Origin of the sequence: Bernardetia sp. Wsw4-3y2 (assembly GCF_037126295.1) — a bacterium.
Taxonomy (GTDB): Bacteria; Bacteroidota; Bacteroidia; order Cytophagales; family Bernardetiaceae; genus Bernardetia.
In genome coordinates this window covers 2,301,348-2,359,018 of sequence record NZ_CP147017.1, presented here as the reverse complement: position 1 = coordinate 2,359,018, position 57,671 = coordinate 2,301,348, and the positions used below count along the sequence as shown (strand labels likewise).

Sequence of the window (57,671 nt, the reverse complement as noted above, 5' to 3'; positions counted from 1 at the left end):
GCAGAAGCTCACCGTTTGGCGATTGATTTTTTAGTTAAGAATAATTTAGATAATAAAAAAATAAATCAAGTAGAGATATTCAATCTAGGAACAGGAAATGGAGTAACCGTTTTAGAAGCCATAAAAGCCTTTGAAAAAGTAAGTAACAAAAAACTCAATTATGAATTAGGAGGACGAAGAGAAGGCGACGTAGTAGAGATTTATGCAGATAATGCAAAAGCAAAAACTCTTTTAGGCTGGATTCCTAAATATGGAATTGAAGAAATGATGCTTTCAGCTTGGAAATGGCAAGAGAAGATTTTGTAAAAATAAAAACTAAGTTTTTATTTTCTATTTTGGAGGTCGTTGGTGAGACAACAGCAAAACTCGTTTGAATGGAGTTTTAAACTTTTTTCAAAACCCACAACCAAAGTTGTGGGCAATCTTTCTGACTACTTTCGTATTTTGTCTAATAAAATTATCAATTCTATATCGCTATTATCATTTTTTGTCAATTCTTCTTATTTTATGTCATTTTTAGCCTTTTTTGGCACTTTTGCTTTACCCAATAAAAATAGCCTTTTACCTTAAAGTATATTTGTGTTTATCGAAAACGAAAGCAGTTTGGCACTTCTACGTAATTTCTTGCGTGGATTTTGAATAGTATCTATCAATTCTGAGTAACTCTAAAGCAGCAAACTTAAATTTAAGAATGTAGTAAGACTTACAAGAATCTCTCAAAGAAATTTATACTATAAAGACCAACTAGCTACACGATTTTCAATTATGATAAACTATATATTCTATAAATCCGAAGAACTATTCTATCAGCTATTTTCAAATAATAGTCGTTATCGCAAGACTGCTGAAGCAATGAATGCAGAGAACTATTATGAATTGCAAGCTGTTTTAGAATCACATCTGCGTAGAGGATATGGATATGCAGAATTTCAAAATTGGAATGATGCCGTCAGAGAATTTGAAAAAGTATTGGGCATTCATCCTAATCATACAGAAGCTCTTTTTGGATTAGCTGTTTCATTTTATAATCGTTGGTTGGATTATGGAAAAGCAACTGACAAATATCGTGCAGCAGGCTTAGCTCGTCGTTGTGTAGATAACGAACCTCAACATTATAAAGCCATGCAACTCTTGAGTCAAATTTATAAAGGAGCTGCCTTTGAAGAGGCAATGAAAAAACGCTCTTGGCACACTAACATTATGATGGGGCTTGTTGGCGTAATGTTTCTTTCTAGTGGATATTTAGGATATAGTTATTTAGAGCAAAATTCTAATCAAACTCCATTTGCAGATGAACTACTAACTCTAAACAATATTACTAATAATACAGCCAATTTAGCATTTGATAATGAGAATGCTCCTATGCAAGCAGAAGGTTCATTAAAATCAATTACTATTTTGGAAGATGAGGGACTTCATTTGCCAGTAGAATGGATAGTAAACCCAAAATTTGAAGGTCTAAAGTTAGAAGTAGAACAGTCTAAATTCAAAAACTTTAATGGTTCATATTCCTATAATTTATTAGCTGATTTGTATGTTTCTAGTGGTGCAATTTCTAGTCTCAAACTCAAAATTGAGCTTTTAGATAGAGATGGAAATGCCATCGCACAAGATGTAGTACAAGCCATAGAAACCTTTGACCCAATTGCTAGAAAAGGAGAATCAATTCCGTTTCGTTATTTGGAATACAGAGAAGAATTTGTAGAAAATGCAACACTCGTACGAGTACGGGTAGAAAAAGTAGAATATCAAGCAAATACAGAAATGAATACTGTTCCCGTAAATTTGGAATGGAATAATATGAGCAATTTTAATCCTAACATTTTGCTTTCTGAAAGAGTAAGTAACTTGCAAGAAGCAGATGAAAATGGTACAACTGGAGCTTTTCAACACTTTGAATGGGAAATCCAGAATGCAACCGAAAAAGGACAAGTAAAATTATTACAAGCAGAAATTAAATGGATAGGACATCAGGGACAAACATTAGACAGCAGAACAACTTATTTAATAAATTCTTCTGAGCCAAGTTTGAAAGCAAATCAGATTCGTAGCATTGGAAGAGCCTACCGTTTGGAAGGAATAAATAAAGAAGATATTGCTCGTTACTCAGTAACAATAAAAGAAATTGAAGATTAAGTAATGATGTCATTGGTGAGGACACCAACAACGGCATACTAATCAAACAAAAGACATTCAAGATTAAGGATAGGATAGGATTGAAAATGGCGTAGGAATTTTTCCTACGCTATTTTTGTGTTTTTAAATTCCAACTTACAGAATCAAAACAGTAGTTTGCAGCATAAAAAATCATAATTCAAAATGGAAGAATCAACTAGAAAGTTAAAAAGTCTGTATCTTACCTCTTTATTTTAAGACTTTCAAAACTTACTTTAGTTACTTGTCGTTACTCAAGTTTTAACCTCAACGCTACCTTTATTTTTTGCTTATGCGCTCCAATTATTCTACCTACCAATTAGATTTTTCTAAAACCAATCAGTTTTCTGGACTATTTTTAGACTACATTTCTCAGAAAGAAGAGCTAAAAGAGTTTTATGGAAATTTACCTCAACTAGAATACTTTGAAAAACAGATTGATTTAAAGATACAGAATAATTCATTTACTATTGAAAAACGAAATATTTTAGTAAATGCTTTGCATAATCAGTATGCTAATACAGAAAATCCACCAACAGAAACTATAAATTTACTCCAAAGAGAAACAACTTTTACAGTTACTACAGGTCACCAACTCAATATTTATACAGGCACACTTTATTTTCATTACAAAATTCAGACAGTGATTAATGCCTGTAAAATTTTGAAGGAAAAATATCCACAATATGATTTTGTACCCATTTATTGGATGGCGACTGAAGACCACGACTTAGAAGAAATTGCTTCTTTCAATATGTTTGGAAAAAAATATACGTGGCAAACTGAACAACAAGGAGCAGTTGGAAGAATGAACACAAAAGATTTAAATGATTTGGGTTTTAAGGAAGAAAAAGCAAAAGAGCTAGGAAAATTTTATAAAACAGCAGAAAGTAAAAACGAAAATCTAGCACACGCCACACGAAATATTGTGCATTCGTTTTATAAGAAAGATGATTTAGTGATTTTAGATGGCGATGATGTAGCTTTGAAAAGACTATTTATTCCGATTATTAAAAATGAATTGGGAACTCAAAAAAGTCATTTAAAAATTGAAGAAAGTAGCAAAAAATTAGATAAACTAGGTTATAAAACACAAGTTACACCACGAGAAATCAATCTTTTTTATTTAGAAGATAATTTGAGAGAACGAATAGTAAAAAATGAAAACTCTCAGAATAATGAAACTTCTTTTGAAATTCTCAATACAGATATTAGTTTTTCAGAAACTCAAATGATGAATTTGGTAGAATCAAATCCTGAAAAGTTTAGTCCTAATGTTGCACTTCGTCCTGTTTATCAAGAAATTATTTTACCAAATCTTTCCTACACAGGAGGATCTGGTGAGCTGGCATATTGGTTGCAACTCAAATCTATGTTTGAGTATTTTGAGGTAGATTTTCCAATTCTTTTACCTCGTAATTTTGTCTTATTTATTCCCAAAGTCATTCATCAGAAAATGACTAAAACAAATCTTTCTTTGGAAGATATTTTTAATCCTTTTGATAATCTAAGAATTGATTATGCTACTAAAAATGCTCAGAACGATGTTTTATTAGAAGACGAAAGAAAGAGTTTAGAACAAATTTTTGATAAAATAGAATCTAAATCTATAAAGTCTATAAATACGACAGATAATTCTCTTCAAAAATCTATTGCAGGTGAAAAACATAAAGCCTTAAAGCGAATGGAACACATATCTAAAAAGCTGCGAAAAGCAGAAGAAAGAAAATTATCAGATTCTATCAATCAAATAAAATCAGTAAAAGAAAATTTGTTTCCAAAAGGTAGCTTGCAAGAGCGTCATGATAACTTTTTGAGTTTTATAATAAATGACCCAGCATTTTTAGATAAAGTACAAGCAGTTTTGAATCCTTTTGATTTACGGTTTTTAGTGCTTGTAGAAAAAGATATTTGATTATCTGAATTTAATGATAAAATCAAAATCTGTATTCAAACCTCAAATTACCAAAGTAATTTCTAGGCAAACCTGAGTAATAAAAACGTGGTTCACTGTTTCCAAAACCTGTTGCATTAATTAAGATAGCTGATGCATACTTTTTATTCAATAGATTATCAACTCCTACACTTGCCTTTATAAAAATTGTGTTGAGCAAGCTGATTTGATAATCTACTTTCAGATTTAATAGATTATAGGCTTCTGAATATAATAAATTTGCATCATTCATAGGCATTTTTCCAACATGTTGATAAATGAAATGAAAAGCGAAACTTTTATTCTGTTTGAGAGAAAAACCTGCATAGAGTTGTTTTTCAGGAACTCCTGTAAGCTGATTTCCAGAAAAATCTTTTTCTTCATCTACAAAATCTACAAACTCGTGAAAATTAAGTGTTCCATTGGCAAAAGTTTGAAACAACCAATTTTGATTTAGTTTTAAAGTATAATCTGAACTTAGCTCTAAACCTTTGTGCGAAGTTTTTCCTGCATTTCTACCAATATATTGGTCTTCATTAATTCGTTTGGCAACCAAAAGACCATTAATTTGAAGTAAATATGCTGAAAGATTAAAATGTAGATTATTGTTTTTTAGAAAAAACAAATCTGTTCCTATTTCATAGTTCCACCCTTTTTCTGCTGTAATTTTTGGGTTTACAAGTCCGTTTGGTGTGAGTGTTTCCTCTAAACTAGGATAATTAAAACCTCTACTCACATTGGTATAAATACTTTTTTGAGGTGAAAAAGAATAGGTAAAACTAATATTTGGAGCAAGGATAGGTTCAAATTTTCTATTTATATCCGAATTATCCAACTCATTTTGATAATCGTAATAAGTATGATTAAGATTGAGTCCAAACTGTGAAGATAATTTTTCAGAAAGCTGTAAAGTTGTTGTCGCAAAAACAGAATAATTCCATCGTTTTTCCATGTTTTTACTCAAATTGTTTCCTTCTAAACTTCCATTTCCATTATTCTGTTGATATAAATTTTCGTATGTTTTCCAGTCATAATTATCATAATAAATTTCTGTTCCTGTGCTTATTTCTGCATCAAAAAAAGAAGGAAGAGAAATTGCAAAAAGTGTTCTTGTGCCTAAACCATCTGTATTTTCTGTCAGAATATTAAATGGACGAGGCTCATAATTTTCATTCTTACTATAAAAAACGCTTGTTGTATTACTAAAATTAGAATTGAAACGATGTGTCAAAGTGATGGCAGAAAACAACTGTTTTTGGTCTTCGTAACCTTTTGCTTCTTTCCATGTAAAAGCAGCTTTTTCAGGATTTTCTTCAAAATCTGTTTTGGAAATAGAGCTTGGAATCTGTCCAAAATAATCTACATAATTAAATAGGAGACTAATTTCTGTCTTTTTGGAAAGATAAAAAGTAGGTAACAAGAAATAATTTTTTCTATCAAAATTACTGTTTTCTCTATATCCTTTTTGTTCAAAACGGTCATAATCAAAATGTAAACTAAACTTTTCACCTCCATAATTTCCTCCTATATTATTTTTCATTAGTCCAAAAGAACCCAAAGTGAGGCTATTGACAATGGAAGAACTTCCTTGTTTTGGAGTTTTAGAATTTAGTAAAATTGTTCCACCCAAATTTGTTCCGTATTGTGTCGCTTTTGCACCTTTTACAATCTCTACACTTTCCAAGTCTTCAGGATTAAAGATATTAATCACTGTTTCACTCACACCATTTGTAATTGGAATTCCATTAAAGTAAGCACGAATTTTATTCGTTCCATAAAGCGTTCTTGAACCTACTCCACGAATCGTAATTCGGTTAGTATTTATTGCTCCTTGCTGAATAAAAACCCCTGCTGTCTGATTCATTATGTTTACCAAATCTTTAGGAGAATGTCTATCAAAATTTTCTTGTTTTAGTTGAGTTGTAGGAATAATTACCTCGCTACTTTTGAGATAATTGGATGAAATAATGACGCTTTCTAAAGTTTTATCTAAAGAATCTGTATCATTTTGATTTTTTGTTGTTTGTCCAAAAACATTGTTTTGGAAAATGACTAAAGTAAAAAAGATAGCAATTAGAAATTTAATTGCTATCTGTAAATTTAAAAATTTCATTGTTTAATTCATTTGTCGCTCAGAGAAATATTATATCTAGTCGTCATTGAGATTTATGCAATCTATTTTCTATTCTGAATAAGAAACTTTCCAAATAACTCCACCTGTATCATCATTAACCAACAAATCTCCATTTGGCGTTACAGTAGTTGCAACAGGGCGACCAAAAACGGTTGCTTTTTCTCTGTCATCAATAAATCCTGTCAAGAAATCTTCGGCTTGTCCACTCGGTTTTCCATTTTCGAAAGGAATAAAAACCACTTTATACCCTGCCATTTCCGAACGATTCCAAGAACCATGTTGCCCTATAAACGCTCCCTTGTGATACTTTTTAGGAAACTTAGTATTATCATAAAAACCCAAACCCAAAGAAGCAGTATGCGAACCCACAGGAACATCAGGCATAACTGATTTTTCAACTAATTCTGTTTCTAGTCCAGACATACGAGGGTCTTCTATTTGTCCATAATACGAATACGGCCAACCATAAAAAGCTCCTTTTTTTACACTTGTAACATAATCAGGCACTAAATTATCGCCTAGCATATCACGCTCATTAACGGCTGTCCAAAGCTCTCCACTTACAGGATTCCAATCCATTCCAACAGGATTACGTAAGCCATTAGCATAGATAATTTCATTTTTTCCATCTAAATCTACCTCTAAAATATTCGCTCTTCGAATCTCTTCCTTCATTCCATACTCTCCAACATTAGAAGCCGAACCAACTGAAATATAAATTTTGTCTTGTGCTTTATTGGTAATAATGTTTCTTGTCCAATGATGATTGTAACCACCAGCAGGAAGTTCTACTATTTTTGTTCCTTTCACATCTTTTAGAGAAGTTTGTCCTTCTTTGTATGGATATTTCCAAAGTCCGTCTGTAGTTGTTACATAAAAATTATCTCCAATAATGAGCATTCCGAAAGGTTGATTTAGATTTTCTATGAAAACTTCACGCATATCAATTTTCCCATCATTATCTGTATCTCTCAAAAGAGTAATTCGATTGGCACTCTTTACTGTGTTTGCTTCTGATACAAAATAATCTCCATTTGGAGCAATATACGTCCAACGAGGATTATCCAAATTATCAGCAAATTTTGTAACTGTAAAACCAGCAGGAGCTTTTGGTGTTTTGTCTTCCCACTTGCTAAGTCCATATCGTTTGGCAACTGATTCGGTGGCATAAGGTGCAGGAATTTCCAAATTACCAACAGCTGTTTCTACTGTCGAAGGAGTGTAATTTCCTTTGGCTTTCTCATTTTCTATAGCTTTTTGATTTTTAGATTTTACGTTTTCAGCTTCAAGAGCATCATTGATGAGTTCGAAGTCAGTTACTACTTCAACTTCTGATGCTTCTGTTTTATTTTGAGGAGTAGATTTGCAAGCTGTTAGTAGGAAAAAAGCTACAAAAAAGAGGGAAAAATATAAATTAAGTTTTTTCATAGTTCTGATAAATTGAAATAAAAATAAGAGTTTAAAAAATAGTTTTTTGTTTAGAATCAAACTGTCAAGACACTTCTGAGGTATCAGACAGTTTATAGCAGGTTTATTTAATTGTCTGACTCTTTAAAGTTTACTGACAATTTTTAACAAAAGATTTTTACTCTTCAATAAATTCTATTAAAGGAGTAATAAACTTTTCAAAACTTTCAATATGAGGTAAATGCCCAATATTTTTGATTTCGACAAGTTTTGAGTTTGGGATTTTCTGTTTTGTTTTTTTGCCTAACTCTTCATATAAGCCCATTGTTTTACGAACTTGTTCATCTACCAAAGGTTTTCCTAAAGCTGATCTGTCTCGTGTTCCAATTATCAAAAGAGTAGGACATTTGATGTTTTCAAATTCATATAAAACAGGCTGCGTAAAAATCATATCATAAGTAAGAGCTGCATTCCAAGCAATTTTTTGATATTCCGAATTGAGTGTCCAGCCTGCCAATAGGTTTACCCATTTATCATATTCGGGTTTCCATTTTCCATCATAATAACTTTCTAATTGATACTTTTTGATGTCTTGAGCTGTCTTTTTGAGTTCGCTTTGATACCACCATTCTATATTTTGATAAGGAACTTTAAGTTTCCAATCTTCTAATCCAATTGGATTTTCCAAAACTAATTTTTGTGTAATTTCAGGATACATCAGCACAAAACGAGTAGCCAACATTCCACCCATTGAATGTCCCAAAACAATAGTTTTCTTGATATTCAAACTATCTAAGAGTTTTTTTGTATTCTGTGCAAGGGTTTGAAAAGTATATTGGAAATTATCTGGTTTAGATGATTTTCCGAAGCCAATTTGGTCAGGAATGATTACTCTAAATCCTTTTTTGGTAAGTTCTTTTGTTGTTTGTTCCCAATATGCACCATTAAAATTTTTACCATGAAGAAGCAAAATTGTTTTACTCTCACTTTCTTTATACTCTGTTGGCTTTACATCCATATAAGCCATTTTTAGTTCTTGTTTTTGGCTATTAATTGTAATATAATTTACCTCAAAAGGATATTGATAATTAGAAAGCATTATATCCAACCAAGTGAGTTCTGCCAAGTCATTGGGTACTTTATCAGAATCAGTAACTTCATTTTGAGCAAAAGCAGAAATAGAAAATAAATATAAGAACAGAAAAAATGTAAAAAATTGAATTTTCATTAGGTTAAAAAATTAGATAAAAAAAAGTTATTTCAAATCATTAATTCTAACCTTAAAACCTTCTTAATTGTTAGGTTATTCTTAAATTAGAAGAATGACTTGATATATGAGGTTTTGAACAGTTTATATTTTATATAAAAATTAGATTCCTTTTTTGATAAAAATTTAAGCAAAACAACAAATTATAGTATTAAACTCTAAAAAATTGCTATTTTTGTTAGTTACTCATTCTATACTATAAAGACATTTTATATAAGCCAATATTTTAGATATTTATTTTTTATGGCAGATAATTCATTTAAAAAATCCATTTTCGATAATCAAAATTCTTCTCTAGAATCAGAAGAAAAAATACTAGAAGATGGAGACACGCAAAGCTCTACTTTTTCATTTTCTCAAAAAATGAAAGATACTTTCTCGGCTTCAAATCCAGAAAAACAAAACTCAACATTCATCAATTTGCTTTCTGCAATTGGTATTTGGGTTTTTGTTGTACTTTTAGCTGTTTCTTTTATATCTTTCATTTATACAGGAGAAGCTGACCAAAGTCTTGTTTTGGGATTCTTTTCAGATACACCTACTGAAGAAACACCTAAAAACTGGTTAGGAATGTTTGGAGCTGTGCTTTCTCATTTTCTGATTGAGCGTTGGTTTGGAATTGGTGCATTCTTACTTTTGGTTATTGGTGCAACTTCTGGACTTGTCTTGACAAAAAAATATGAATTAAATAAATGGAAAGAATTATCGATTAGTCTGTTTTTTGTAATTTTCGTAATGAGTTCTATTTTGGGTTATTTGGTCTATATGACCGAAACTCAAACAGCTTGGGCATTTCTTTGTGGTGGAATTGGTTATGCTATTTCTGCACTTTTTGGACAGATTTTTACACCTGTTTTCATTATTGCTGCCTTAGTTGGCTTTGGTTATTTCTTTGGAAAAGACCGTTTGAATATAGAATTATATACGAATTTTTCAGATAAAAAAGACAGAAATAAATCTAAGGAACAACAAACTCAAAACCCTGTTCCCTCAGCTGCTGTTGATGCTTTTAAAGAAATTGAGGCAAGTAAAACACAAACTACTGTACAAGAGAATGATGAAAAACCTAGAGATGAAAAACCAAGTAAAGAGGAAACTAACCCAAATACAGTAATTTCTCCACTAGTAAAAATTGAAGACAAAACACAAAAACAACCTAGTGTAAAGATTATAAAAGACAAAAAAGAAAGCAATCAGCCTAAAAAAACATCTTTCTTTGATAAAATATTTGGTCAAAATTCTGAAATAGATAAACAAGAAGAATCAAAACAAAAGGAAAAGAAAGAAGCAAATCCATTTGAGAGTACTACTAAAATAAAGGATAACCTTAATAGACAACTTCCTCAAAAAGAAATTAAAAACGAGCAGTTTGGAAAAGAAATCCAGAAAGAAGAACCTGCAACTGATTTGAGAAGCGAAATTGAAAAGGCTAGAGAAGAGGCAAACTCTAAAAATAAATATAATAAGAAAGACGGAAAGAAAGAAGAAGACCCAAAAGACAAAGATGGTTTCTTTATTCCATCAGCTAGAGATTTTGGAATTAATAGTGAAGATAAAGACAATAAAGAAGAGCAAGAAGAAGAAAACCCTTTTGCTATTCATATTCCATCTACCAAAACAACAAGCCAAGAACTTCCAAAAGAAGACACAACAGAAAAAGTAGAAAACACTATACAAAATACAGAAAAAGAGCAACAGAAAAATCAAAACGTCGAAGAGCAGGAAGAAGAAAAACAAGACGAACTAGATTTGGATTTGCCAATGCCTCCATCTGTAAGCCGAGTAAGAGATTTGTATGGTGAAAATGTCGAAGAGTTGATAGAAGAAGAAAATGGGAAACCTCTTTATACAGGAATTACACCTTACAATCCGAATGATGAACTTCCAAAATATGCAACTCCTCCAACCGATTTATTAGATAATCCAGTTGTAAAAAAACATCAAATTGATAAAGAAGAACTTACTGAAACTAAGTTAAGAATTGAACAAACTCTCAAAAATTTCAAAATTGATATAAAAAGGATTCACGCAGAAGTAGGACCAACTGTTACACTTTACGAAATTGTGCCAGCACCAGGGGTAAAAATTGCACAAATCCGAAATCTAGGAGATGATATTGCGCTTAATCTTTCAGCTTTAGGTATTCGTATTATTGCGCCAATGCCAGGGAAGGGAACTATTGGAATTGAAGTTCCAAATAAAGATAGAGAAATTGTACCTCTCCGAACGCTTTTAGAACACGAATCTTTTAAGCATTCAAGAAAAGAATTGCCTTTAGTTTTGGGAAGAGATATTTCAAATCAAATTTTTATTGCTGACCTTACCAAAATGCCTCACCTTTTGATTGGAGGAGCAACAGGGCAAGGAAAATCAGTTGGTATAAATGTAATTTTGACTTCGCTTATCTATAAAAAACACCCAAGTGAACTCAAATTTGTGATGATTGACCCTAAAAAGGTAGAATTTTCACTCTTCTCAAAACTAGAAAAGCATTATCTTGCTCATCTTCCAAATGCTGAGCCGATTGTTACAGATTCTGTTGATGCTGTCAAAACTTTAGAAGCTCTTTGTAGAGAAATGGATAATCGCTATGACCTTTTGAAAGATGGTGATTGTAGAAATGTAAAAGAGTATAATCAAAAATTCAAAACTCATCAACTTTTAGATGAGCAACATCGCTATTTGCCTTATATTGTTTTGGTAATTGATGAACTTGCCGATTTGATGATTATTGCAGGAAAAGCAGCCGAAAAACCAATTGCAAGACTAGCCCAAATGGCTCGTGCAATCGGAATTCATTTGGTTGTCGCTACGCAGCGTCCGTCTGTAAATGTTGTTACAGGTATTATTAAAGCCAATTTTCCTGCTCGTATGGCATTTCGTGTTACTTCAAAAATTGATTCTAGAATTATTTTGGATACAGGAGGAGCAGAACAGCTTGTCGGACAAGGTGATATGCTTCTTTCAAATGGTTCGGATATTTTACGTTTGCAATGTGCCTTTGTAGATACGCCCGAGGTAGAGCGAATTTGTAAACACATTCAAGATCAAAAAGGTTTTTTTGCTGCTTATCCACTTCCAGAAGAAACTAATTTTGATGTAGGAGAAGATGAATATTTGGCTGGCGATGAGCTTTTTTAAAAAATCAAAATTCAGTAAATTCAATGTAGTGTTTCAAAAGTTTCGTTTTTTGTGTGTTCAACTCCCTAGAGTTGAACGAAATGCTTCCTCAGAACGTGATTTATTTGCTTGAATCACGCTTCTGAGGAAGCGAAACATTCAGTTCTGAGGAACTGAATGCACAACAAAATACAATAAAATTTTTGAAACAGTGTATTCAATATTGTGTAACATAAATTATTTTGTATTTCTTTGTAAAACAGGATCAAAACCCTGTTCAATTTATGATTCTGCCATTGTCAGTAAAACGCAAACAAACGCATTTTACACTGTATTAAATTATTTTATATAAATAACTTTTGCTTTCAACTATCAGTAAAATGAAAAGATTACTTTTTTCTTCTGCATTATTAGACCTTACAGTAAGTCGTCTTTGTGAACAACTTATAGAAAACTATTCCGATTTTTCTGATACTGTTCTTTTGGGAATTCAGCCACGAGGAACACTCTTTGCAGAGCGCATTCATCAGCGTTTAGAAAGTCGTTTGAATAAAAAAATTCCTTTTGGAAAGCTAGATGTTACTTTTTATAGAGATGATTTTAGAAGAAGAAACGAGCCTTTGAGAGCCAATATGACAGAAGTTCCTTTTGTAATAGAAGATAAAAAAGTCATTTTGATAGATGATGTTCTTTACACAGGAAGAACAATTAGTGCAGCTATGAGCGCAATGGCAGCATTTGGAAGACCAAAAAAAGTAGATTTGTTAGTATTGATTGATAGAAAATATACGAGAGATTTGCCAATTGCTCCCAACTACACAGGCAAAACTGTAAATACTATTTTATCTGAACACATAGACGTAGAATGGACACAAGAAGGAGCAAAAGAGGATAAAATTTGGCTCATTTCTTAATTAATTCAAACAGATGCAACAGACTTCCTAGTCTGTGTAACTAGTAAAATGCTATTTATTCAGACTAGAAAGTCTGAAATACTTGTAACCCACAAATTGAATTAAAAAATAAAGAATCTACTTTTTACAATTCGGAGAAGTGAAGAAAGTAACATTTTGATTTGTTCTACATCTAAAATTTTGTTTTGTACTTAGCTTGTTATTGTTTTTGAAATAGAATTTGATTATTATGCACACTCAAATACTATTCAATTTATGATTTTTGATACAAACCCAGATTTATACGAACGTTTTATGCATGCTGATGCCATTATTAAAGAAAATAAGATTGGCGAAGCTGTAAAAGAATTACAACAAATTCTTAGAGAAGACCCTACTTTTGGAAGGGCCTATAATCATTTAGGTTGGGTCTATCACAACAAATACCAAGACTTAAAAAATGCTGAAGAGTGCTATAAATTAGCCTTGCAATATTCGCCTGATTATCCTCCTGTTTATTATAATTATGCTGTTTTGCTTTCTTCTACAAAAGCATTTGATGAGCTAAAAAAATTACTAAACAGAGCCTCAGAATTTGAAGGAATCAACTTGGGAACAATTCATAATGAATATGGAATTATGCACGAAATAGAGGCACACTATTCAAAGGCTATTGAGTCGTATAATGAAAGTATAAAATATCTTTTTGATACGCATCAAATCGAACAGCGTTTGGCTTCTATTGAAAGATGTAAACGAAAAAGTGGAATCTTTGGTGGTTCACACGTTTCGGATAGGTAATAAAAGTAAGTCCAAATTTATAATTAACAATTTATAATTAATCATTAGAAAAATTATGGCATTAGAAGATAATAATCCTGCAAACGGGGGAAGTGGTGCAGTTGTTCCGACCAACACAAGTATTAATAGTGTTGAGAAAACAAATGTAAGTACGTTCCAAGATTTCATTAAATACGTCGAAGAGCGTGTAGTAGACTTGACAAACCTAGAAATCAAGACAATTGTAGGCGATTTTGATGTAGATGTAAACGAAAAGGTTTCTTTAAAAAGAGATCACGATTACAAGCTCATGAATAGCCGTATCAATTTGATTGATGGAGATATTACAACACATATTAGTAAAGAGTTGGTAAGCGATGAATACGAATGGATGCGTAATTTCCATGCTCATAAAGAAGAAAAAGGACACGAAATTATTCAAGGAAACATACAAGCAATTGCTTCTTTGATTGACCTTTTTAGAGAACTCAATCGTTCAGAAAAATAAGTAAATACTATTTCTTTCTTATTTGTTTATTAGTTTTATACTATTGAGTTAATTATTTATAAGGTTAAAGCGTTTTGTAATTTTTATGAAAAAGGATTTTATTACCAATTTGGCAAATGACCTTTTACGATTAGAGGTAAACACTATCGTAAAAGACCAATTACTGTGTGACAAACCTCGTTCGCACCGTTGGGAACTTTATGATATTGCTAGTGGATATCGTGAGCTACTTACTTCTTATACTGTTTCTCCTATCAATCCAGAAATTGGAGAAAGTAAAGACAGTCAAGAAATGCGAAAAGAATTTAAAAACTTGAATGCTGGTTTGGATTCTTTTTTAGAAATTCAGCATTTTGCAGAAGTAAAACGAGATGAGTTTAAGCAAGAATTAGAGCGTGTTCACCTTACCGATTTAGAAACAGATATACTCAACGAAAGAGTAATGCTTTGTGAACGTATTGTAAGACAAAGCCAACAAATGATTGATATTTTTTTAGATTTACAAAATGAATCTAATGATCCTATTGAAAGTGATAATGACTTTCCTGTTATGCGTCTGAATCATTTGGAAGATTTGAAACTCAATCCTAGTCAGATTTCTATCATCAGAAAGGCAAATGAAATTGGAACTCAGCGAGTGTTGCTTCAAACAGTTGTTCAAGTAGAAGGAGATATTACTTCTTATATCACAACACGCTTTTTACACTTTCCAGAACGAGAACAAAAGATGATTAAAGAAGTACATGAATCTTCAATAATGACTTCTATCCGAATGTGGCAATATCTATTTCAAGCTGTTTCTAGGCTTGCAGGAACTGTATTTACAAGTGTAACAGGAAAGCAAGTCAATACAGGAAGTGCTGCTGATACTCTGACGAGTAAACCAAAGCGAATAGGATAATCAGTAAGTAGTAACCAGTTAATTTTAATTTATAAACAAACTGTCAAAACTGTATTCTCGCTGTTCTACTTAACTCTGTGTTAAAAAATCTTTTTTAATTTTTAATTTGTAATTGATTCGTGTGGAAAATAATCCTAAAAAACTTCTGGGTTAAATTTAAAAGATGGCTAGACATTCGTTTAGGTTATATTTCTGCTGCGCCACGTCTTATTTTATATTTGATTGAAATTATACGATATGGAGCTTATACGATTGATACAGAATTTGAATATGTTTTGGAAGATGGAGTAAGTACCGAAAAATTCCTTCTTCGAACACTCATAGAACTAGATGGCGATGTTACTAATTTTGTTCCTGACCCAACAAAATATAAGGAAGAATCATGGTTTTGTTGTTTCGAAGATGCTTTTAAGTTGCATTCAGAAAACATCAAGTTTTTCTTTACCAAGCTAGAAGAAAGTGCTACTTTTTGGGCATTTATGACTACACTTCCTTTTCTTATTGCTGTCAATTATCGTTTATTAGAAGATATTTGGCTATTCATCACAACAGGAAATTTTTCTAAAGAACTACAAGACCAAGTTTTGGAAATCGGTCTTTTTGTAGCTTCTGCTATTCTTTTACCTCAACTTATTAGACTCCTTATTCCTCGTCTTTTAGCTCTTGTTTTAAAACGAATTGAAAGGTATTTAACAGAAGAAGAGAAAAAATAATTTGTGATTATTTTTTTACAATTTATTTTAAATTAATCATTTCCAATGCTTAACAAAAGCAGTTCTCCACATAAAAAAGCGAATGGAACAATATAAAGGAGCTAAAATAAATCCTGCAATTGAGCCAAAAAAGATTACTAAGAAAATAAGTAGTTTAGTCAGAATTTGAATACCTACAGCTTTTATAGTAGGAATTTGTCTTTTTAGAGGTGCAAAAACGTACAAGTTAGCACCCAAAACAGCAATAGCAATTCCTAAAATTGGAATAAAACCTAATGCTATACTCAAAGGAAACCAAAGTGCATAGCGTTTTTGTACAAACATAATATAGGCTTTTCTATTTTCAGAACTATTCAAAATATGTTCTTTTCTACACGTAGGACACACTTTTTTATTTGTCTTTACTGCACAATATCCACAGCGTTCTTGAGTAAGAAGACTAAGCATTTGTTTTTTTCTAGCTTTCGCATCATTATTTATTTGCTCTTCTTTTTTCTGTCCTAAAAACCCTATTTTATAAATTTCTTTTTGTGGAGTATGGCAGTTACTACACTCTAAAGCAAAAGGAGGATTTTTATGCTGACACGAAAAACACGTAATTTTTTGTTTTTCTTCATTGGATTTGATTTTTCGTTGCCATAAATAAAGAATACCTACAATAATTCCAAAGAAAATAACAGCTCCTATTCCTGTCGCCAAAAGTAAAAGAAAACCAAAGAAAACAAATGTATCTTCAATACTAGAAAATATAAAATTGAGAAAAAGATCACCATCTCCATCAATTTCTAAAAGCCATTGTTGTATGGATGCTCTCAAAATTGTAAGTCCATAAACAGCACCTGCTGTAAAGGAAATCATTACATAATCTCCCATTCCTGCTTGATAAATTCCTTGCATAATTGCCTCCGAATCATTATCAACAACACCTAAAAGCATTATTGAATAAATAATTGGTTTCAAAAAAGGTTCTGCTTGTAACCAAAGAACTTTTATATCTGTATTCTTATCTGCCAAAATCTCTAAAACTGCCAAAATACCAAGGACAATAATTACAGGAGTTTGTGTAATAAAAAGTTCTGCCGAAGGGGCATCTACCTCTGTAAAAGGAAAAATATTCGGAAATCTAAAAAGCAATGAAGTCAGAAAAGCAGGTAAAAAGGCACGAGAAGCAAAAAGTGGAATTGTTCCGACGGCATGCAAAATAATAGCTAATGACATAATAGTAAAATAAGAAGTTAGACTTTAGGAATAAAAGAGTTTTCTGAAATAAGAATAGAGTTGTTATATACGTATATTTCAGAATTTTATTAAACAATAAATAGGATTTTATTGTTATAAAAGAGTATTTTAATCAATATAAAGATATTGATTACCATTTTTTAACCTTAATTTTTATAGTTATGAATCGCAACGAAATTTTAGAACTCGCCTCACAAGAATCCAAACATTGTGTTAGTATTTATATTCCTACTCATCAGAAAGGACACGAAGTAAAAGAAGGATACTACAAAATTAATCTAAAAAACCAAATCAAGGAAGCAGAACAACAACTGCAACGAAAAGGTCTTTTAGAAAACGAAATTACAACATTTTTAAAACCTGTTCAAAATCTTTTAGAAGATAGTAATTTTTGGTCAAATCAAAAACAAGGATTAGCTATTTTTGTCGGAGATAATTTTTTTAAGACTATTTCTTTGCCTTATGAAGTAGAGGCGCATACAACCGTAAACGGACGCATGCACATAAAAGAGCTTATTAAAGATATAGAAGACAACGATAAGATGTATTATATTTTACGTCTTTCTCAGCATCAACCTGCTGCTTTTATGGTTTCGAATGGTGCAATTTCGCCTATTGCTTGTGATATGCCACAAGATATTAAAGAAGTCACCAAATTTTATGATGTCGAAAAAGAAGTTCAGGGTCGCCCTTACACAGGAAATGCAACTCATGCAAATGCACCAATAGAAGACCGAGAAAAAGAGTTTGTTCTTGAGTTTTTTAGAAGAATAGATGAAGCCATTCGTCCTGCTATCAATACGGGTGGAAGTTTTGTTCCTTTGGTTTTGGTAGGCGATGAGCGTATGCATGCCATTTATGAAGAAGCTAATACATATCCAAACTTGATTGCACATCAGTTTAACAAAAACTTTGATAATCATTCAGAAAAAGAAATTTTAGAAGCTGTAAATCCTACTATTTCACTTCGTTTCTCAGAAGACAGAAATAAGAAAATGGAACAATACAACTCTAAAGCAAAACCAACAGTTTCAGAAATTGCTGATGTGGTAGAAGCTGCTTATGAAGGTCGTGTAGATACACTTTTTGTAGGAAAAGGACACCGTTGGGGAGAATTTGATAAAGAAAATTATAAAGTAAGAACCAATCAAGGTAGTGAATGTCTTTATAATGAAGCTGCATTTTATACACTCAAAAATGGAGGAGAAGTCTTTGTAGATGATGCCGAAAAAGTAATGGGTGGAAAAGAAGAAATTGCAGCTATTTTAAGAAACTAAATTTATATTTTTTCTAAAGAGTACGCTACAAGAAAACCAATTTCACTTTTGATGAAATTGGTTTTTTTTGTTAAAAAGAAAATAAATCATGAGAATTATCACTTTCCATCCACCTACCATCTTGAAATACAGCTCCACTTGTATCATCAAACCATATGCTCATTTCATCTGTTTCTTTATCATAGACAACAAAATAAACAAAATCATCTAAATATAACTTTGAAGACGCATTTTCTAAACCTTCTATTTCAAATAATAAACTATCAAATTGATGAGCGTTATAATCATCTTCATTATAAACAAATGACTTGGCTGTAAAATCATATTGGCTACTTTCATCATAATGTGTAGCTGTTACAAAATCAACACTTTTAAAACCTCTAAAGATGCGTAAAATTTCGTTTCGCTCCATTTCCTTTGTTCGGTAATAATTTTGACAAGAACTAAAAGCCAAAATAAAGAAAAGTAAAATTATATTTTTCATAAGAAATTTGCCTTTAACTGGTAACTGTAAAAATCACTCCCAAAGTTTATATAACTCTAATTCTACCTGCCTTCTGAAAAAAATTTTTGTTGTTTCTTCAAATGATTTGGTAAGGTCAGACACATAAAAAATATCTTCTTTAATAGAATAAAGATTCAATAAATTATTTTGTTCTAAGAAAATTCGAACTTCTTCAGCTACAATAAAAGAACCATCTATAATTTCCACTTTTTGAGAAAAATTATCTTGAAAGAATAAATCAATATCTTTTTTAATGAGTGGATAATGCGTACAACCCAAAATCAGACCTTCAATATTTTGTAAAGATTCATCTGATAGATATTCTGCAATAACTGATTTACTAATCGTATTATTAAAAAAACCTTCTTCAATCATAGAAGCCAAAAGAGGTGTTGCAACGGATGAAAGATTAATATTTTTATCTGCTTTATCTATTTTTTGAAGGTAGGCATTTGAATTTATAGTTTGACGAGTGCCAATAAGACCAATATTTTTTCCCTCAAAATGGTCAGCCACATAATTTACAACAGGCTGAATAACGTCAATTACCTTTGCTTTAGTTGCTGTATATTCTTTTATAAGTTCGAAAGCTGCCGAAGAAGCCGAATTACACGCAAACAAAATCACCTTACAATGATGTTTTAAAAGAAAATCAACAGCTTTGATAGAATAAGCCTGTAAAGCTGCCGTAGATTTTTCGCCATAAGGCAAATGTGCTGTATCTCCAAAATAAATAATTTGTTCGTGTGGCAAAAGCTCTTTTACAGCATAGGCAACTGTAAGTCCACCAATTCCACTATCAAAAATTCCTATTGGATTAGTATTTTTGGTTTCTTGAAGATAGGTTTTTAGAGTGTTTTGTTCGTCTTTATTTGACATTGATTTATGTAAATCTGCTTACTTAATAATTTTGAATGAGGAATGTAAAAGTACGACTATTTTACAAAAACTCTAAGATTATTAAAGACTCTTAGGGCTTAAATTTCACTAAAAAGCATCTTCTAAGTGCAAAATTTCTTTTAAAATATCCTTTTCAAAGAGTATTGAAATTATATCAAACTGAATAAATCCCTTAAATCCATAAGTAGATTCTTGATTGTTTTCTTCTTCCAATTTCTCTAAAAATAATTCGGCTGTTTGGGAGATTTTTGAGGCTTGGGCTTCACTTACAAACTCTTCTGGATTGCCAAAATTATCATTTTTTCTTGTCTTTACTTCTACAAAATGAATGACATTTCCTTTTTTTACAATAATGTCAATTTCGCCATTACTTCCTATACCGTTTCCTTTGCCAGCTCTATAATTTGTAGCTAGTTTTTCAAATCCATTTTCTATTAAAAATTGTAATGCTAACTCTTCGCCTTTTTTACCTGTGTTTTGTTTTTGAGTGAGTTTAGGTTTTTCTTTCATAAAATTATCTTTTTCTGACATCCATGGAATTAAAACTTATCCTTTCAGGAATTTTGCCTTGACAAGGACGATATGCTAAAAGTGTAACCGAATGACGTGGATAAATTGCTGTTTGTATTCTGCCCTGCAATTGCATTTTGCTTTCTCCTTCACAACCAAAAGAAGGTGTAAAACTTACCTTTACCTCATATGTATTTGTGTTTCGAAGTCTAACAAGTGTATTATAACGAGTATCGTACATCGAACTTCTATGCTGAATATAAAACTCTACTCCACCTTCTTTTTGAAACAAAACCCAACGATTTATAGGAATTGGGTCTTTTGAAAATACAGTAAAAGAGCTAGACAGAAATAAAATTGATAGAAGAAAAAAAAGAAGTAAAGTAAAATTTAATTTCATGAGTTGTTCTTGAAGTGGTAGTATTTTTATATAAATCTTATCCTTTATTATAAATTATTCAAGATAAAATAAAATTAAGATTAGATTTGTTAATTACTTGATTATCAGTAATTATAAAGTAGATAAAATTGCAAAAAATAAGCCTAACTCAAAAACTGTAATTTAATTAGCATAAAAAATAAAATGGGTTCAAGCATTGAGACTTAAACCCATTTTTCTAATTTATTTTATATATCTAAAATCTGTTCCACCTTTCAAACTAATTACACTTTGGTAAATAAGATCAATAACTGCTTCTACATCTTTTTTAGAAGCTGTTTCTACTGTTGTGTGCATATATTTCAAGGGAATAGAAATAAGCGCAGAAGCTGTCCCTTTTCCAGAATATGCAAACGCATCTGTATCTGTTCCTGTGGCACGACTTGATGCCAAACGTTGGAATGGCACTTTATTTTCTTCAGCAGCTTTAACAATATGCTTTAAAAGATTGTTCTGAACAGCAGGTGCATAAGTAAGAACTGCACCACGCCCACAACGAATATCACTTTGTTTGATTTTGTTATACATTGGAGAAGCAGTATCATGACAAACATCTGTAACAATCGCTACATCTGCTTCAATAGTACGAGAAATCATTGTTGCTCCATTTAGACCTACTTCTTCTTGAACAGCATTTACGATATATAAACCAAAATCTAGCTTATCTTTATTTTTATGAATTCTGCGTGCTACTTCTGCAATCATAAAACCACCAATACGATTATCTAAAGCTCGTCCAGTCCAAAATTTATCATTTAAGTCAATAAGTTCATCTTCAAAAGTAGCTACACAGCCTACATGAACGCCTAGCTCTTCGACTTCTGTTTTGCTTGTTGCACCTACATCTAAAAAAATATTATCTATTTCTGGAAGTGTATCTGCTTTTCCACGCTCACGAACATGGATTGCAGGCCAACCAAAGACACCTTTTACAATTCCTTTGTCTGTATAAATATTTACACGTTTTGAAGGCGCAATGATAGCATCAGAACCTCCATTTTGTTTGACATAGATATAGCCATCATCAGTAATATAATGAACAGTCCAAGCAATTTCATCAGCATGTGCTTCAATGACGACTTTATATTTTGCTTCTGGATTAATTACAGCCACAGCAGTTCCGTATGTATCAGTAAAATAAGAATCAGTATAAGGCTTGATATAATCTAACCAAATTTTTTGTCCACTTTGCTCATAGCCTGTTGGAGAAGAATTATTGAGGTAATTGAAGAGAAAATCACGACTTTTTTTATTCATTTTTGCCATTTTGTTTTTTTAGGAATGTTTTAGTTATGTTTAATTTACTACTACACTTTTGAAAGTGTGTTCTATGGTAGAATATAAATACCAATATAGCAAATCTAATGACTATGAAAAAAGTTTTTTTGATACCCTGTTTTAGTTTTAAAATCTATAAGTAGCTTCAATGGGTTCAATCTTTTAGAGAAAAAGCATTAATTTTATTCTAGATGCCTGTCAAAATATTTATCTTAAATGAATAGATAAGCTACATTAAATTTACTGTATTTTGTCTAGTTTTAATTTATTAGATGAAGGTTGTTTTGTGGAAAAATATAAAAACTCTTCTCCATCTAAAGCTCTTTTGTCTATAAAATGTAATCCAATTTTTGATAGAATTTTCTGAGAAGCCAAATTTTCTTCTGTTGTGAAGGCTACTATTTCTTTTAGATAAAGTTTATCTTGTCCGTATTCTAAAATAGCTTTTGCTGCTTCACTTACATATCCTTTACCTTCATGATTTGGTAAAATAGCATATCCAATGTCTGGAAACTCTAAGTACTCACGTTTCAAAAATCCAATAGCTCCAATTGCTTGATTAGTTTCTCTTAAATTCATTTTATAGAATCCATAGCCATTTTTTCTGTAGTTATCTATCAAAGATTCTTGAACATATTTAGTCGCATCTTCTAATGACTTGATGTTTCTATCTCCAATAAATTCTATCCAATTTGGACTATTTAATAACCGAAGAAAAAAAGGTGCATCACTCAAATTAGCTTCTTCGATAATCAATCTTTCTGTTTCTAAGATTTTCATGTTTTCTTGTAATTAGTATTTTATATTGATTTTCAATCAAAGTTAAGTACAAAATATTATATTAATCCATTTTAACCAAATAATAACAAATAACACTCAAAAATAGCACTTTTAAAGAGTTTATTTCATAAATAAAAATTATCTTTTGTTATTTAATACATTTACCAAATATGATGTAACCTTTAAAAAAAAGTCTTTTTTAACTTGTATAGTTTATTATAATTGTACTTTAATAAAAAAATTTATTCTTTTTACTAAAGCAATTTCAATAGTGATAATAACAAATCAGTTCTTTAAAATATAATTTTTCTAAGAAAGCAAAGTATTTTATAAACAGCTGTTTTTCAGCACATTAAGGTTTTGTACTTTTGTAAAATAATTTAAGCAGCCACAATTTTTTTTTCTTAAAATTTTTCCTCTATGAAAACTTCTATTCTAACACAAAAATCCACAAAAAATACCATAACAATACCAACTTCTATTATACCAGAAAAAATGAATTTGCGTATTCGTGTTTTGCATGCTGTAGACTATCCTGAAATTGCACAAAAATTTTATGAAGGACAACAAGAGGTTCTTGAAGAATTTAATGTAGATAAATCAGCCATTAGTTCGATAAAAGAATCTTGGTGGGAAAACTCAGGTTCTTATATATTTGTAGTAGAAGATGTAGTAACTGGAGAAATTGGAGCTGGGATGCGACTTGATGTAGTAGATCCAACTCACCCTATTCCTCTAGAACAAGCATTAGCTGATGTAGAGCCTGAGCTTGTTACTCGTATTCATAAGCATAATTATATACTTGCCGAAACTTGTGGATGGTGGGTAAGAAAATCATTTAGTGAAAGAAACTTACCTCATCTTCTAATGCGAGCTGCCATTAGTGTTGCAGAAAAATTAAGAATTAAGATAATATTAGGTTTCTTTAATCAATACACAAGAAAAACAATAGAAGTAATGGGTTTTCGCCCAGTAAATAATTTAGGAGAAAATGCTACATTTAATTATCCTAATGAAAAATATCAATCTACTGTAATGGAATTTTACTTAGAAGAATTAAATAATTTACCTCAAGAAGAAGTAGAAATGATCAATTGGTTAAAGCATCACCCTGTACAAAAATTCCATGATGAATTTAAAGGGAGAGTAACTAATTTTCAATATGATTTAAGAATTATGTAGATTGTTTGATAATTAAAATTTAAACCTTTAGATATATTTAATCTAAAGGTTTTTTTTATCTTATTTTTATATAAAATTTATGAGAGATTCTTTGAAAAAAATCTTTTCTGATACAGGTATTAAAGTAACTATTAAAACAGAAAATTTACAAACTAACATCACAGAGTTTGAATCTAAACCTTTATTTGGAATAGTATACCCCAAAAACAAACTAGAAGTAGAAAAGATTATACATTTAGCTAATAAGCACAAAATTGTACTCTATCCTTATAGCTCTGGAATGAATTGGGGGCAAGGCTCTAAAGTTCCTACCTCTGATAATTCGCTACTAGTTGACTTATCATCTTTAAATTCCATTATAGAAATTAATGAAAAGCATAAATATGCTATTATAGAAGCTGGTGTAACCCAACAACAATTATCTAATGCTCTAAAAACTACAAAATTAAAAATTCCTGTTACAGGTTCTGCTGCAAAGTCTAGTATTGTTGGGAATATGCTAGAAAGAGGAGCTACTTTTTTCGGACACAGAAATAAACTGTTGATGGGCGTAGAAGTACTATTGGGAAATGAAAGTACAGTAAGAACAGGTTTATGGCATTTCTATCAGGAAAACAAAGAACCAATAATTTATCATGCACAAGGATTAGGAGCAGACCTAAACGGTCTATTTACACAGTCTAATTTTGGTATTGTAACTAAAATAGTGATTCGTCTTTTACCTAAAAAAGAAGGCTTTTTGCTACATGCAGAAGCTAAAGAAGAAAACATAATTCCTTTAGTAGACACTCTCTACTCATTATGGGAAGATAAAATTACTCAAGATGGAGTATTGATAACTAATAAAAATGATCCTCGCACAACTATAAAAGGAAACTATTCCTATACAGGGGATTGGTTTGCAGTAAGTTCTATTACAGGAGCAACTCCTTCTATTACTACAGCTTTAATTGAAGAAGTAAAACAAAGACTATCTCCTTATTGCTATCACATTGATTTTTTACCTACCAATAGTGAAGATACAGATAAACACCCTTATTTTTCTATTCTAAACAAGCTCTATCATGGAGAGCCTACAAATTATAGTTTACAAACCATGGCACAAATGCAAAATGTAGAAATTGAAAGTGAACAAGAATTAGATACAAATAAAAACATTATAGGTTTCTCAGTCGCTCTACCAGCAGTTCCATTTGATGGAGAACAGGTATGGAAAGTAATGCAAACAGTAAAAAAAATATCTGATACATTAGGTGTCGAACCTTTTCATAACTTTGCAAGTATAAACGATAAAGTTTTTGAAGGGTTTTATCGAATTTATTTTGATAGAAATGATACAAATGCTATATTAACAGCTCATAAGTGGAATAAACAGGTTCATCTAGCTTTAAAAGAAATAGAAATATTTCCATATAGAATGAATATTGAACGAATGTCTTATTTCACTAATGCTTCTGATGATACTTTTTGGCAGACCATAAAAAATATAAAACAAGTATTAGATCCTAATCAAATTATTGCATTAGGTAGATACTCGCCTATTTAATACTAAAAAACATGTATAAATTATTTTCCTTACTATTCTTATATTTGATTATAGTTAACTCTTCTTTTGGACAGAATAATGTAATTATCTACGAACAAGAAAATGAATTAAAGAGCATAGGAAACAATATATTTTATTTGGAAGATACTACAAGTCAATTCATTGATATACCTAGTAGTATATTGTCTAAAAAAGATTCATTTATAAAGAATGAAGGAGATGTATTAAATTTTGCAAATACACAATCAGCATTTTGGTTTAGATTCGAAATCCAAAAAGAAGTAGATAAAGATATTTATCTAGAAATTCATAATCCCATGTTGGATTCTTTAGTACTTTTTGAAAAAGTTGGAGAAAAACTAAAACAAGTAGGTATCTCAGGAGCAGCTTTCCCATTATCATTCCGAAAAATAAAATATACGCTTCCCAATTTCTTATTGCCTATCAATAAAGGAGAAAAAAGACAATTCTATCTTTATACTAAAAGTAACTTTCCTACACAAACTTCTCTTTCAATAGGAACTTCAAAATCTTTATTTGAAAATCAACATCCCTATGATATAGCAATAGGTATATATATAGGTATCATGTTAGTAATGGGATTATATAATTTATTTTTATCTACTTCTACCAAATCTATTCTTTATTTATATTATGTAGTGTATGTATTTGGAATGGGATTATTATATTCCATGTTTAAGGGCTACTATTTTGAGTTCTTGTGGAGTTCTATGCCTATTTTTAACTTTTATATTCCTGTGGTTTCTTCCACAGCAATAATTTTTATGTTACTCTTTGCAAGAACTTTTTTAGAGTTAAAAAATAATAATCCTATATTAGATAAAATTTTTTATGTATTAGTAGGATTATCTGTAATAAGTGTAATACTAGGTTTAATAGGCATATACGATATAAGTGCTAAAATTGGACAACTTACAGTAGTTTTAATAGCTATTTATCTTTTAGGAACAAGTATATACTTACTTATAAAAGGATACAAGCCTGCTCGTTTCTTCTTAGTAGCTTGGTTTGCTTATTTAATAGGATTGATTGTATTTATTTTACAACTTAATGCAGTTATTCCTAATACTTGGTTTACAGATAATTCTGTTCTTTTTGGCTCTGCCATAGAAGTAGTATTATTATCTTTTGCACTTGCAGATAGAATAAACGTCTATAAAAAACAAAAAGAAGAAGCACAAAAAGAAGCCTTAGAAAAGACAAAAGAAAATGAGAAATTAGTAGTAGAACAAAATAAAGTTTTAGCTATAAAAGTCAAAGAAGCTACTGAGGAATTGAGTATTTCGAATGAAGAACTCAACTCTACTAATGAAGAACTCAATGCAATGCTAGAAACTGTACAGAAACAAAAAGATACCATTGAAGAGCGTTCGGCAGAAATTGAGTCTATCAATGAAGAAATAAAAGCCACTAATGAAGAGCTAAATTCTACTAATGAAGAACTTTACTCAACAGTGGAAACGGTAAAACAGCAAAATAAACTGATTGCAGATGCTAACCGAAGTATTACAGATAGTTTGCGTTATGCACAGACTATTCAAGATGCAATCTTACCTTTTGAGGAACGTATGGATAGTCACTTAAAAGATTATTTTACATTTTATCGTCCAAAAGATATTGTTTCTGGTGATTTTTATTGGCTAACAGATCTCAAAGGAAAAGTTTATTTAGCTGTTGCAGACTGTACAGGACACGGTGTACCAGGGGCATTTATGTCTATGATTGGTTCGGCTGCTCTTGATGCTCTCGTTGATAGAAATGAATTAGAAGCTCCTGATGATATTTTGGCAGAACTTCATCTCACTATTCAAAAAGCTCTAAAACAAGAAAATAGCACAAATGACGATGGAATGGATGTCGGTTTGTGTGTACTAGAATATTTGACAAATGGAAGGTGTAAAATTCTTTTCTCTGGGGCAAAACGACCATTATATTACTACAAAAAATCTACTCAAGAACTTATAGAAATAAGAGGAACACGCCAAAGTATTGGAGGATACTCAAAGAAAGAAAGAAGAGATTTTGAGGTAAACGAACTTATTTTGGAAGAGGGAGATTGTTTTTACTTGTCTAGTGATGGATATGCAGACCAAAATGATAAAAATGATTTGAAATTTGGTTCTCATAAACTAAAACAACTCATTCACGATGTAGCTCATCTACCTATGAAAGAACAAGGAAATATCATTAAACAAAAATTTGATCAGCACAAAGGCAAAGAAGCACAACGTGATGATATTGCTATTATTGGTGTACGTATTTCATAAAAATCTGTTCTTATAAATACTCATTGAATAGTGAATCCTGTAAAGGTTCACTATTTTTTTTAAACACAAACTAAACATTACGAGTTAATTTTCTTGATACATAATTTTATAGTTGTTTTCTTTACATACTGTTTGAGTCCTCAAAAAACTCTACCTATTCTATTTCATATTTTTATATTAAAACTCCTTATTTCCAATTGAAGTCTATCCATTTTTTGCTTATCTTTCTCATTTCCTTTTTATTTATTTCTTTTAGTTTTGCCCAAAAACGAGGAGAATATATGTATCCTATCAATCCAAATACAACAAATTCGCTATCAGGTGGAATGGCAGAACTTCGTTCAAATCATTTTCACATGGGAATTGATGTAAGAACTAATAATCAAATTGGTTTGCCTGTCCATGCAGCAGCTGATGGATATGTAGCTCGGGTAAAAGTAAAAGGTTCAGGCTACGGAAATGCCATTTATATCAAACATAAAAATGGAACAACTACACTTTATGGTCATTTGAGTGAATTTAATAAAGAAATTGCAGCTTATGTCAGAAAAATTCAATATCAACGAGAGAGTTTTGAAGTAGATTTATATCTTTCGCCCTCTCAATTTCCAGTCAAAAAAGGAGAAATTATAGCTCTTTCTGGAAATAGCGGTTCATCTGGAGGTCCTCATGTACACTTCGAAATTCGTGATGCAGGCGAGCGAGCTTTGAACCCTTTAGATTATGGCTTTGATGAAATTAAAGACAATATCGCACCAATTATGGATAGAGTAGCTTTTATTCCATTAGAAAAGAATGCAATGATAAGAGGAGAGTATAATAGAGAAATTGTGGGAGCTTATTCAACAGGAAAAAACAAATATGGTTTACGAGTTCCTAAAATGACAGCTTACGGATTGATAGGATTAGAAATTGATGCAAAAGACAAAGCTGATGAAGTTTACTTTAGTTATGGAATGGATGAAATTGAAGTTTTTGTAAATGAAAAACAGACTTTTAAGGTTCATTTTGATAGAATTTCGTTTGCCAATCAAAGGCACATGAATAATTATATGAATTATGAATACTATGTCAAGACAAGAAAAAGATACAGAAAATGTTATGTACCTGATGGTGGAGAACATTTACATTTTTACGCAGCTTCCAAAAATAAAGGCAAATTATTTATAGAAGATGGCAAAACCTATCAAGTCAGAATCCGAATGACTGATGCCTATGGCAATGAATCAAATACAGAATTTGAAATTGTGGGTGATAAAAATCAAAAAGCAGTCAAAAATTATCCTGTAAAACTCAATGATTATAAGATTGAAGATAATTATATGATTTTTAATGCACTGACTTCTGATAAACAACAAGAAGCAGAAGTTTGTGTATCCCATTTAGCTTATAAAATCAAACCTCAATTTGAAGTAGGAAGCACAGGAACATTTTTTTGGGATTTGAGAACAGGCTTACCTGATTCTTTGGTATTGCCAAATGGAACAACCATTTATCCAAATATAAAAGCACAAGTTCCTTCAAATACTAATTTTTCTTTCTATCATAAAGATTTTGATATTTACTTTCCAAGTGGAGCATTATACGACACTACTTATTTAGCTTTTCAAACAAAAGAAAATTATCTCAATACAGAAGATTTTGTGATTGACCATTCTGATTTGGCTCTTCAAAAATATATTACTGTCAAATTAAAACCTAAAAATCCTTCTTCTATCAAAAATAAATCAAAAGTTCATGCCTATGCTGTTTATGGAAGAAGTTTGGGCTTTGCTGGTGGAAAGTGGAAAGGCGATATTTTTGAGTTCAAAACTCGTAATTTAGGAACATTTCGCTTAGTAGAAGATGACGATAAGCCAAATATTAGAATTACTCGTAAGAATTCGAAGAGTATAATTTGCAAAATTTCTGATAGTCGTTCTGGAATAGACTCTTTTCGTGCAACAATTGATGGAAAGTGGCTTTTAATGAATTTTGATGCAAAAACAGCTTCACTGACTTCTGAAATGTCTGACCAAATGGAAAACTTGAAAGGCGAATTTATATTGACAGTTACTGATAATGCAGGAAATAAAGAGGTTTATACAACTACAATTTACTAGAAAATCATTATTTTGTCTTTCTCAAAAAAACATTCACATCCTAATTTGTTTTAATAGAATAGAATCATACGTATTTTTTAGAAACAACTCTTTAATCAGAAAAATAAAATGGGAAAAACAGCCGTAATTGCAGGAAGTACAGGACTTATCGGACAACAGCTTATCAAACACCTTTCAGAAGATAATCGATATGATAAAATTTTGGCTCTCACTCGTAAAGCGAAAGTATCCGATTTGCCAAAGGTAGAATATGTAGTTGTAGATTTTGATCATTTACCTATTTATCAAAAAGAAATTCAAGGTGATGATGCCTTTTGTGCATTAGGAACAACACGTCAAAAAGCAGGAAGCAAAGAAGCATTTTACAAGGTTGATTACACCTATATTTGGGAATTTGGGCGTATAATGGCACAAAATCAAGCTCAATCTTTTACTTTAGTCTCATCAATGGGAGCAGATAAAGATTCTTTTTTTTATTATAATGAAGTAAAAGGAAAAATTGAAGATTCTATTTCTCAATTAGATTTTGAAAAAATAACGATTGTTCGTCCTTCACTTTTATTAGGAGATAGAGAAGAGGAACGCTTGGGAGAAGGAATTGCACAAACTTTTTCTAAACTTTTTAGTCCAATTATTCCAGCAAAATACGATGGAATTGAGGCTTCACAAGTTGCAAAAGCAATGATAAAAGCTGCCAATGATGGAAAGAACGAATTAGAAATTATTGAGAATGATGAATTGCAGAAGATGTGATTTTGTTTTTTATAGACGAAGTAATTACCCACGAATAAATTCGTGGGTTTTATTTGGTTATCAGCTTATTGTTTTAGGTTTGTAATATCCATCTCTTTTTTTGTCTATACTTCCTCCATCATATCCACAAATTCCAGCTCTAGGTGAATTGACTATTTTAGTTTTTGCATAATCATCAAAATCCTCACACTCTTTAGCATGTTCCTTAGAACATTTTTTACAAAAATATCCATCTTTATAATCATAATCGATATCAACTAAACAAATTTCTCTTGCATATTCTTTCTTACACATTGTACAAACAATAGGTAAAGGTTCATTACGAGAGATTAATTTGATTTTTTTCTTCTGTTTTGGCAAAATATATTCATTTACAAATTTGACTTTCAAATAAGTAGTCGAACCAAAATCATATTCATAGTCCATAATCAGTCCCTTTTCATATATATCTGAGAGAGGAGTCTTCATGGATTGTGAATCATAATCAGCATCCATTATACTAATACCTGATTTTGTTCTAAAACTACTCATATGTCCACAACACTCTACCCAAATATCTCTCAAGAAAACATCTAAGGTAGTAAAGCTAACTTTACTTTCTATAATTACTACCAAAAACATTTCATCTGCTGTTATAGAAATTTGATAATAAGTATCTGTACTTTTTGTATCATAATTTATCTCTTTTTCCATCTTTTTAAGATGAGAGGATATATGCTTTGTTATTCCTTGTTTGCTTACTATTTCATTGCAGTAGAAGCAAACGCCTTCTGATTTTAATGCCATAATTTTATTTCTTGTAGTGAAAATACTATTCGCACCTTGAAAAGTACGTTACATTTTTTATATCTTCTCACGCTAAAGCGTAAGCTACAAAATCACTTCTTTTTCAAAAGTCTTTGTATTTACTCTCAAAATTTGATGATTATTTGTATCGGAAATATATAAATAATTTCCAATTAAAAGAATATCATTTGGCTCTGAAAGTCCACTTATTAACGTTTTAACTCTATTTTTTTCTAAGTCTAAAACTTTTATTTTTCCATTATAGGTATCAGCAATATAAACTTCATTTTTTGTGTAAAAAACTCCTATTGGATGCTGTAAAACTGCTTTTTGTGCTGTTCCATCTGTATCTCCAAAATCAAAAAGTCCTGAACCTACAAGCGTTCTGACTTCTTTTTTCTGTAAATCTACCTGACGAATTGCACTAGCTTCTGCATCAGCTACATACAAGAAATTCTCAAACTGTGTAAGTCCACTTGGTTGATTAAAGGCTACCTTTTTAAAATCATCACCATCTGTGAGCTGTTCTCTTCCACTTCCTGCAAAACGTTCAGTTTTGTAATCCTGCAAGTTCATTTTCAAAATTTGATGATTTCCTGCATTAGCGATATACATTATATTTGGGTATTTTTTATCAATAAGCAAATCCCAAGGAGAATTCGGATTTACATTTTCTCCCCATTTTTTGTCTCCAAAATAATAACTTGTTTCACCTGTTCCACTGATGGTCTTGACTATTTTATCTATTAAATCAGCTTCTTTGATTACATTATTTTTTGTGTCAGCAATATATAATTTTTCTCCATTTTGAGAAAGAGCCAGTCCATGAGGTTCATAAAAAGTAGCTTCTTCAAAATTTCCATCTGTGTTTCCTTTTTTACCATTTCCAATAGTTTCTAAAACTTTGCCTTTCAAATTTATTTTCAAAACCCTATTATTTCCACTATCAGCAATCCAAAAAATAGGTTCATTTTCATTGCTATCATTTTCTGCTGTTGCTTCTATTATTTTTGAAGGAAACATAAGTTCTTTTTCCTCTACTTGAGCAAGCTGAAATTCAAATTTTTGCGTATTTAGTTCTGCTTTGTGTTTTTCTTTTAAAGCTAATATTTGATTGCGAGCATCTTCATAAAATGATTCTCCTGCACGTTGCCAAACAACTTTTCCAGTCGGCGAAATAAGTGTAACAGTAGGCCAAGCACGAATTCCATAGTTCTGCCAAACTTTCATATCTGCATCATTAACAACAGGATGATGAACTCCAAATTTTAAGGCAGCTTGACGAATGCGTTGTGTAGATTGTTCTGCACTAAATTTTGCTGAATGAATACCAATAACGACAAGTTGATTTTCAAATTCTTTTTCTAATTTCTCAAGGTCTGGAATAATATGTTGGCAATTGATACAACCAAATGTCCAAAAATCTAATAAAACTATTTTTCCTTTAAAGTCTGCTAATTTATACGATTTTTCAGTATTTACCCAGCCAAATTCTGTATCAATTTCGGGGGCAGTAGTCGGAGGAACAACCATATATTTTGGATTAATTTTGATTACTTTTTTTTCTGATTTGTCTTTATTGAGTTCATTTGCCGAACTAGATTTTTCATTGCAAGATGTAAAGGAAAAAATGAGTAAAAGAGAAAAAAGTAAGATTTTTATGCCGTTGGATGGAACACCAACCACGGCGAGTTTATAATTTTTCATTGAATTGGTGTTTTGGTATATTAAAAGGAATTAGGATTTTATTTTATAAAAAAAGGAAAAGGCAAGCCTTTTCCCTACAAATTTGAAATACAATTATTCATTTCTGAGTAAACGAACACACATTTTATAATTTCTCTGCAATTTCCATTGGGTTTACTCTTGAATTATAAAACTGAACTGTTTTTCCGTCTTCACTCACAATATATTTACAGAAATTCCAAGAAGGCTCTTCACCTGCTTTTTCTACTAACCACGTATATAATGGCGCACGGTCATCTCCTGTAACAGAAATTTTTGAGAACATATCAAAATCTGCATTGAACTTTGTCGAACAAAATTCTTTAATCTCTTCATTTGACCCTGGTTCTTGTCCCCCAAAATTGTTAGCAGGAAAACCCAAAACTGTTACTTTGTCACTGTATTTTTCTTTTACGTTTTGTAAATCTTCATATTGAGGAGTAAAACCACATTTTGAAGCTACATTAACAATCATTAATTTTTTACCTTGGTATTGTGATAAATCAACTTCGTTTCCGTCGATATCTTTTACTTTAAATTCATAAATTGTTTTTGCTGAAGTTGGATTTGTAGTCGTCATATCTGATGCATTTGAGGTTTTTGGAGAATTATTGCAGCTTGCTAAAAATAAAATTAGTGAGCTTAAAAGGAATAAATTAGAAAATAGAATTTTCATATCTTTAAAATTGGGTGGAATAAATGAATATGGTTTAACTGCTAAACGTTTGAATAGATTTGAATGTTTATTTTTCAAGATGAGATTTAGAAAATATAACACATAAAAAAACCATCCTTCATCAAAAAGAATGGTTCTACTTTAAACTCTAATAATTTGTATTTTCAATTATAAATTTAATGAGGCAAACGCTCTCTCAAAAATCCATACGTCCAAGTTCCGAAAATAGCACTCAGAAGTGTAATCAAAACCACTGTTGCACCTGTACCTATTTGAGCAAACAAAGGACCTGGACATGCGCCTGTCATTGCCCAACCCAAGCCAAAAATAAGTCCTCCATAGATTTGCCCTTTGTTAAATACTTTATCTTTAAAGACTATTTTCTCGCCTGATAAAGTCTTTATATTAAATTTTTTGATGATAAAAACAGAAAGCATTCCTACCAAAATAGCTGTTCCGATAACACCATACATATGGAAAGATTCTAAACGAAACATTTCTTGTATTCTGAACCAACTAATTATTTCAGCTTTCACAAAGACAATTCCGAAGGCAATACCAACAAGTAAATATTTAAAATTATGATACCATTTTTCTGTTTTATCACTTTCATTGACACAAATAGCATCCTTTCGGCGAGTTGTGTCTGCTATCGTTTTCTGAAATGGCAGTGTTTGATTTTTCATTCGTATTATTTTTATCAGATAAGAAATACTTTTTGTAAAGATTGTAAAGGGATATAAATAAACACATTTTTTATAATGATAAAATTAAAGGCAAAATCCAGTTTGCCATAATGAATCCTCCTATCATAAAACAACAAGTGGCTACAAAAGAAGGAAATTGAAAGGTAGACATTCCCATAATGGCATGTCCACTTGTGCACCCACCTGCATACCGAGTTCCGAAGCCTACCAAAAAACCTCCTACTACCATCAATAAAAATCCTTTAAGTGTAAAAAAACTATCCCAATTCATAATATCTAAAGGAACAAGGTTTGAATAATCTATAATCCCGTAAGTAGTTAAATCTGCTTGTAAAGTTGCTGCAATCTGAACATCATTTGGATTTGATAAAAAATTGGCTGCAATCATTCCACCTAAAAGAATTCCTACTACAAAAAACAAATTCCATATTTCTTTTTTCCATTCATATTGAAAAAATGGAATTTTGGCAGGAATACACATCGCACAAACATGGCGCAACGAAGAACTAATTCCAAAAGATTTATTACCTATTATTAAAAGTGTAGGCACAGTTAAGCCTACCAAAATACCTGCCACGTACCAAGACCATGGCTGTGTTATAAATTCTATCATTTTTTATTTTTTATATAAACCTATAAGGTTTTCAAAAACCTTATAGGTTTGGCATCTGAGAAAAAATCTATTTAGAAAGTGTTTTGCTCTGACACACAAAATTTGAAGTAGGGATAGCTTCTTGTTTTTGGATTTGTCCAAAACCACCTTCAATTTCTGTAAAATTACGGTAACCTCTTGCTTGCAAAATACTAGCAGCAATCATAGAGCGATAACCACCTGCACAGTGCATAAAGAAATGTTCATCTGGATTTATATCTCTTACCCACTCATTAATAAAATCTAACGGTTTATTATACGCTTCTTCTACGTGTTGGGCTGCATATTCACTCTCTTTTCTGACATCAACAACTTTGCTTGTTTCTTTATCAAATTTTTGAGCAAACTCTTCAGGAGAAATTCTATCAATTGTATCAATTTCTTTTCCTGCTGCTTTCCATTCTGCAAAACTACCTTTGAGGTAACCTAAAACATTATCAAAGCCTACTCTGCTAAGTCTAATAATTGTTTCTTCTTCTCTTCCTTCGTCTGTGATGAGCAAAATAGGTTGTTGTACATCCATAATCATCGCACCTACCCAAGGCGCAAAACCTCCATCAATTCCGATATTGATAGATTGTGGTACAAAACCTTGATAAAACTCTTTTGGGTTACGTGTATCCAAAATAAGCGCACCACTTTCCTCAGCTGCTACTTCAAAAGCATTTGGTTCTAATGCCTGTTTGCCTTTTTTCATAACATCATCCAAACTATCATAGCCTTTTTTGTTCATAGCTACGTTCATTCCAAAATATCCTGGAGGAGGCAAAAGCCCGTCTGTAACTTCATTTACAAACTCTTGCTCTGTCATGTCTGCACGAAGGGCATAATTGAGTTTTTTCTGCTCTCCGATAGTAGAAACTGTTTCTTTACTCATATTCTTTCCACACGCACTACCTGCGCCATGTGCAGGATAAACGATAGTTTCGTCTGGCAAAGTCATGATTTTATCTCTTAACGAATGAAAAAGAGTTGCTGCTAATTGCTCTTGTGTCATGTGAGCTGCTTTTTGAGCCAAATCTGGGCGACCTACATCGCCAATAAAAAGTGTATCACCTGAGAAAATAGCATGTTCTTTTCCATTTTCATCTAAAAGCAAATAGGTTGTACTTTCCATCGTATGCCCTGGTGTATGAAGAGCTTTGATAGTAATATTTCCTACTTTGAATGTCTGTCCGTCTTCTGCAATAATTGCATCAAATTCGGGTTGTGCTGTTGCACCATAAACGATTGGTGCACCTGTCTTTTTAGATAAATCTAAATGTCCTGAAACAAAGTCTGCATGAAAATGTGTTTCGAAAACATACTTAAGTTTGACATCATCTTTTGCTAAGCGATCAAGATAGGGTTGCACTTCACGAAGTGGGTCAATAATCGCAGCTTCGCCATTAGAAGTAATATAATATGCACCTTGTGCTAAACAGCCTGTATAAATTTGTTCTATGTTCATAATTTTGGATTTTTTTCTAAAAAATGGTCTTTAGAAATGATAAGTTTAAAAAAATTCGTGTAAAGTAATTGATTATACGTTTGTTTTTCATTCTAAGATACTACAAAATTAAGCTATTAGTTGTTTGGGTACAGTTACTTTTGTTACAGAAGTTTTTTTTTAGTCTAAATTTTAGCATAAATATTCTTTTATACATTGAAAGACCTAGCAATACACCCTTAACAAACTGAAAAACAAACACTTAAGCAACAAGCTATTGTTAGAGTTGTTTTGAGTTACTAAAAAATTACTATTTAACTCCTTTATCTTTACAGTAATTAATTATTGTAAAAACAGCAAACAATGAAAGTAAGTGTAATAAAAAAATTATTCAATTTAATTACTTAAATTTTAATTTAAGCTATATTTTGTAGAATTAAGAACAAAAAAAAAGCATTATAAAAAATATAATGCTTTTTTGTATCTATGAAAAATCTAAAATTAAATCTTTATTACTTAATATGATTGTGGTCTTCTTCGTCTGAACCACCACCGAGTGATTGTCCATCATGAGAAGAAAGTTCTACTAATTGTTGATATTCTGTTGGCGACAAATCATTAAAGAAGTAATTAATTGGATTTACTGGCTTACCATTATAGCGTACTTCATAGTGCAAGTGAGGTGCTACTGAAAGTCCTGTGCTTCCTACTTTTCCTAATAACTGTCCACGTTTTATTTTTTGTCCTTTTTTACAATCAAAAGCTGAAAGGTGAGCATATCTTGTGATATATCCATAACCGTGATCTACTTCTACCAATCTTCCGTATCCACTAGACCAATCTGCTTTAATAACTACACCATCTCCTGTTGCATGTACAGCTGTTCCTGTTCTTGCACTAAGGTCACAACCTGCATGCATTTTACGAACTTTATAGATAGGGTGTGTACGCATTCCATAACCAGATGCAAAACTTGTTTGGTCTTTTTTGGAAAGAGGCTGAATAGCTGGAATAGAAGCCATCATATCATTTTTGTTTTGAGCTAATTTCATAAGCTCATCATACGATTTGGTTTGGATATACATTTGTTTTTTCAAATTATCCAACTTCTCGTGTGTATTTACAATAAGTGTTTCATTTACTAGATTATCATCTAATAAATGTTTATACTTTTCTGCTCCTCCTGTACCACCTTTTCGCATTTCCATTGGAATAGGTTCTACTTCAAACATCGAACGATAGAGTTTATTGTCTCGCTGTTGAAGGTGTGAGAGCATATCAGTTGCCTGACTAATTTCTTTATTAAGAACTGTATATTTTGTAAGAAGTTCCTGTTTTTCTTCTTTTAATTGTGCCACTTCCTTTGAAGGGAACATTTGAGTATAAAATGTCGCAAAACCGACTGCTAATACTGCTGAAACTACTAAGAGTCCAAGGATATTGAAGGCTATATCTGCTTTAGACGCTTTTACTTTTTCGTAACGACACGTTTCGGTATCGTAATAATATTTTACTTTTGCCATATAATTAGTGTTTGTTTCTAATCTTTGTCAGAAAAAATAACTAATAATCAAGTTTGTTTGGGTTCAAAACCTACTTCAATACTTGGGTTAAAATTTATTTAAAGAACATTTATTAAACTGTCTTTAAGTTAAATTAGAATATATTTAATATACTTTTCTTTATTAACTAACTACATCTGTTTTAATAAATTGAATATTTTTTAAAGGAATGATAAGTAATTGATAATCATAACATTTGTGTGTATCCAACTAAAGATTAGTAATGCAAAGAAGCAAAAAAAATAGAAAAGTTCCAAGAAACCTAAAACTTTTTTCGATTAAATACCGTATTGTAGCATAAAATTAAAAAAAATCCTTTTGTTATGGACTAATAATAGTTTTTTTTGTGTTTAGAAAAGAATTTCATTTTGTCTCCAAAAAACTATACGATTTTCAGTAAATAGTTATTATTAACCCTGTTAATATCTTGCCAAAATATCTTTTAAAAATACTATTATATCAAAATATTATTTTCTCACAAACTTTTCGTTCATATCTAGGAAGACGCAAACACTATTCACTCACCGTTTTATAATTTCACTAAATTGTAGAAAGAGCCATTTTTTTTAAAATCTGAAAATAGAATAATTATAAAAAAGAAAGTAGTTTTGTGTGTTTTCTAAAAATCAAAAGGATCTATATTAAATGAGCTATAAATTATATTAATAATTCTAAATTCACAATTCTCAAACAATGAACTCAAAATTAAATTTCGTTTCCTTTTTACTTATTTTCTTTTCTTTGATTGCCTGTACTAGCAATTCAGATAATAAAGATAATACCCAAGTTGTAGCAGAAAATAAAGAACCAAAAGATTCTACTTTAGTGCTAGATGAAGAGCAAAAAAAGACGATAACAAACTTAGAACTTTTGCAGGGAAAGTGGCAAAGTACGGATGACGAAACAAACTTTCTAAAGTTTGAAAATAATCATAGAATGGAAATCGCTGAAGGAATGACTCAATGGAGTGATGAAATTTTCACTTTATCTGATAAATGCACCAATGAATCTGATAAAAGTAAAGATTTGAAGCCTGAAAAAGACCTTTATATTACTTCTGAAAGTTCGGATATGTGTTGGTATATTATAGACCTTAATGAAGAAATTTTGACAATTGCTTATATGGCTCGTGGAAATACACTGGCTTACAAAAGAGTGAAATAAATGAATACATATTTGCTTCCTAATGACTTATTTGAAAATGCAAATAAAACAGAAGACAAAACCTGTATTTATGACTATGTGATAAATAATTCTCTTACGAGAAATAAAATTACGCTTAATCAGAATGTGTTTAGTTTTTTGCAAGATGGAACAAAAGAAGTTGTGCATTTTGACAAACAAACAACAATCAAAAATAATCAATTTCTTCTCATTAAATCAGGTAAATGTTTGATGACTGAAAAATTATCACAAGCCAATCAATATAGAAGTTTGTTGTTTTTCTTTGATGATAATTGGCTTATTGATTTTATAGAAAAACACAAAATCAAAATTCAATCAAGCAGCGAAACAAATCCGTTTTTGGTATTTGATTATGATAATTATATCAAAAATTTTGTGTTTAGTGTCCTACAACTCAATCAACAACCTTTAGCTTTACAAAAACAGGTTTTAACTATCAAACTAGAAGAAATTTTCCTTTATTTAATTCATAAAAATAGAACAGATTTTCTCTATAAGTTTTTAAACAGCAATGTTTACGGTAGAGAACATTTTACATCAGTCATTGAAAATAATATTTATACAAACTTGAGTGTAGAAGAATTAGCTTTTTTATGTAACAAAAGCGTTTCAGCTTTCAAGAGAAAATTTAAGAAAATATACAATGATAGTCCAATAAAATGGTTTAGAGAGCGAAGGTTAAAACACGCTGCATTTTTGTTAGAACACAAAAAACTTCGTTCTAGTGATATTTATATGCAAATTGGTTATGAAAATTTATCTTCTTTCATACAAGCCTACAAAAAACAATTTGGCAAAACTCCCAAACAACACTTTATATAAAATGGACGTTTAGCGATACTTTTAGAACGTCTATCTCTACCTCATCAGCAAGGCAATACTGTAACTTTGTATTTTAATCTTAGTAAATCTAAACCTCAAATAAAATGCAAAAAGTAACATTATTCTTATTTTTCCTTCTTATCTCTACACTTTCTTTTGCTCAAGAAACTTTTACTCTTAGCAGTACAGACATAGGAGGACAAGCCACAAAGACAGAAGAATTTAATGGATTTGGCTGTACAGGAGAAAACCAATCCCCTCAATTATCTTGGTCAAATGCTCCTGAAGGAACAAAAAGTTTTGCCATTACAGTATATGATCCAGATGCACCAACGGGAAGTGGGTGGTGGCATTGGGTAGTTTTTGATATTCCTGCTAACATAAATGAACTAGTAACAGGTGCAGGAAATTTGAAAGCTAATCTCACTCCAAAAGGAGCTATTCAGAGCGTGACAAATTATGGTGTAGCTGGATATGGTGGTCCTTGTCCTCCAGAAAATCACGGTTTGCACCAATACATAGTTACTGTTTATGCACTCAAGACAGATAAATTAGGCTTGGATGCTACTACAAACCCTGCAACTGTGGGATATTATTTGTGGAACAATACTATTGCAAAAGCAAGTTTGGTATTTTACTATCAAAGATAGTTTTTGATAATATGTATGGTGTAGCAAAACCTCATTTCTCTTTATTTATTGAAGAAGAATGAGGTTTTCAAAAACATATTTATCTTTGTTGTTGGTCATCATAATAGCATTCCGAAAACTAAATACCAGCCACAACACCTAAAAAATGCATCATTCACATAGACTCACTGAACATCATCAAGACTTTCTAAACCAAAATAGAACTGACCCCATCACAGGCGAAAAAATAGAAGAAGGGCATACAGTTGTGGTTTGTGCTGCATGTAAATCTGCTTTTTTTATAGAGAGTTGGGAATACTTAGGAAATTCTCACTGTGACCAATCTGAAACTCTCAAATCTTTGCCTTTACCTCAAACTCTTTATCTTAAAGCGAATGATAAATATACACAAGAACTACTAAGTTTTGGCTTTGCTGATAGTCCTATGTTTATGAGTAATAATAGTGGAGGTTGCTTTTTATCTATTGTATTAGGATTTGCATCTATAATAGCAAGTAGTTTTATAGGAGAAATTTTTGGTGGAGCTATAGGGTTTCTTTCTTTTATGCTCTGTTTTATGGCTTGTATAACTTTTGGAATAATCAGTATTATTCCAAAAAATAGAAATATATCTATAAAAGAAATGGAAAATATAGAATCCAAACTGACTATTTATATAGATTATAAATCAAAAGGATTAGTTATACAACATATCAAACAAAAAGTCTTAAAAAGTTTTTTTGCCTTTGAAGACATAACAGAGTTTAAGTATCATATTATTTATCATCCTAATACAGATATTGATGCACTTTATTGTCAGTTGCAAATAAGAATCACAACGAGAAGTGTATCAAAAAATTATTTTGCGACTATTCATAGAGATACTATACCTGAATGGAGTGATTTTATTTCAAAACTACCTACTGATTTGAGAATTATTAATACGCCTTTTGTTTATGAGTTGAGGTGATTTTGTGTGAATGAAAAACTTGTTTTCTTTATTTTTATGGAGAAAGATGAGGTTTTTTGAATTTTTTATTATATTTATCTGTTTCCTTAAAAAAGAAAATTTAAAATAATAGTGAGTAATTTTAAATAAATAATTATTTTCTAATAAAACAGATATGGAAAATTATATATTAATAAATGTAGGAATTAAAAATACGAAAGAAGCTAACCTATGGCTACGTGCAGCTTGGAGTATGATTAGAAAAGAGTTCGGTAGATGTAGTTGGTTTTATATGCCAAATATAAAAACTGAACAGAAGCTGATACACTTAGGAAAATTTCAAGTAGAAAAAAATATTGAAGGTTCAATAGAAGTTTATATTACTTACAAACAAAGAGGAGGAATCAGTAATGTTATTTTTCAGAATTATACCTCAGACCTTTCTAGTTTAAAAAAATGTTTAAATTCTGTTAAGTCTAAACATAGAATAGAATTAGCAGAACAAGAATTTTCTGTAAAAATAGATCTTCCTTTTCCTATTTTAAATTATATAGGAGAGTGTGTTAGAATCCAACCTATTAATAAAACTCAATCTGAAATAGTTATTAAAATACAATGTTATGATACTATTGATGGGCAATTTATCGCCAAACAGAAATATAATATCATAATTGACTTGTTAGCAAGTATTTTTTGGAGAAAAATATCTATTTCAGATATAAATAGAGAGAAAGAAACTGTAAAATTAAAATATCCTAGCAATACATATAGTGATATTTTTGAATTTTCTATATTCGATGAATACTACGTAAAAGATAATATATATTTTTTACCTAAAAAATTATTTAGAATAATTAATGAAATTGTAACTAATGATGAATACAATTTTAATCTATCTAACTTAATAAAGGCTGTAAGAGTATATCATTCAGCATTAAAAGTTAAGTATTTAGAAAGACTAAGAGATATAGATTTATCGATCTACGAGATAACTGTTACTCACTACATGTCTGTTTTAGAAATTTTATCTATGGAAGAAGGAGATTCTAAACATTGTAAAGAATGTCACCAAGAAGTATATAGTATTAGTAAAAGAGTAAGGTTTTTTCTAAATAAAGTATTTCCCAATGAAGACCATAGAAAAAAAAGTTTGAACGCCTTATACAACTCAAGGTCTGAGTTTTTGCATTCTGGAAAATACATAAACAATGACACTTATGTAAACGCAATAATCCCACAGTTAAGTAATGGTACTGAATTGCTAGAGTATCAGAATTTTCATGACAATGGCTTTATTAAACACAGTATAGGAATGTGCATCGAATTCTATATAAAAAACCTCATTAATCCTTCCTAAAAAAGGAAAAGAAAAATGAGGTTTTCATATTTGATGTTTAACAAACGGTTCGCTTTGAGCGAACCGTTCGTTTTTTTTAATTACCTTCAAAAACAGAATTTACAAATTTAATCTGTCCATCTTCCAAAACTACACCAACAGGCGCATCTTTGGTAACTCTTCCTGCCAAAATCTCCTTTGAAAGTTCGTTTAAGATTTCTCGTTGAACAACTCTTTTGAGTGGTCTTGCTCCAAATTGTGGATCATAACCAATCTTTCCAATATAATCTAGGGCTTCTTTCGAAACTTCTAAAGTGATTCCGTTTTCGTCTAATCGCTTCTGAACTTGCTTTAATTGTAAATCTACAATCTGACGAATTTCTAATCTTGAAAGAGGTTTGAAAATTAAGACTTCATCAATACGATTCAAAAATTCTGGGCGCATAGAAGCTCTTAAAAGCTCTGTAACCTGTATTTTTGTATCTTCGTAAAGCTGTTCTACTTGCTCATCAGTTTTTTCGGAAGCTAAAGCAAAATTATTTTGAATAATCTGCGAACCTGTATTTGAAGTCATGATGACAATCGTATTTTTGAAATTAGCAATTCTACCTTTATTATCAGTCAGTCTTCCATCATCTAAAACTTGTAACAAAATATTGAAAACGTCAGGGTGTGCTTTCTCAATTTCATCTAAAAGAATGACACTATACGGTTTTCTTCTGACAGCTTCGGTAAGCTGCCCACCTTCATCATAACCCACATACCCTGGAGGCGCACCAATCAAACGGCTTACACTATGGCGTTCTTGGTATTCCGACATATCAATTCTGACCATTGCATCATCGTCATTAAACAAGTATTCGGCTAATGCTTTGGCAAGTTCTGTTTTTCCTACGCCTGTTGTTCCCAAAAATATAAACGAACCTATCGGACGATTTGGGTCTTGAACGCCTGCACGACTTCTACGCACAGCATCAGAAACAGCTTGAATTGCTTCGGTTTGTCCTGCTACTCGTCTTCCTAACTCAGCTTCTAAGTTTAATAGTTTTTCCTTATCGCCTTGCAGCATTTTAGTTACTGGAATACCTGTCCATTTTGAAACCACTTCAGCAATATTTTCAGCCGTTACAATTTCTTTGAGCATTGATTCTTCTGTTTCTTGCTGCTCGTGTTTTTTCTGTAATTCTTCTAATTTCTGTTCTGCATCTGTAATTTTTCCATAACGAATTTCGGCTACTTTTCCATAATCTCCTGCTCGTTCGGCTTGTTCAGCTTGTATTCTAAGATTTTCTAGTTCTTTTTTGGTTTCTCTTATTCCATCTATTGCACCTTTTTCAGATTCCCAACGTCCCATGAGTGCATCTTGTGTAGTGCGAAGGTCTGCAATTTCTCTTGAAAGTAATGTATTTTTTTCTTTGTCACCTTCTCTTCTTATTGCTTCTCTTTCAATTTCAAGTTGCATTACTTTTCTACGAATCTCATCTAATTCTTGAGGCATAGAATTCATTTCTATTCTCAATTTTGCTGCTGCTTCATCCATTAAATCAATTGCTTTATCTGGTAATTGACGGTCTGGAATATAACGATGAGAAAGTTGTGCTGCTGCAATCAAAGCATCGTCTTTTATCTGAACCCCATGATGCAATTCATATTTTTCCTTGATTCCACGCAAAATAGAAATAGCATCTTGTACGCTTGGTTCATCTACTGTAACGGTTTGAAAACGGCGTTCTAGAGCTTTGTCTTTCTCAATATATTTTTGATATTCTTTGAGTGTTGTCGCTCCGATTGCACGAAGTTCGCCACGAGCCAAAGCAGGCTTTAATAAATTGGCTGCGTCCATTGCCGAATCTCCCCCTGCACCTGCACCAATAAGTGTATGAATTTCATCAATAAATAAAATGATTTCTCCGTCAGAATCTGTAACTTCTTTGATGACAGATTTTAAACGCTCTTCGAACTCTCCTTTATATTTTGCTCCTGCAACGAGCATTCCCAAATCCAAAGAAGCAATTACAACTGACTTCAAATTTTCTGGAACATCGCCATCAACAACACGCTGTGCCAAGCCTTCAATAATTGCCGTTTTTCCTACCCCTGGTTCTCCAATAAGCATCGGATTATTTTTGGTTCTTCTTGAAAGAATTTGTAGAACTCTACGAATTTCATCATCACGACCAATAACTGGGTCTATTTTTCCTTTTCGTGCAAGTTCTGTCAAATTATTAGAATAACGCTCTAAAGAACGATATTTTGATTCTGCATTTGGGTCAGTTACCTTTCGTCCTCCACGAAGTTCTTTGATTGCTCTTACCAAATTATCTTCATTGAAACCAACTTCACGCATGAGGTCAGCCGTTTTGTCTTTTCCTTTCAAAAGTCCTAAAAGAATATGTTCAACGGCTATAAATTCATCTTTGAATGTTTTGAGATAATTTTCAGCTTCACGAATGGCAGCATGAGAATCGTTAGATAAATATGGGTCTGCACCACTTGATTTTGGATAAGAAACCATGTATTCGTCCAAAACTTGATTGAGAAGAGTTACATTGACTTCTAATTTATTGACCAAAAACTTTGTCATATTTTCATCAGCGTCTAAAGCAGCTTTCAAAATATGACCTGTCTGAATGATTTGTTGTTGCGAACTTGTCGCAATTGTTGAGGCTTTCTGAACTACGTCTTGTGCCTTTATAGTGAATTTATTAAAGTTCATAATTGAATGTTTTTAGTAGTTTTAAGTATTTGTTTTCTGATTGAATACATCGCACCTTAAAAGGTACGATACATTTTTTGTAAGCTAAAGTGTACGCTACATATATATTACATTCTTATCAAAAGCTATACAAATATCTCAAAACTGACTTTTTGGCTAGTTGTATTCAATTTAAAACTTCAATAGTAGAAATTTGTTTTTAAATAGTGTCACATTGACACTTACATTGTTTTCAAAAACTAATACTTTCTTATTTTCTATGTCATATTGTCGTTTTTTCGAAAAGAAAAAACCCACATTCAAAGAATATAGGTTTTTTTATGCACTTATGAAAAACTATTACCGTCCGTAGTAACGAACAGTATTAGGTTAAAATTGTTTAAGGAAGAACAAAAAAAAGGTGTTTTTTTGAAAAAAAAATTAATCAAAACAAAGTTTTATACTTTTTCATCTTGTTCTAGGTTGAACAAATCATTCAAAACATCGACTAATGTTTCTGCTTCTCCACGCTTACAAGCTGCTTTAAGTTGAATGACAGGAAGTTTAATTATTTTTTGCATTATTCCTTTTGTTATCATTTCTATTTTTTCTATTTCTTTTTCGTCTAAGTTTTTCAAATGACGATTTATTTCTTCTTTTCTGATTTGCTCTAACGCATTTTTCAGACGATGAATAGTAGGCGAAACTATCATTTCTTTACTCCAATCTTCAAATCCTTGTATTGCTTCATCGATGATAGATTGGACATGTGGAATAGCTGATTTTCTACGTTCTATTACCTCTGCTGTACGATTTTGTATTTGATCGATGTTATATACCATAACATGAGCAATCTGTTCTACCTCTGGCTCAATACTTCTAGGAACAGACAAGTCAATGAAATATTTGAAACGAATATCTTGTACTTCTTCTACTAATTTCTTTGTCAAAATTGGTTCATTGGCAGCCACTGAACAAATTATAACATCTGCTTTTTTGACCTCTTCTTTTAGGTTTTCTATTCTTGCTACTTCAAATCCCTCTGCATTTGCAAACTCCTTTGCTTTTTCGAAAGTACGATTCATAACTGTTACAGTATGATAATCAGTGGCATCTAGGTTTCGAACTACATCTCCTCCAATTTCTCCTACTCCAATAACCAAAATTTTTGGTTGAAGAACCGTTTGTGCAAGTTCAGAGGTCATTTCTGCTGCTGCATAGGCTACAGAAGCAGCTCCATCTCTAAAACTTGTCTCTTGTGCCACACGCTTGTTTGTAAAGAAAATAGTATGCAAAAGACGATGTAAAAATGGACTTGCAAGGTTCAAGTCTGCGCTATATTGATAGGATTTTTTTACTTGATTACTAATTTGAATATCTCCAATTACTTGTGATTCTAATCCCATTGAAACCGAAAAAAGATGTTGTACAGCTTCTTTATGCTCTTCAATAGATTGGAAATAAGGAAAGTAGCTTTCAGAATCTGAAAGTCCCTTTTGAGTAATAAGTAATGCAATTAGCTTTTGAGAGAGTGGCTTAGAAGATGAAAAAGGACAGGCTTTAGGAATATTTGAAGTTGCATTTGCAACACTATTTTCTGGTAAACTATAATAAATTTCTGTCCTATTACAGGTAGAAAGCACAAAAAGCTCACTCAAAGCAAACATCTCAGAAGCCTTTTGCAAAAAGCTATGGCACTCTGTTTCACTCAAAGATAATTTTTCACGTACTTCGACAGGAGCAGTTTTATAATTTATGGTTAAAGCCTTGAAATTCAGTTGCATAGTAGGTGTTATTTTTATTCTATACTACAAAATTACTACGCAAAGAACTATAAGTAAAATCATTTGTTCTTTTTGCACCTTATTTAGAATTAATACAAATAAATGACATAGCTAATTCCTAAAAATATATTCATTTTTTATAGAAAGATACACAATGTACTAAAAAATAGCATCGTTATTGATTTAATATTAATTACTACTGATTATACCTACTATTTTTAGTCAGTAGATTGTTAATTGCTTATATTTGTGAATCTTAAAACTATTTATGATATAGAGTTTTAAACAAATTTAGAGTTTTGCCTATCCAAAAGTTAGATAAAAATTATTTTAATTTACATATTTAATAATTTCTTACAATGAAGTTAAATAAATTTACTCATTTCTTTTTTTTCAAGAAAACATTTTTGTTGATGTGTATTCTTGTTTTTGCAGGTTCTTTCTTGTGTTTAGCACAAAATGAAACGAAAAAGGAGGAAAAAAAACCTGTTAAGATTGCCAAATATTTCTATAAAAAATTGGATGGACAGCTTGGTGACCAACGTATAGAGTTTGATTTGATGCGTTTTGGTTCTACCTTAGAAGGACATTTTTATTTTTTAGATAAGGAAGAAAAAGGAACTATCAGAGGAACAATTTCTGAAACGGGGCGTGTCTCCTTAGAAGAAATTGAAGGAAATACAGCAGAAGGTGAGCCAAATGTAGTTGGTTTTTTTGATGGAAAATTTATGTCTCCTACAGAAATTGCAGGTACTTGGCATTCGTTTGATGGTGAGCAGTATAATACATTTACTGTAAAAGAAAATTATCCAGAAAAATCATCTAGTTTTTGGGTGGTTCACGAAGGCAGAAGTTATAGTGGTACAGCTACTGTTGATTTGGTGTATATAGTAATGGGAGAAGAAAAGCATAAAGCAACTGCCGAAAAAATCAATGCTTTTATTAATAGTCATATCTTAAATTATGACCATCCTAAAAGTGCTAAAAAACAGTTTGGTGACCATAGTGAATTTTTAGATGATTTTGTAAATCGTTATAAAAAGGCAAGTGAAGAAGCTCAAAAAGCAGAAGGACAAATGCCAATATGGGATAATCATCATCAAATTATCTTAGATTATAATAACCATAATATTATAGTTTTGGAGTTTATAGAAAGTGTTTTTGAAGGTGGTGCTTATGCCCATGAAAAAGTGAACTTTGTGAATTTTGACTTGGGAACAGGCAACCATATAAAATTAGAAGAGCTTTTTGAGAAAGATTTTATGCCAAAACTCACAAAAATAGCAGAAAATATTTTTCGTAATAAATATGGCTTTAAAGATATTAAAGACTTCTCAAAAGAAGGAATCAATTTTAAGGACAATAAATTTACTTTAAATGATAATTATGCGCTTAGCAAAGGTGGAATTACATTTCGTTTTAATGAAGATGAAATCGGAGTACATTCAATGGGTGCTTTTGAGATTTTTATTCCTTATTCAACAATCACTGACCTAATAAAAAAAGATAGTCCATTACAAGAAATTATGGAAAATCATTATTAAAATAAATTGAGAGGTTAAAAGCTAGATTTTAGAAGTAATGCCAAAGGTAACTTCTAAAATCTAGCTTTTAAATAAAATCTATTTGGCATAGGCTTGTGTACGATACATTAAACGAGGATAATTTCCATATCCACCCAAACTACGGTGCATGGTTGAAGTATTATCCCACATCAAGAGGTCATTTGGACTCCATTTGTGTGCATAAACATATTCATTTTTTTCTACTTCTGCCATTAATTCTTTTAAAAGCTCTTGACCTTCTTCTCTACTTAGTCCTTCAATATCAGAAGCCGTACACCCAAAATACAAACATAGTAATTTAGTTTCTGGATGTAAATAAGCAATATTATGATACGCATCTGGTGGAAGTTCAGACTCTTTTGCACCTTCGAAATCGGGAATATTTTTAGGTGAAACCCAAACACGAAGATTCTTTATTTTATCTTTTAATTCTTGGCTAAGTCCATTATATGCCAATCTTAAATCTGCAAAACCTGTTTCTCCTCCCGATGGTGGCACTTTTTCAGCATACAAACAACTGAAAACATAGTTTTTTGGTGCTTGCCAAAAATCGCCATCACTATGCCAATATTCTGCACCTGAATAGTTTTGTAATAACTCTCCATTAGGCAAAATATTTGAAATACGTGTAACCTCTGGATATTCTTTATGAAAATTATTAAAACGAAGTCCGTCAGGAAGTTCGACTGGCTCACCAAAACGTTTTGTCCAAGCTACCAATTCATCTAAAGAAAGGTGTTGGTTTTTGATAAGAATAACACCATTTTGAGGAACTGCTTTACGTATTTCTTCAAATTCTTCATTACTAAGATTTTTGACATCTATATTTTCAAAAACTCTACAAGGAAGTGTATAATTAGGGAAAGCATCCGAACTTTTTACTGTCGGTCTTTCATTTGTTGTTTCTAGATTTGTATTCATTATGAATTAGATTTTAAGTGTAATAAGTGTAAATAGATAAAGCAAAATACAAAATTTCAGTTGAAAAAAGTAATTTGATTAAATTATGAATTGTGTTTTTTTGAAATCTGTACGTTCTACACAACTAAGAAACAAATAACATTTTTTTGCTCTTCTTATATTTAATATTCCCTATACTTGATAGAGAAAGTTTCTCAACAACCTTCTCTCTGAATAGAAAAGGAAAGTCAAATTTTATCTAATTTTTCACCTGCTTTTCTATCTTCTTCTAAGAATATTTAACTTTGAAGAAAGCTCATCACTACTTCAAAAAACTCTTTTGGAGTTTGTGCATGTACCCAATGCCCAGCTTCTTCAATAGTATGTATATGAGCATTTGGAAAATATTTTGTAATCATAGTAATATCTTTCTCTTGAATATAACGAGACTGTCCTCCATTTATAAACAACACAGGTTTTTCATTATAATCTACTGACGAATCTACATTTTTATTCTTAGTCACTGCACCTCCTATTTTTAGTATAGATTTTTCTAAGATAGGTAAGTTCATTTTCCACTCATATCCTTCTTTTGTACGAGCCAAGTTTTTGAGCAAAAACATTCGAACCCCTTCTTCATCTATATATTGTCCTAACTTTTCATCAGCATCGTTTCTACTTTCTAAGTTTTCTATATCAATTGCCTTTAATCCATTCAAAATAGCTTCATGATGCGAAACATTATACTTTCTAGGAGCAATATCGACGACTACCATTTTTTCAAAAGCTGTAGGATAGGTTAAAGCATATTGCATTACAACCTTTCCTCCCATCGAATGTCCAATAAGAAGTGGGTTTTTGAGTTGATGTTCTTCTATAAAATTATGTAAATCATCTGCCAAGACAATATAATTCATTTTATCATCGTGTGGTGAGCGTCCATGATTTCGTTGGTCTATTAAAAATACTCGGTATGTTTCTGAAAACTGACGACCTAAAGTAAGCCAATTATCAAGTGAGCCAAATACGCCATGTAAAATAAGCAAAGGTGGTGCATTTACATTTCCTAATTCTTTATAATTGAGTTTCATATTTTATTTGATGGTTTTACAATTAATTTGATATTTTTTATACATAAGTGAAATCACTCATTTTTGACCCCACTAATCAGACAAAGATAATGCTTTATCAACTACTGTATTTAATCTGTCCTTATGAATTGTTTTTTTGAGTGTAAAATTGAAAAAATAAAATTGACTCTTCTGACTTTTTAGCAAAACATTGTGTGTTCAGTTCCTCAGAACTGAAAAAAATGCTTCCTCAGAAGCGTGATTTAAGCAATATCACGCTTCTGAGGAAGCGTTTCATGCGTTTTTGAGAACGGTGTAACCCTCAGCGAAGCTAAAACGAACGCACACCCTTTTATAATTTCGCTAAATTGTCGGAAGAGCCATAAAATTTGTAAAACGAGGATAAAAAAATGAGAGAAATCTTGTTTTGCTTTTTCACTCATTTTTTTAAGTTCCACTCTTAAAAGTTATCTTAAGATAACGTGAACTTGGGATTAGAAATGAGTTGATAAATAGTTTAGAAGTATTTAAGAAACAAAATAAATAAAATAGAGTTAGATTGTAACCATTGCTTATGTTCTCATGAGTGATTTTTTATAAGAAATAGTTATGGCTAAAAAAAAACAAAAACCACTAAAAAGAACGCCTTTAAAACGTACACCACTAAAGAAAAAAGAATATAATCCAGATGACTATAAAAATGCAGATGGTTCTAAGAAAGAATACAAACCCAAAACCTACAAAAAAAGAGAGTACAAAGTAAAAGATTATAGAGAACTCAAAAAACGAGAACCAAAACCCTTTGTACAACTCACACCCAAAGAAGCCTTTTTAAAACTAGCTGCCTTTTGTGCCTATCAAGAAAGATGTTATCAAGAAATTTATGCAAAATTAGAAGAATGGAAAATGGATGAAGGTGACCATTATGCCATCGTGACACTTTTGGAAGAAGAAAATTTTTTGAATGAAAAACGATTTGCAGAATCGTATGTGAGAGGAAAATTTAGCTATAAAAAATGGGGAAAAAGAAAAATAAGATATGGACTCTTGCAAAAAGATATTTCTGAAAACATGATTCAAGATGCTTTTCATTCAGAAATTGATAACCAAGAATATTTCTCAACTCTAGCCGAACTTTTAGAAAAAAAATGGTCAGACTTACTAGAAAAAGAAGATGATAATTTTAAAAGAAAACACAAGGCTACTAACTATGCTCTTCAAAAAGGATATGAAAATGAGCTTATTAGAGAGATTTTGGAGGATATAAGTAGAAATAACGAATAATAAAACAAAAAATCCCTTTTTTCAAAAAATGAAAAGGGATTCTTCTTGTTTCTTATAAAAGTATAACTAAATAGTTAAAAAATAAGGAGTTGCTAAAAATAATCATTACTGATTGACAACACACATACTATTCAATTTTGACTTTCTAAATAAATGATTCTTAAAAAATAAAGTTACTGCTAAAAATTTTTTGTTAGACTTTTCAGTTTTACAAATCAGTTACTTTGAAAATCACTTATTTTGTTTTGCTTTCTTGACTTATATATTTCAATAGGCTTGCCAATGCCAAAAGTTAGTTGAAAATAACTTGAAATAATTGAAAAACACTGTTTAAAGCTCATAAAAGGCAATTTTAACTTTTTAATGATTAATGAGCAATCCTTATTTTTTTTCATAATGGAAAGTTTTTTTTCTATTTTGAAAAAAAAAGAATTAAATAATCATTCCAGCAGCTACTGTAGCATTTGTCTGTAAATCTATCAAAATCAAACTTCCTGTTCGCTTGTTTTTGGAATAGCTATCATAAAAAATTGGTTTTGCTGTTCTTATTCTGATTCTTCCAATATCATTCAAGCCAATAGTTAAATCATTTTTAGTTCTGTGAAGTGTATTAATGTCAATTTTATAAACTACTTCTTTCAGAATAGCTTTTACTTCTTGAGTTGTGTGTCTTAGTAAATATTTTCCATTGGGTTGTAATTTCTGTTCATTGAGCCAACAAATCATTACTTCTAAATCTTGTCCTATTGTTGGTTTGTTGTCTGCCTTTACAAGCATATCGCCTCTACTAATATCAATATCATCTTCCAAAAGCATTGTTATATTTTGGGGAGGGAATGTTTTTTCTTGTTCTCCATCAAAAGAATCTAGTTTTTTTATAGTCGTTGAGAATCCAGAAGGCAAAACAGTAACTTTATCACCTTTCTTAAAGACACCTCCCAAAACTTCGCCTGCATAACCTCTATAATCATGTAAATCCTCTTCTTTAGATTGTGGACGAATAACGTGCTGAACAGCAAAACGAGAATTTATAAAATCCCATGTGTTTCCGATATAAGCATTTTCTAAGTGATACAAAAAACTTGTTCCCTTATACCATTTCATATTCTCTGATTTCTCAACCACATTATCGCCTTTCAATGCACTTATTGGAATAAAACTAACTTCCGAAATACGTGTTTTTCGTACAAAACTCAAATATTCGGCTTTTATTTGTTCATAGATTTTTTCATCATATTCTACCAAATCCATTTTATTGACACAAACTACCAAATTTTTGATTCCCAAAAGTTCGGCAATGAAAGTATGACGACGAGTTTGCTCTACAATTCCCTGTCTTGCGTCAATCAAAATAACTAAAAGTTGTGCCGTCGAAGCACCTGTTACCATATTGCGAGTATACTGAATATGCCCTGGACAATCGGCTAAAATAAATTTTCGTGATGGTGTAGCAAAATAACGATAAGCAACATCAATTGTAATTCCTTGTTCACGTTCAGCACGCAAGCCATCAGTAAGCAAAGCAAGATTTACATGTTCTTCTCCTCTTCTTTTACTAGCAGCTTCAATGGCTGTCAGTTGGTCTTCAAAAATACTTTTTGTATCATATAAAAGCCTTCCAATAAGTGTGCTTTTTCCGTCGTCGACGCTTCCTGCTGTGGCAAAACGCAATAAATCCATCTTTTTACTTTTGTTTGTTTTGAGTTGATATGGCAAAGTTATGAAAAGGAATTTTAAAATACAGTTTTCCATTTCTCCCAAAAAATCACTACATTCAATAAAAGAAAAAGTCATTTTTGAATTTTAATAAAAAAACAATGAAATTACCTGTTCGATTTTTGGCTATTGCATATATTCTAGCCATTCTTGTTTATTCTTATATGAGTTTTCCTGTTCTGAATTATGGATTTTCAGAACTTCCTACGGTACTTATATTTTTTAGTATTCCATTTTTTAGTATGTATTTTGGGAAGAAATTTGTTGCTACAAAAGATAAGTCTATTCTCAAAGTGATTATGGGAATTGGTGCAGTAGCAGCTTTGTATGCAATTGTTTGGGCTTCGTTTGTTTCGTGGTCAATTTTTAGAGCTGAGGATTACAGAAATTTGATAGGAGAAATAGCAATAGGAGAAAGTTTTGCTAGTGAAGTTGCGCCTGTTTCTACGGATAATATTCGTGTAGTTGATGAGCAAGTAGCACAACGATTAGGTGATAAAGTAATGGGAGAAAAGGCTTCTTTGGGTAGTCAGGCTTATTTAGGAGAGTTTCATATTCAGAAGGTAAAAGACAAACTCTACTGGGTTGCTCCTCTTTTGCACTCTGGTTTTTTGAAGTGGCTTACAAATACAGAAGGAACTCCAGGTTATGTAATGGTTTCGGCAACTAATGAGCGTGATGTAAAACTAGTTCAAGAAGTAAATGGCAAACAAGTAAATTTAAAATATCAAACGGCTGCTTTTGCGTTTGATGATTTGCACAGGCATGTTTACTTTAATGGTTATATGACAAAAGGTTTAGCAGATTTTACGTTTGAAATTGATGATGAAGGAAATCCGTTTTGGGTACTTACTCAATATGAAAAAATAGTTGGTTTTTTGGGTAGTGATGCTGTTGGAGTTGTGGTTGTAAATGCTCAAAGTGGAGATATACAAAACTATTCTATAGCTGATGCGCCTCTTTGGATTGACCGTATCCAACCAGAAGATTTTATTGAAACACAATTAGATGACTGGGGAGAGTTTGTACACGGCTATTTCAATTTTGCCAACAAAGACAAACTTACTACAACCCCTGGAATGTCGCTAGTTTATGGAGAAGATAATCGTTCCTATTGGTACACAGGTCTGACTTCTGTAGGTGCAGATGAAGGAACAGTAGGTTTTGTTTTGGTAGATACTCGTACAAAAGAAGCAAAATGGTATCGCCAAACAGGAGCAACAGAATGGGCTGCACAGCGTTCAGCAGAAGGAAAAGTACAGGAAAAAGGCTATTATAGTTCATTTCCAATAACTTATAACATCAATGGAGTTCCTACTTATGTGATGTCTTTGAAGGATAATTCTGGACTGATAAAAATGATGGCATTAGTTTCTGTTCAAGATTATACAATTGTGGGAGCTGCTGATAATTTGCAGGAAGCTCTTCGTGAATATAAAAGCTCATTGAATAGTGTAGGAAATTCTATTCGTCCGACAAGTGAAAGCAAACTCAACGAAATAAAAGGGCGTGTTTTGCGTGTTGCAGAAGATGTAAACGGTGGAACAACTTTTTATTATTTACTTTTAAATAATGAACCTAACAAACTTTTTGTAGCTTCTTCGTCTGTTTCTCAAGAGTTGCCTATTACACAAGCTGGCGATTCGGTAACTGTTTTTTATGATGAAGCTATGCAATCAGTTGTAGATATTATGTCGTTTGATAACCTTGAAATTGGTTTGAAAAATGATAAAAAGTAACTAATCTTTTAAGAAAAATAATTTCTAAAAAAACAGTTCTAGCCAAGTGTTAGAACTGTTTTTTGTTTCCGAATAGAAAGTAGCGTAATTTTATAGTTTCTATCAAACTTCATTTTCAAAAAATACCTCTATGCGTTTACATCGTAATTTAGTTTTGGCAGTCATTGACTCACTGTCTCAAATTTTTAATCAAGGTAAATATGCTGATAAAGTCGTGGCTACTACATTAAAACAAGACAAACGTTGGGGAGCAAGAGATAGAAATTTTGTGGCAGAAACCATTTATGAAATTGTCAGATGGAAACGTTTGTATGCAAAACTAGCAGGGTTAGAAAAGCAATATGATAATGATGATTATTCTACTCAAAATCTATTTCAACTTTTTTCTATTTGGGCAATCTTAAATGAAATTGAATTACCAACTTGGGAAGAAGTTGAAGGAATAAATCAAGAGAAAATAAATGAGATAAAACAAAATTTAGGTCAGCTTCAAAAAATTAGAAAGTATAAAGAATCTATTCCAGATTGGTTAGATAATTTGGGAGAAACAGAATTAGGAAATGAAACTTGGACAAAGGAAATTGCTGCGCTGAATAATCAAGCTCCTGTTGTTTTGCGTGTCAATACATTGAAAACAAGCATCGCCAAACTTCAAAAACAACTTTCAGAACAAAACATTGAAACTAAGAAAATTACTCAAAATAATACGGATTATCCAGATGCACTTCAGTTAGTGCAGCGAAAAAGTATTGTCAGAAATTCTTTGTATAAAGACGGATTTTTCGAAATCCAAGATGCTTCTTCACAGCTTATTGCTTATTTTTTGGATGTAAAACAAGGAATGCAAATCATTGATACTTGTGCAGGTGCAGGAGGAAAATCTCTTCATATTGCTTCTCTTTTAAAAAATAAAGGACAAATAACAGCAATGGATATTTATGAAAACAAACTCATTGAACTACGAAAAAGAGCCAACCGAGCAGACGTTCATAACATCAAAACACACACTATAAAAAGGCAAGATAATAAAGTAGATTACAATCAATTTAGTCAGTTTCATAATTCGGCTGATAGAGTTTTGATAGATGCACCTTGTAGTGGTTTGGGTGTTTTGAGTAGAAATCCTGATGCAAAATGGAAACTTAGTCTTGCCTTTTTGGAAGAGATAAAACAGACTCAGCAAAACATTCTACAAGAATATTCTAAAATGACTAAAAAAGGAGGAAAACTAGTTTATGCAACATGTTCTATCTTACCTTCTGAAAATCAAAAACAAGTAGAAATATTTTTGAATAGTGAAAATGGAAAGGATTTTAAATTTATTGAAGACAAAAAAATACTTTCTCATCAAACAGGTTTTGATGGATTTTATATGGCTTTGTTGGAAAGAATATGATTTAGTGTAACTTAACAGGATTAAAAACAAATTAATTATCGTATATTGAAACACTAACTTAAACAAAAAATAAGATGACAGATAAAATTCTAAAAGCAAAACATTGGCAATTATTTTTCCTTTTGGTGGGTGTGCCTGTTGGTTTATTCCTTACAATAGGAGTAATTATATCATCCATAATAAAAGGAGGAACGCCACCAGAACCAGAAGATTTTTTTAAGCTAATCAGTATAGCAAAGTTTTTTCCATTAGTAATGGTACTTTTCATTTCATTGATTTTCAGTTGGTTTTGGTCGGTTGCGATTGGATTACAAAACAATATGCCAAACAGCATAGAAATGAAAACTACAAAATTTAAAATCTTTTCTTCTATTCCTTTACTTTATATTAGTGGGTTTTGTATTTTTATGTTTATTGCACTTGGTAAAATAAAACCACAGGACTTACCTCAATTA

Annotated in this window: 47 protein-coding genes (2 of these 47 cut by a window edge); 25 read left to right on the top strand and 22 right to left on the bottom strand. The window is 31.3% G+C overall.

Annotation, left to right across the window (positions count from 1 at the left end; translation table 11 throughout):
• From galE to bshC, 3 genes are all read left to right on the top strand, one after another.
• On the top strand, positions 1-306 hold the 3' portion of the coding sequence (gene galE / locus V9L05_RS09545) for a UDP-glucose 4-epimerase GalE (RefSeq protein WP_338815291.1). It extends 777 nt beyond the left edge of the window; only the last 306 of its 1,083 coding nucleotides appear in the window; the start codon falls outside the window, past its left edge; it ends in the stop codon at positions 304-306.
• Positions 307-765: 459 nt separating this feature from the next.
• The gene (locus tag V9L05_RS09540) at positions 766-2,136 is read left to right on the top strand and encodes a hypothetical protein (RefSeq protein ID WP_338815290.1); all 1,371 of its coding nucleotides are present in this window, start codon (positions 766-768) and stop codon (positions 2,134-2,136) included.
• A 310-nt stretch (positions 2,137-2,446) separates the two neighbouring features.
• A complete protein-coding gene (gene bshC / locus V9L05_RS09535; protein WP_338815289.1) occupies positions 2,447-4,069 on the top strand; it encodes a bacillithiol biosynthesis cysteine-adding enzyme BshC in 1,623 nt (540 codons plus the stop codon).
• 22 nt (positions 4,070-4,091) lie between these two features.
• Here bshC and V9L05_RS09530 read toward each other — a convergent pair whose 3' ends face one another.
• The 3 genes from V9L05_RS09530 to V9L05_RS09520 all read right to left on the bottom strand — a co-directional run bounded on the left by V9L05_RS09530 (position 4,092) and on the right by V9L05_RS09520 (position 8,856).
• Positions 4,092-6,200 (bottom strand): TonB-dependent receptor, encoded by a 2,109-nt coding sequence (locus V9L05_RS09530; protein ID WP_338815288.1) that lies wholly within the window; start codon positions 6,198-6,200, stop codon positions 4,092-4,094.
• 69 nt (positions 6,201-6,269) lie between these two features.
• Complete coding sequence (locus V9L05_RS09525) at positions 6,270-7,649, bottom strand: sorbosone dehydrogenase family protein (RefSeq protein ID WP_338815287.1); 1,380 nt, start codon at positions 7,647-7,649, stop codon at positions 6,270-6,272.
• 157 nt (positions 7,650-7,806) lie between these two features.
• Entirely contained in the window at positions 7,807-8,856 is a 1,050-nt protein-coding gene (locus V9L05_RS09520) for an alpha/beta hydrolase (protein WP_338815286.1), read from the bottom strand.
• A 282-nt stretch (positions 8,857-9,138) separates the two neighbouring features.
• Here V9L05_RS09520 and V9L05_RS09515 point away from each other — a divergent pair, with 282 nt between their 5' ends.
• The 6 genes from V9L05_RS09515 to V9L05_RS09490 all read left to right on the top strand — a co-directional run bounded on the left by V9L05_RS09515 (position 9,139) and on the right by V9L05_RS09490 (position 15,810).
• Positions 9,139-12,036 (top strand): DNA translocase FtsK 4TM domain-containing protein, encoded by a 2,898-nt coding sequence (locus V9L05_RS09515; protein WP_338815285.1) that lies wholly within the window; start codon positions 9,139-9,141, stop codon positions 12,034-12,036.
• Positions 12,037-12,395: 359 nt separating this feature from the next.
• Positions 12,396-12,929, top strand: a complete 534-nt coding sequence (gene pyrR, locus V9L05_RS09510) for a bifunctional pyr operon transcriptional regulator/uracil phosphoribosyltransferase PyrR (RefSeq protein WP_338793487.1) — start codon at positions 12,396-12,398, stop codon at positions 12,927-12,929.
• A gap of 255 nt (positions 12,930-13,184) precedes the next feature.
• Complete coding sequence (locus V9L05_RS09505; protein WP_338793490.1) at positions 13,185-13,709, top strand: hypothetical protein; 525 nt, start codon at positions 13,185-13,187, stop codon at positions 13,707-13,709.
• A 55-nt stretch (positions 13,710-13,764) separates the two neighbouring features.
• Positions 13,765-14,196, top strand: coding sequence for a hypothetical protein (locus V9L05_RS09500; protein ID WP_338793492.1), 432 nt, complete (start codon positions 13,765-13,767; stop codon positions 14,194-14,196).
• Positions 14,197-14,281: 85 nt separating this feature from the next.
• Entirely contained in the window at positions 14,282-15,097 is an 816-nt protein-coding gene (locus V9L05_RS09495; RefSeq protein WP_338793493.1) for a hypothetical protein, read from the top strand.
• Positions 15,098-15,216: 119 nt separating this feature from the next.
• A complete protein-coding gene (locus tag V9L05_RS09490; RefSeq protein WP_338815284.1) occupies positions 15,217-15,810 on the top strand; it encodes a hypothetical protein in 594 nt (197 codons plus the stop codon).
• Positions 15,811-15,846: 36 nt separating this feature from the next.
• Here V9L05_RS09490 and V9L05_RS09485 read toward each other — a convergent pair whose 3' ends face one another.
• Complete coding sequence (locus V9L05_RS09485) at positions 15,847-17,028, bottom strand: hypothetical protein (RefSeq protein ID WP_338815283.1); 1,182 nt, start codon at positions 17,026-17,028, stop codon at positions 15,847-15,849.
• A gap of 182 nt (positions 17,029-17,210) precedes the next feature.
• Here V9L05_RS09485 and V9L05_RS09480 point away from each other — a divergent pair, with 182 nt between their 5' ends.
• Positions 17,211-18,326 (top strand): hypothetical protein, encoded by a 1,116-nt coding sequence (locus tag V9L05_RS09480; RefSeq protein WP_338815282.1) that lies wholly within the window; start codon positions 17,211-17,213, stop codon positions 18,324-18,326.
• Between the two features lie 70 nt (positions 18,327-18,396).
• Here V9L05_RS09480 and V9L05_RS09475 read toward each other — a convergent pair whose 3' ends face one another.
• The 6 genes from V9L05_RS09475 to V9L05_RS09450 form a co-directional block, all read right to left on the bottom strand.
• Positions 18,397-18,810, bottom strand: a complete 414-nt coding sequence (locus V9L05_RS09475; RefSeq protein WP_338815281.1) for a hypothetical protein — start codon at positions 18,808-18,810, stop codon at positions 18,397-18,399.
• Between the two features lie 33 nt (positions 18,811-18,843).
• On the bottom strand, positions 18,844-19,710 hold the full coding sequence (murI, locus tag V9L05_RS09470) for a glutamate racemase (RefSeq protein WP_338815280.1): 867 nt from the start codon (positions 19,708-19,710) through the stop codon (positions 18,844-18,846).
• Between the two features lie 108 nt (positions 19,711-19,818).
• Positions 19,819-20,241, bottom strand: a complete 423-nt coding sequence (locus tag V9L05_RS09465) for a YraN family protein (protein ID WP_338815279.1) — start codon at positions 20,239-20,241, stop codon at positions 19,819-19,821.
• A 4-nt stretch (positions 20,242-20,245) separates the two neighbouring features.
• Positions 20,246-20,641 (bottom strand): hypothetical protein, encoded by a 396-nt coding sequence (locus tag V9L05_RS09460; protein ID WP_338793500.1) that lies wholly within the window; start codon positions 20,639-20,641, stop codon positions 20,246-20,248.
• A 222-nt stretch (positions 20,642-20,863) separates the two neighbouring features.
• Complete coding sequence (locus V9L05_RS09455; protein ID WP_338793501.1) at positions 20,864-21,937, bottom strand: M42 family peptidase; 1,074 nt, start codon at positions 21,935-21,937, stop codon at positions 20,864-20,866.
• A gap of 261 nt (positions 21,938-22,198) precedes the next feature.
• A complete protein-coding gene (locus tag V9L05_RS09450; RefSeq protein WP_338815278.1) occupies positions 22,199-22,738 on the bottom strand; it encodes a GNAT family N-acetyltransferase in 540 nt (179 codons plus the stop codon).
• 420 nt (positions 22,739-23,158) lie between these two features.
• On the opposite strand from V9L05_RS09450, the gene V9L05_RS09445 reads away from it, so the two are divergent.
• The 5 genes from V9L05_RS09445 (at position 23,159) to V9L05_RS09425 (ending at position 30,609) form a co-directional block, all read left to right on the top strand.
• Positions 23,159-23,920 carry a hypothetical protein gene (locus V9L05_RS09445; RefSeq protein ID WP_338815277.1) on the top strand — a complete coding sequence of 254 codons (762 nt, stop codon included), beginning with the start codon at positions 23,159-23,161 and terminating at the stop codon, positions 23,918-23,920.
• A gap of 79 nt (positions 23,921-23,999) precedes the next feature.
• On the top strand, positions 24,000-25,466 hold the full coding sequence (locus tag V9L05_RS09440; RefSeq protein ID WP_338815276.1) for an FAD-binding oxidoreductase: 1,467 nt from the start codon (positions 24,000-24,002) through the stop codon (positions 25,464-25,466).
• A 44-nt stretch (positions 25,467-25,510) separates the two neighbouring features.
• Entirely contained in the window at positions 25,511-27,754 is a 2,244-nt protein-coding gene (locus tag V9L05_RS09435) for a 7TM diverse intracellular signaling domain-containing protein (protein ID WP_338815275.1), read from the top strand.
• A gap of 197 nt (positions 27,755-27,951) precedes the next feature.
• Positions 27,952-29,856: a M23 family metallopeptidase gene (locus tag V9L05_RS09430; RefSeq protein WP_338815274.1), complete on the top strand. Its 1,905-nt coding sequence runs from the start codon at positions 27,952-27,954 to the stop codon at positions 29,854-29,856.
• A 108-nt stretch (positions 29,857-29,964) separates the two neighbouring features.
• Positions 29,965-30,609: an oxidoreductase gene (locus tag V9L05_RS09425; protein WP_338815273.1), complete on the top strand. Its 645-nt coding sequence runs from the start codon at positions 29,965-29,967 to the stop codon at positions 30,607-30,609.
• Positions 30,610-30,669: 60 nt separating this feature from the next.
• On the opposite strand, the gene V9L05_RS09420 is transcribed toward V9L05_RS09425, so the two are convergent.
• The 7 genes from V9L05_RS09420 to V9L05_RS09390 form a co-directional block, all read right to left on the bottom strand.
• The gene (locus V9L05_RS09420) at positions 30,670-31,395 is read right to left on the bottom strand and encodes a hypothetical protein (RefSeq protein ID WP_338815272.1); all 726 of its coding nucleotides are present in this window, start codon (positions 31,393-31,395) and stop codon (positions 30,670-30,672) included.
• A gap of 84 nt (positions 31,396-31,479) precedes the next feature.
• On the bottom strand, positions 31,480-33,102 hold the full coding sequence (locus V9L05_RS09415) for a thioredoxin-like domain-containing protein (RefSeq protein ID WP_338815271.1): 1,623 nt from the start codon (positions 33,100-33,102) through the stop codon (positions 31,480-31,482).
• Positions 33,103-33,226: 124 nt separating this feature from the next.
• Complete coding sequence (locus tag V9L05_RS09410) at positions 33,227-33,796, bottom strand: glutathione peroxidase (protein WP_338793509.1); 570 nt, start codon at positions 33,794-33,796, stop codon at positions 33,227-33,229.
• Between the two features lie 176 nt (positions 33,797-33,972).
• A complete protein-coding gene (locus V9L05_RS09405; RefSeq protein ID WP_338793510.1) occupies positions 33,973-34,482 on the bottom strand; it encodes a DUF6691 family protein in 510 nt (169 codons plus the stop codon).
• 70 nt (positions 34,483-34,552) lie between these two features.
• Positions 34,553-35,116, bottom strand: a complete 564-nt coding sequence (locus tag V9L05_RS09400; RefSeq protein WP_338793511.1) for a YeeE/YedE thiosulfate transporter family protein — start codon at positions 35,114-35,116, stop codon at positions 34,553-34,555.
• A gap of 67 nt (positions 35,117-35,183) precedes the next feature.
• Positions 35,184-36,605, bottom strand: coding sequence for an MBL fold metallo-hydrolase (locus V9L05_RS09395; RefSeq protein ID WP_338815270.1), 1,422 nt, complete (start codon positions 36,603-36,605; stop codon positions 35,184-35,186).
• Positions 36,606-37,096: 491 nt separating this feature from the next.
• Positions 37,097-38,107, bottom strand: a complete 1,011-nt coding sequence (locus V9L05_RS09390; RefSeq protein WP_338815269.1) for a M23 family metallopeptidase — start codon at positions 38,105-38,107, stop codon at positions 37,097-37,099.
• Between the two features lie 732 nt (positions 38,108-38,839).
• Between V9L05_RS09390 and V9L05_RS09385 the strand changes: the two genes are divergently transcribed.
• The 5 genes from V9L05_RS09385 (at position 38,840) to V9L05_RS09365 (ending at position 43,088) form a co-directional block, all read left to right on the top strand.
• Positions 38,840-39,310 (top strand): hypothetical protein, encoded by a 471-nt coding sequence (locus tag V9L05_RS09385; RefSeq protein WP_338815268.1) that lies wholly within the window; start codon positions 38,840-38,842, stop codon positions 39,308-39,310.
• Entirely contained in the window at positions 39,311-40,153 is an 843-nt protein-coding gene (locus V9L05_RS09380) for an AraC family transcriptional regulator (RefSeq protein WP_338815267.1), read from the top strand.
• 104 nt (positions 40,154-40,257) lie between these two features.
• Positions 40,258-40,803 carry a YbhB/YbcL family Raf kinase inhibitor-like protein gene (locus tag V9L05_RS09375; RefSeq protein WP_338815266.1) on the top strand — a complete coding sequence of 182 codons (546 nt, stop codon included), beginning with the start codon at positions 40,258-40,260 and terminating at the stop codon, positions 40,801-40,803.
• A gap of 145 nt (positions 40,804-40,948) precedes the next feature.
• Positions 40,949-41,752: a hypothetical protein gene (locus V9L05_RS09370; protein ID WP_338815265.1), complete on the top strand. Its 804-nt coding sequence runs from the start codon at positions 40,949-40,951 to the stop codon at positions 41,750-41,752.
• A 154-nt stretch (positions 41,753-41,906) separates the two neighbouring features.
• Positions 41,907-43,088 carry a hypothetical protein gene (locus tag V9L05_RS09365; RefSeq protein WP_338815264.1) on the top strand — a complete coding sequence of 394 codons (1,182 nt, stop codon included), beginning with the start codon at positions 41,907-41,909 and terminating at the stop codon, positions 43,086-43,088.
• Positions 43,089-43,164: 76 nt separating this feature from the next.
• Here V9L05_RS09365 and clpB read toward each other — a convergent pair whose 3' ends face one another.
• Together clpB and hemA are read right to left on the bottom strand one after the other, a co-directional pair.
• Complete coding sequence (gene clpB, locus V9L05_RS09360; RefSeq protein WP_338815263.1) at positions 43,165-45,783, bottom strand: ATP-dependent chaperone ClpB; 2,619 nt, start codon at positions 45,781-45,783, stop codon at positions 43,165-43,167.
• Between the two features lie 437 nt (positions 45,784-46,220).
• Entirely contained in the window at positions 46,221-47,546 is a 1,326-nt protein-coding gene (gene hemA / locus V9L05_RS09355) for a glutamyl-tRNA reductase (protein ID WP_338793521.1), read from the bottom strand.
• 359 nt (positions 47,547-47,905) lie between these two features.
• Here hemA and V9L05_RS09350 point away from each other — a divergent pair, with 359 nt between their 5' ends.
• Positions 47,906-49,090: an RsiV family protein gene (locus V9L05_RS09350; RefSeq protein WP_338815262.1), complete on the top strand. Its 1,185-nt coding sequence runs from the start codon at positions 47,906-47,908 to the stop codon at positions 49,088-49,090.
• 78 nt (positions 49,091-49,168) lie between these two features.
• Here V9L05_RS09350 and V9L05_RS09345 read toward each other — a convergent pair whose 3' ends face one another.
• Positions 49,169-50,032, bottom strand: coding sequence for a TauD/TfdA family dioxygenase (locus V9L05_RS09345; RefSeq protein WP_338793523.1), 864 nt, complete (start codon positions 50,030-50,032; stop codon positions 49,169-49,171).
• 278 nt (positions 50,033-50,310) lie between these two features.
• A complete protein-coding gene (locus V9L05_RS09340; protein ID WP_338815261.1) occupies positions 50,311-51,102 on the bottom strand; it encodes an alpha/beta fold hydrolase in 792 nt (263 codons plus the stop codon).
• Between the two features lie 588 nt (positions 51,103-51,690).
• Here V9L05_RS09340 and V9L05_RS09335 point away from each other — a divergent pair.
• Complete coding sequence (locus V9L05_RS09335; RefSeq protein ID WP_338793525.1) at positions 51,691-52,365, top strand: regulatory protein RecX; 675 nt, start codon at positions 51,691-51,693, stop codon at positions 52,363-52,365.
• A 432-nt stretch (positions 52,366-52,797) separates the two neighbouring features.
• Here the strand turns inward: V9L05_RS09335 and V9L05_RS09330 are convergent, their stop codons facing one another.
• Entirely contained in the window at positions 52,798-54,045 is a 1,248-nt protein-coding gene (locus V9L05_RS09330; RefSeq protein ID WP_338815418.1) for a GTP-binding protein, read from the bottom strand.
• A gap of 137 nt (positions 54,046-54,182) precedes the next feature.
• On the opposite strand from V9L05_RS09330, the gene V9L05_RS09325 reads away from it, so the two are divergent.
• The 3 genes from V9L05_RS09325 to V9L05_RS09315 form a co-directional block, all read left to right on the top strand.
• Positions 54,183-55,820 (top strand): hypothetical protein, encoded by a 1,638-nt coding sequence (locus V9L05_RS09325; RefSeq protein ID WP_338815260.1) that lies wholly within the window; start codon positions 54,183-54,185, stop codon positions 55,818-55,820.
• 130 nt (positions 55,821-55,950) lie between these two features.
• A complete protein-coding gene (locus V9L05_RS09320) occupies positions 55,951-57,216 on the top strand; it encodes an RsmB/NOP family class I SAM-dependent RNA methyltransferase (RefSeq protein ID WP_338815259.1) in 1,266 nt (421 codons plus the stop codon).
• A 74-nt stretch (positions 57,217-57,290) separates the two neighbouring features.
• Positions 57,291-57,671, top strand: the 5' portion of a protein-coding gene (locus V9L05_RS09315) for a hypothetical protein (protein ID WP_338815258.1). It continues 240 nt past the right edge of the window; the window shows 381 of its 621 coding nt (coding positions 1-381); it begins with the start codon at positions 57,291-57,293; its stop codon lies beyond the right edge, outside the window.

Bases quoted from the DNA above. Each gene is read 5' to 3' on its own strand.
- V9L05_RS09540 (WP_338815290.1), top strand. From the start codon at position 766: ATGATAAACTATATATTCTATAAATCCGAAGAACTATTCTATCAGCTA.
- bshC (WP_338815289.1), top strand. From the start codon at position 2,447: ATGCGCTCCAATTATTCTACCTACCAATTAGATTTTTCTAAAACCAAT.
- V9L05_RS09530 (WP_338815288.1), bottom strand. From the start codon at position 6,200: ATGAAATTTTTAAATTTACAGATAGCAATTAAATTTCTAATTGCTATC.
- V9L05_RS09525 (WP_338815287.1), bottom strand. From the start codon at position 7,649: ATGAAAAAACTTAATTTATATTTTTCCCTCTTTTTTGTAGCTTTTTTC.
- V9L05_RS09520 (WP_338815286.1), bottom strand. From the start codon at position 8,856: ATGAAAATTCAATTTTTTACATTTTTTCTGTTCTTATATTTATTTTCT.
- V9L05_RS09515 (WP_338815285.1), top strand. From the start codon at position 9,139: ATGGCAGATAATTCATTTAAAAAATCCATTTTCGATAATCAAAATTCT.
- pyrR (WP_338793487.1), top strand. From the start codon at position 12,396: ATGAAAAGATTACTTTTTTCTTCTGCATTATTAGACCTTACAGTAAGT.
- V9L05_RS09505 (WP_338793490.1), top strand. From the start codon at position 13,185: ATGATTTTTGATACAAACCCAGATTTATACGAACGTTTTATGCATGCT.
- V9L05_RS09500 (WP_338793492.1), top strand. From the start codon at position 13,765: ATGGCATTAGAAGATAATAATCCTGCAAACGGGGGAAGTGGTGCAGTT.
- V9L05_RS09495 (WP_338793493.1), top strand. From the start codon at position 14,282: ATGAAAAAGGATTTTATTACCAATTTGGCAAATGACCTTTTACGATTA.
- V9L05_RS09485 (WP_338815283.1), bottom strand. From the start codon at position 17,028: ATGTCATTAGCTATTATTTTGCATGCCGTCGGAACAATTCCACTTTTT.
- V9L05_RS09480 (WP_338815282.1), top strand. From the start codon at position 17,211: ATGAATCGCAACGAAATTTTAGAACTCGCCTCACAAGAATCCAAACAT.
- V9L05_RS09475 (WP_338815281.1), bottom strand. From the start codon at position 18,810: ATGAAAAATATAATTTTACTTTTCTTTATTTTGGCTTTTAGTTCTTGT.
- murI (WP_338815280.1), bottom strand. From the start codon at position 19,710: ATGTCAAATAAAGACGAACAAAACACTCTAAAAACCTATCTTCAAGAA.
- V9L05_RS09465 (WP_338815279.1), bottom strand. From the start codon at position 20,241: ATGAAAGAAAAACCTAAACTCACTCAAAAACAAAACACAGGTAAAAAA.
- V9L05_RS09460 (WP_338793500.1), bottom strand. From the start codon at position 20,641: ATGAAATTAAATTTTACTTTACTTCTTTTTTTTCTTCTATCAATTTTA.
- V9L05_RS09455 (WP_338793501.1), bottom strand. From the start codon at position 21,937: ATGAATAAAAAAAGTCGTGATTTTCTCTTCAATTACCTCAATAATTCT.
- V9L05_RS09450 (WP_338815278.1), bottom strand. From the start codon at position 22,738: ATGAAAATCTTAGAAACAGAAAGATTGATTATCGAAGAAGCTAATTTG.
- V9L05_RS09445 (WP_338815277.1), top strand. From the start codon at position 23,159: ATGAAAACTTCTATTCTAACACAAAAATCCACAAAAAATACCATAACA.
- V9L05_RS09440 (WP_338815276.1), top strand. From the start codon at position 24,000: ATGAGAGATTCTTTGAAAAAAATCTTTTCTGATACAGGTATTAAAGTA.
- V9L05_RS09425 (WP_338815273.1), top strand. From the start codon at position 29,965: ATGGGAAAAACAGCCGTAATTGCAGGAAGTACAGGACTTATCGGACAA.
- V9L05_RS09420 (WP_338815272.1), bottom strand. From the start codon at position 31,395: ATGGCATTAAAATCAGAAGGCGTTTGCTTCTACTGCAATGAAATAGTA.
- V9L05_RS09415 (WP_338815271.1), bottom strand. From the start codon at position 33,102: ATGAAAAATTATAAACTCGCCGTGGTTGGTGTTCCATCCAACGGCATA.
- V9L05_RS09410 (WP_338793509.1), bottom strand. From the start codon at position 33,796: ATGAAAATTCTATTTTCTAATTTATTCCTTTTAAGCTCACTAATTTTA.
- V9L05_RS09405 (WP_338793510.1), bottom strand. From the start codon at position 34,482: ATGAAAAATCAAACACTGCCATTTCAGAAAACGATAGCAGACACAACT.
- V9L05_RS09400 (WP_338793511.1), bottom strand. From the start codon at position 35,116: ATGATAGAATTTATAACACAGCCATGGTCTTGGTACGTGGCAGGTATT.
- V9L05_RS09395 (WP_338815270.1), bottom strand. From the start codon at position 36,605: ATGAACATAGAACAAATTTATACAGGCTGTTTAGCACAAGGTGCATAT.
- V9L05_RS09390 (WP_338815269.1), bottom strand. From the start codon at position 38,107: ATGGCAAAAGTAAAATATTATTACGATACCGAAACGTGTCGTTACGAA.
- V9L05_RS09385 (WP_338815268.1), top strand. From the start codon at position 38,840: ATGAACTCAAAATTAAATTTCGTTTCCTTTTTACTTATTTTCTTTTCT.
- V9L05_RS09380 (WP_338815267.1), top strand. From the start codon at position 39,311: ATGAATACATATTTGCTTCCTAATGACTTATTTGAAAATGCAAATAAA.
- V9L05_RS09375 (WP_338815266.1), top strand. From the start codon at position 40,258: ATGCAAAAAGTAACATTATTCTTATTTTTCCTTCTTATCTCTACACTT.
- V9L05_RS09370 (WP_338815265.1), top strand. From the start codon at position 40,949: ATGCATCATTCACATAGACTCACTGAACATCATCAAGACTTTCTAAAC.
- V9L05_RS09365 (WP_338815264.1), top strand. From the start codon at position 41,907: ATGGAAAATTATATATTAATAAATGTAGGAATTAAAAATACGAAAGAA.
- clpB (WP_338815263.1), bottom strand. From the start codon at position 45,783: ATGAACTTTAATAAATTCACTATAAAGGCACAAGACGTAGTTCAGAAA.
- hemA (WP_338793521.1), bottom strand. From the start codon at position 47,546: ATGCAACTGAATTTCAAGGCTTTAACCATAAATTATAAAACTGCTCCT.
- V9L05_RS09350 (WP_338815262.1), top strand. From the start codon at position 47,906: ATGAAGTTAAATAAATTTACTCATTTCTTTTTTTTCAAGAAAACATTT.
- V9L05_RS09345 (WP_338793523.1), bottom strand. From the start codon at position 50,032: ATGAATACAAATCTAGAAACAACAAATGAAAGACCGACAGTAAAAAGT.
- V9L05_RS09340 (WP_338815261.1), bottom strand. From the start codon at position 51,102: ATGAAACTCAATTATAAAGAATTAGGAAATGTAAATGCACCACCTTTG.
- V9L05_RS09335 (WP_338793525.1), top strand. From the start codon at position 51,691: ATGGCTAAAAAAAAACAAAAACCACTAAAAAGAACGCCTTTAAAACGT.
- V9L05_RS09330 (WP_338815418.1), bottom strand. From the start codon at position 54,045: ATGGATTTATTGCGTTTTGCCACAGCAGGAAGCGTCGACGACGGAAAA.
- V9L05_RS09325 (WP_338815260.1), top strand. From the start codon at position 54,183: ATGAAATTACCTGTTCGATTTTTGGCTATTGCATATATTCTAGCCATT.
- V9L05_RS09320 (WP_338815259.1), top strand. From the start codon at position 55,951: ATGCGTTTACATCGTAATTTAGTTTTGGCAGTCATTGACTCACTGTCT.